Below are 57,671 nucleotides of genomic sequence, written 5' to 3'. Positions count from 1 at the left end.
CTGGTTACTGTCCACGTCGCCAACTACATATAAATCAAGCTGGTCTTTTTGGATAGCGCTTTGGTATGTTTCGTATAATTGCTCTGCCGTAATGTCATCGACATCGTCGATTTCACCATTGACATGAAGCGCGTAAGGCTCATTTTTGCACATTTCCTGTATCAGCCTTAAATTTGAAAAGCGCATTTTATCATCATAGACGGCTTGGATTCTTTGCTTAAGCGTCCGTTTTTCTTGAGCCACATATTGTGACTGAAAAGCATCTCCCTCCAAAGCAGGTGAAAAGACGATTTCTGCAAGAAGCTGGAGCCCTTTCTCAAGTAGCGGCGTTTGGTCTTTTAAATATTTTTCATTTGGGATTTCAAGCCTGAACGTAATGACGTGCCGCTCTCCTTTTTTCGTAAGATCAGCGGATACTGACGTGCCGTACAGCTCATCCAGGTATGAACGCAATTCTGCGGTTTTCGGATGGCTTTTCGTTCCGCGAAGAAGCACATGCGGGAGCAGCGCTCTTTTGGTGACTTGATCCTTTGTCAGCGGCGCAAGCATCTTAAAAATAAGCGAGACGGTTTTGAATTTTTCTGTTTTTACAATGTGTGCGGTTAAACCGCCGTGCTTTGATTTGAGTTCATTAACATATGACATATGGAACCTCCTTCGTTCATTTCTTAATTAGTATGTATTATGACCAATTTTCAGCATTCGCAGAAACACTCTTTCATGTAATTATAGCAACTGTAGGATTTATAAGGAAACAATAACCTCCGCATGCTGTATAGGTACAGTTGTAAACTGTGCAAGAAAGCGCAAAAAAAGACGGCTGGCTAGACCGTCCCTAAGTTTTTTTCTTCTTCTTCACTTTTTTTAGCATCTACAGTAAAGAGCACTAAAAATAAAGAAACGATGCTGCAAAACGCCGAGAGTATGAAAATAATCCAGTTTGCATTAGACATTAATGCAGCAAAAACAGGTGGACCGAGAGCTACTCCTATAAAGCGCATGCTATTGTAGAAGGAGGAAATGGTTCCGCATTGTTCACTTTCAATCCCTTCGGTTATCAATGCATCTAAAGCAGGAAGAGCCATTCCAGTCCCAATCCCGCCAAAGCTTAAAAAGACAAATAAAAAATAAAAACTGTGGTTCCACCACAAGGCAATAAACGAAAGGGTTAACAGAATCATTCCTGTAACAACGCAAAATTTCATTCGGCCTTTATCTTTACCGATCTTTTTGCCAGCTATAAAAGAACTGGTTGACAAAAACAAAAGTGGGATTGCCAGTAATCCGCCTTTAGCTACTCCGTCAATAGCATACTTGTTCTCCAGCGTATCTGATAAATAAAATAATACGCCAAATAACAAAAACATAATGACACACCCGATAATGAAGACCGTATAAAGCCAGCGACCATCCTGTTTAAAAATTTTCTTCACACTCTTAATAAACTCAGAAACAGCAGGCGCATCTTCATCTTCTTCAGGCTTGGCCACCAAAAACAATACGAGCAAAAAGCTGATCAAACAGAAAAACGGAATAAACCAAAACGGTACAAACCAATACCAAGAAGCCAGTAAGGCTCCAAGTATGGGACTCAGTACCTTCCCTGACGTGTTGGCGGTTTCAATATCGCCAAGACCAGCGCTGACCTTTTCATCGTCTCCTTTAAACAAGTCGCCGATAAACGGCATGACGATCGGAGCGGCACCTGCAGAACCAATGCCTTGAAGAACCCGCCCCGCCAAGATCATAGCATAAGGATTTTTCATATAGGTCGAGGCAAAAGCAGCTACCGCTCCCCCCAATCCTGCAATGAGGAGGCATGGAAGCAATATTTTTTTTCTCCCGAAACGATCCGACAAATATCCGGCAATCGGAATGCAAATAATTGCTACTACTGAATATACAGTAATGATTAAAGACACTTGAAATGAAGTCACAGACAGCTTTTTCTCCATCATCGGAAGAACAGGAATCAGCATGGAGTTCCCGAGTGTCATCACAAGCGGGACGGAAGACAATGCAATAATATTTTTCATTCCATTTTTCTCTCTCAACATTTTCACCCATTCACTTTCTTGTCATCCCTTATATATTGCGTTAACCGGAATGAAAGTATGTACAAAGAAACATGAATCAGTGCAAATAAAAAAACAGACACATACAGGCGTCCGTTTTTAGAATCGTTTACGCAAAACATGAAATCTGAATTTATCTGCTCTAAAATAATTTAAAGAATAAAGCACCGGTTTATCGTGCTGATCGTAATGGGTTTGTTTTAACAGCAAAAGAGCTGTTTCCGGATCGCATTCAAGTACTGGAGAAATTGTATCGTGATAACCGATCGGTTCTATATCAGTTACTGCATAGCTGATTACGGAGCCTGAATTTTTCTCAAGCAGGTCAAACATAGATTCTTGCTGATGAGAAAAAGAATTCGGCAAAATATTCATCGGAATTTTATCTATACAATACACAATCGGCTGTCCGTCAGCTGTCCTGACTCGTTCAAGGTAAAAAAGTTCTTGCCCTTCTGCCAAATGGAATCTCTTCGTATCATCTTCAGACGGCATAAGCACTTGTGATGATAGAAAAATCGTGCCAGGGGTCATATTCGCCTGTTCTATCATCTTGGTTACACTGTTCAGCTGTTCAATGCCCGAAAGAAATAACGGCTTAGAATGGACAAAAGTGCCTACACCATGCCTTCTGATAATCACATGCTCTTCTTCCAGTATCCGCAAGGCTTCTCTTAGCGTCGCTCTGCTGACACCAAGCTTTTTGGAAAGCTCAAATTCAGAAGGCAGCTTTTCCTTCTCAGTGTAGATCCCATTTTTTATATCCTCTTTAATTCGTTCAATTACTTTCAAATACAAGTGCCGATTATCAGCTTTTGTAGACATGTTTCCCCTCCGTAAACCACTTTCGATAAAAATTATTGAACAATTGGGACAACTATATCATGTTTTGTCGAAAAAATAAATAGAAAGGTGACCAGTTTACATAATGTTATTATTGACAACTATATAAAGCGGAACTCCCTTCATTAAGAAGAGAGCTCATCATATTTCTCTTTTGATAATAATACTTCCCTAGGTTTGCTGCCTTCATACGGTCCGACAACACCGCGTTCCTCCATTGCGTCAATCAGGCGCGCCGCTCTCGTATAGCCGATTCTGAATCTTCTTTGCAGCATTGAAACAGATGCCGTCTGCATGCCGACGATTAATTCAACAGCTTCATCATAAAGTTCATCAGTAACCTCGGAATGAGTTTCCGTTGTCTCCTCAGGAATCATTTCTTCTTGATATTGCGCTTTCTGCTGCGTAATCACATGGTCGACGACCTTCTCCACTTCGTCATCCGACAAAAATGCTCCCTGCACACGGACAGGTTTGTTAGCCCCTACAGGTAAAAACAGCATATCGCCGCGGCCAAGAAGCTTCTCAGCGCCACCCATGTCAAGAATGGTCCTTGAATCCGTCTGTGAAGATACGCTGAACGCGATTCGTGACGGAATGTTCGCTTTGATCACCCCTGTGATAACATCCACCGATGGCCGCTGTGTCGCAATAATAAGATGGATGCCGGCAGCCCGCGCCATTTGGGACAATCTCGTAATCGAATCTTCCACATCAGATGAAGCGACCATCATGAGATCGGCAAGCTCGTCCACAATGACAACAATATAGGGCAGCTCTGGCTGTTTCGCTCCTTCTTCATTGTTGGCGCGTTTTATATAATCATTGTATCCTTCAATATTTCTTGTACCCGTATGAGAAAATAATTCGTACCGCCGCTCCATTTCATTGACAACCTTTTTCAAAGCCTGCGACGCTTTTTTCGGATCGGTTACAACCGGAGCAAGCAAATGCGGAATCCCATTGTAGACATTGAGCTCTACCATTTTAGGATCGATCATCATCATTTTCACTTCATGCGGTTTCGCGCGCATTAAAATACTTGTAATAATGCCGTTGACACAGACACTTTTCCCGCTACCGGTTGCGCCTGCGACCAAAAGGTGGGGCATCTTGTTTAACTCAGCCAATACAGCTTCACCTGAAATATTGCGGCCGAGTCCAATTAACAGCTTCGCATCCGGTCTGTCATTCAATTTAGACTCCAGCACTTCCTTCAGCGAAACCATTGCCACTTCTGCGTTTGGAACTTCAATTCCGATTGCTGATTTGCCTGGTATAGGCGCTTCGATCCTGATATCCTTCGCAGCAAGCGCAAGCGCTAAATCATCGCTTAAATTGACAATTTTGCTAACCTTCACTCCGACATCAGGATATACTTCATATTTTGTTACGGCCGGTCCGAGATGAACCTGTGTGACTTTCGCCTTTACGCCAAAGCTTTGGAATGTGCGTTCAAGCTTTCTGGCATTTTCATAAATATTCTTTTTATCAGCCTGCTGGCCGGTATGCTTCGGATCTGCCAGCAAATCCAGTGACGGCATCTCGTAATCCTTATTTTCGAGCTCTGTAAAGGTCATAGAAGGAGCAGAAACAGTTTCCTGATCACCTGTCTCCGGTTGGATGTCCTGAAGCGGCTTCGACACAGGTTCGGCGCGCTTTTCTATAACTGGAGACTCTTCCTCTTCATTACGATCAGAAAAGCTTGAGATAATCGGCTCTGAATGAATAAGAGGCGATACTGTTTCATAATCCCCCTCTTCATTAGGAGGCTCCGGTTCCATTTGCTGTTTTTTGCGGGCCGGTTTTTGTTTTTTGCTCGGCGCTTTCGTTTTTTTCGATGACTGCATATTTGATTTGAAGGATTTCATATCATCAATAAATGCTAACCATTGTTCTTTTATAAAACGTCCAATCGGGCTCATCCACTTTTTTAGCGTTTCTTGTAGCGAGCGTCCTGTTACTAAAATCATTCCGATTAAAATCATGACAATCGCCATGATCTGAGAACCAGTCGACGCAAACAAAAAGTGTGAAGCCGCAAACAGCAGCGCACCGATCATCCCTCCGCCTAAATCAGGTGAAGCAGAGCTGCCATTCATGTCCATTAAAAACAATTCCCACGTATTGCGCACCACGCTTGCAGACTCAATAGACCCTTTGTGCGTCAAATTTTTAAATAGCTGCACGTGAGAAAGCAGCAATATGCTTGCGATGATACAGTACAACCCGGCCTTTCGTCTCGTTAAAAGGCTTGGGGTTTTTTTCTTCCAAAACAGTGAGACTCCTAACACCAATAAACCTAACAAGCATAAAATAAACCACTCTCCAGCAAAAAAGCGGAACAAATAGATAAACGTTTGCCCGACTACCCCCAGCTGCAAGATTGCGATAATTGAAATGGCTATACACAGCAATCCGTTAAGCTCGTATTTTATATTTAGCTGTTTCGCCTGTTTTTTTCTTGATTTTCGTTTTTTCTTTGCCACACTCATCACCTTACTGCGTTAAAAAATGTAAGTTCATACATAATGAAGAAAGCAGCCGTTTACAGGCTGCGTTTTTTCTGTAGGATTCCCCTATTATAGCATATTTTGCCCTTAAAAAAGGATTGGATTCTTATACGTTTAATTTCAGCTTTTGTCCGGGTGAAATGTCCGGATGCAGAAAATGCATTGGATTGGTGCTCATGATTTGAATGACTTCCGCTTCATTCCCTTTCATTTCGACTAGAAGCGGTACACCTTTATATTCAATTTGCTCATGTGCGCTTGTCTCTTGGTTCTGTTCTGCAAACACAATTTCCTGCGGCATCACGGTATAAAGAATCATTGAATCATCCGTCCTTCTTCTTTCCTTGCTTCGTCGATGAGCTCATTCAGTTTATTGATTGCCTGTCCGACACCGCCTGCGTGATCGATCAATCCGTATTTAACTGCATCCTTACCGACTACATTTGTTCCGATATCCCGTGTTAAGTTTCCTTTTGAAAACATTAGCTCTTTAAATTTCTCTTCGGTTATATTGGAATGGCTTGTCACAAATTTAACAACTCTTTCTTGCATCTTATCCAGGTATTCAAACGTTTGCGGCACCCCGATGACCAGCCCGGTGAGCCTAACTGGATGAATCGTCATCGTTGCTGTTTCGGCGATATAGCTGTAATCACAGGATACAGCAATCGGAACGCCGATGGAATGCCCCCCGCCAAGCACGATAGAAACGGTCGGTTTCGATAAAGATGCAAGCATTTCCGCTATTGCAAGACCAGCTTCAACATCTCCTCCGACAGTATTTAATATGATCAGCAAGCCTTCAATTTTGGGATTTTGTTCAATTGCCACAATCTGCGGGATGACATGTTCATATTTTGTTGTTTTGTTTTGCGGAGGAAGCTGAACATGGCCTTCAATTTGTCCGATAATGGTCAGACAATGAATATTTGTATCTTGGGGCAGCTGCGGAAGCGTCGTTTCACCAAGCTGCTGTATTTTATTCATAATGCTGTCCTTCGCATCATTTTTTTCAGGACGCTCTTCTTCTGTGTTTTCCATACGATGATCCATCTCGCTTTCATCCTTTCCGAGTTTCTCTTTGTATTATGAACAAAGATACTTCATTCAATCCCGGCTTGAAGGACAAAAAATAAAGACCGGAGCAGCTCCGGTCTTTAGTCAGTCATTATACTTCCATAATAATTGGGATGATCATCGGTTTACGTTTCGTTTTTTCATAAAGGAATTGGTTCAAAGCATCCCGCATTGCCTGCTTCAGCGTTGACCATTCGACATTTGATGTTTCAGTCGCTTCTGTCACGATGGACCGGACGAGCTCAGTAGCCTGTACGATTAGACCTTCAGACTCTCTTACATAAACAAAGCCGCGAGTGATAATTTCTGGTCCTGATACAAGATTTTTCTTTTGTTTATCAAGTGTAATGACAACGATTAAAATTCCGTCCTGTGAAAGCAAGCGGCGGTCTCTCAATACGATATTGCCGATATCACCGACACCTAAACCATCAATTAAAATATTGCCGTAAGGAACTTTATCCCCAATTTTTACGTTTTGGCCGCGGAATTCAACGACGTCTCCTTTTTCAATTAAGAAGATGTCACTGCGCTTCATGCCGGTTTCTTCAGCGATTTTTGAATGAGCTTTTTGCATTCTGTATTCGCCGTTTACAGGAATCAAATATTTTGGTTTAAGCAGGTTGATCATCAGCTTTAACTCTTCTTGTGAGCCGTGGCCTGATACATGAACACGCTTTTGGGCAAAGATGACTTGTGCACCGGCTCTCGCAAGAAGATCTACTGTTTTAGAGTAAATGAGTTCCTGCCCGGGAATCGGAGTTGACGCAATGACCACCGTATCCCCTTCTTCAATGTTCAGCTGTTTGTGAGCTTTGTTTGCCATTCTTGTCAAAGCAGCTAATGGTTCACCTTGGCTTCCGGCTGTAATAATGGCCACTTCGCGCTTCGGATATTTTTTGACATCCTGTACAGAAATAAACAATTCATCATCTGCTTCAATGTATCCTAACTTTCTCGCCAGCTGCAGGACAGATTGAAGATTTTTTCCGGCTACGGCAATCTTTCTGCCATTTTGAGCCGCTGCATGAATGACTTGCTGAATCCGGTTAATATTGGATGCGAATACTGCAATAATCACCCGGTTCTGTGAATTATACAGCGCATCCGAAATTTCTCCGCTGACAGCCGCTTCCGAAGGGGTGTAACCCGGCCGTTCTGCATTTGCACTGTCAGAAAGCAGAGCGAGCACGCCGCTATTACCGATCTTGGCGATCTCGCCAATGTCGCACGTCTGATTAAGTGCAGGTGTTTGGTCAAATTTGAAGTCTCCCGTGCATACAATAGATCCAAGTGATGTTTTAAAGCTCACACCTACAGAATCAGGAATGCTGTGAATCGTTCTAAAGAACGATACTTTTGTTGATTCAAATGTAATGACAGATTTTGAGTGAATTTCTCTTAAATCAGTTTTTCGGTTATGTCCGTATTGTTTTAATTTCTCTCTTAACAGTGCAAGCGTCAGTTTTGTTCCGTACACTGGAACGGACAGCTTGTTTAATAAGTAAAAAACGCCGCCGATATTTTCATCGTGCCCGTGCGTTAAAAAGATTGCCTTGACGCGGTCAGCCCGTTCAATCAAATATGATATGTCAGGAATCACTACATCAATACCGAGCATTTCGTTTTCTGGATGCATAAGGCCGGCATCAACGACAAATATGTCTGAGTCAATTTCAATGACATAAAGGTTCTTCCCAATCTCTCCGACACCGCCAAGGGCGATAATTCTAACGTTTTCTGTATTTTTCTTTTTCAAAATCTATATCCTCCTAGTCTCATACCCGTCCATCATCACTTGTTCCTATTATAACTGAAAGTAAATTTAGAAAACAAGATAAAGCAGAAGGTTTAGGGAAAACCAATATGTAAAAGAAACGGTCAAACTCAGCTGGATGTGAGAATGACCGCGTTTGTTTCACTGTATGAAATTTTCTTACAGTTCGCTGATCGTGCTGCTTAAGCTCAGACGTTCATCCTCAGTTAACGGGACTAGAGGCAGACGCACAGAACCGACATCAAGACCTCTCAGCTGAAGCGCTGTTTTGACTGGAGCAGGATTAGGCGCTTTAAACAGTTCCTTCATAATCGGCAGCAGTTTCTGATGGATCAGTGCCGCATTAGCTGTTTGCCCATTCGTATAATTTTTGATCATTTGCTGCATATCAGAGCCTGCAATATGGCTCGCCACTGATACAACTCCTCTTCCTCCAACTGAAAGAATAGGAAGCGTCAGAGCGTCATCCCCTGAATAGACATAGAAGTCTTCCGGTGTTTCAGCAATAATTTTTGTAATCGCTTCTAGGTCTCCACTCGCTTCTTTAATCGCAACCACATTCGGAATGTCCGCCGCCAAACGGATCGTCGTTTCAGGAGCAAGAGAAGCAACCGTACGGCCAGGAACATTATAGAGCATAACCGGAAGAGATGTCTCTGCCGCAATTGCTTTAAAATGCTGGTACATTCCTTCTTGAGAAGGTTTATTGTAATACGGGGTAACAAGCATAACAGCGTCCACGCCCGCTTCCTCAGCTTTTTTTGTCAGCTTAATGGAATCTTTCGTGTTGTTGCTTCCAGTACCAGCGATAACGGGCACCCGTCCGTTTACTTCTTTTACCGTATATTCAAAAAGCGCAATTTTTTCTTCAGTTGAAAGGGTCGGAGATTCTCCAGTTGTTCCCGCTACTACTAAAGAATCCGTTCCGTTTTTCAACAAGTAATCAATCAGTGTAGACAGTTTTTGAAAGTCTACGTTCCCTTTATTGTCAAAGGGTGTAATCATCGCTGTAGACACATTTCCGAAATTCATTTTATTCACCTCATCATGATTCAATCACATTTACTTCGAAAGTTCAAACACTTCATGCAAAGCGTTTACAGCAGGAACCATATCCGCTTCATGGACGAGCACCCATATCGTCGTATGGCTGTCAGCCGACTGAAGGATCGGAATTTCTTTTTCTGAAAGAGCCGATACAATTTTGGACGTAACACCGGGAACACCCATAATGCCCGCGCCGACCGCCGATACCTTCGCGCAGTTTCTCGTCACCATTGGATCATAGCCCATATCCATTAAAATACGCTGAGCTGTTTCTGTTTTATTTCCGGCTACCGTATAGACGATTTCACTAGGTGTAATGTTAAAGAAATCGACACTGATTCCAGCGTTTGCCATAGCCTTGAACACTTCAGTCTGAACATTATACTGGCCGATTTTCGCAGGCACTTTGAACTGCGTGACATCTTTGACATGTGCGATTCCCGTAATCAGCCTTTCAAAAACATCACTGCCGACCTTGGAAGAGTGATGTGATGTCACCAATGTACCTTTATCATTCGAATAAGTCGAACGGACGCGGATCGGAACCTTGGCCTGCATTGCGATTTCCACCGCACGCGGATGAATGACCTTGGCCCCCTGATACGCCAGGTTGCAGATTTCCGTATACGTCACAACAGGAAGCGGTTTTGCATTTTCCACCACTCTTGGGTCAGCAGTCATCACGCCTTCTACATCGGTGAAAATATCGATGTATTCCGCATCAACAGCTGCTCCGAGTGCGGCTGCAGACGTATCGCTGCCCCCTCTGCCGATTGTAGTTGTATCACCCTTTTCAGTTGCGCCCTGGAAGCCTGCGACGACTACCGCATCATGATTGGCGAGCACACTGAATAAACGCTCCGGTTTCATTTCAATGATTTTCGCATTGGTATGCTGATCATTCGTTAAAAAGCCAGCCTGAGCCCCTGTCAGCGCAGCTGCTTTCACACCGTTATCAAGCAGCATGCTTGTAAAGACGACAGAGGAAATAGTCTCTCCGCAAGATAAAAGCAAATCCTGCTCCCTAGGAGAAATCGCTGACTGATCGCCGTAAAGCAGCCCGAGCAAAGAATCTGTTGCATACGGGTCCCCTTTTCGGCCCATCGCTGAAACGACAACGACAACCTTATATCCTTCACTGATTGCTTCTTTAATATGCCCTAAAGCCAGTTTGCGGCCTTTATCATCTTTTACTGATGTTCCGCCGAACTTTTGAACAATTATCTTCACTGTTTTCACTCCAAATTATTCGGACGTAACAGAAGAGAGCAGGCTGATAGCGCCTTACTCTCTTCTATTCGTCTTTAGAAAATTCTCTCTTTTATACGAGGTTTAGTTTTTTCAGGCTTTCTGCAATTTGAACAGAGTTCCATGCCGCGCCTTTTAATAGGTTATCAGAAACAACCCATAAATGAAAACCGTTTGCTCTGTCCAAGTCTTTGCGGATGCGGCCTACAAACACATCGTTTTTGCCGACAGCATCAGCAGGCATCGGATAAAGCTGCTGGCTTGGATCATCCTGAAGTGTCACGCCCGGAGCTTCTTTCAATAAATTTTTAATATCTTCAACGGTAGCGTCATCACGGTCTACCTCAATGTAGACGGACTCTGAGTGCCCAGTTTGGATTGGCAGTCTCACACATGTAGCCGCAACTTGAAGGTCAGGCATGTGCATGATTTTTTTCGTTTCATTTATCATTTTCATTTCCTCAAACGTATAGCCGTTATCTTGGAATTTATCGATTTGCGGAATCGCGTTGAAGGCGATTTGATAGTGTTTTTTGTCACCTTTTACAGGCATGATCTCAGGCTCTATTTCTTCTTTATTTAAAATCGCCTGTGTTTGGCTGTAAAGCTCTTTTACAGCTTCATTACCCGCTCCTGATACTGCCTGGTAAGTTGATACGATGACCTTGTTTAAGCCATATGCTTTGCGGATCGGTTCAAGTGCCGCAACCATTTGGATAGTAGAGCAGTTTGGATTGGCAATAATGCCGTTGTGTTCATGCAAGTCTGCCTCATTCACTTCTGGCACAACAAGCGGTGTATTTTCATCCATGCGGAACGCGCTCGTATTATCTATAACAATAGCGCCGCGTTTTACAGCTTCTGGTGCCAATGCTTGTGATACGCTTCCGCCGGCGCTGAACAAAGCAATATTTACCCCTTCAAAGCTCTCAGGAGAAGCTTCCTGAACAGTCAGCTCTTGGCCTTTAAACGTGACTTTTGTCCCCGCAGAGCGTTTTGAAGATAGCAATGTAAGTGTGTCCATTTCAAAGTTTCTGTCTTCAAGTGTTTTAAGCATTTGTTGTCCCACAGCCCCTGTCGCTCCGACAACAGCTACGTGTAAACCTCTTCCCATCTGTAAAACTCCTTCCGCCAATCAGCTTCATTGAATTGATTTGACTATGATTTTACGTTTTATTTTACCATAGAATATGCGGGTGATGACCGAATTTTTTAGTTTGGGAAAGATTTTCTGTAAATTTAGTCATTTCCCTGATAATTCTCAACTAGAATCGGCTGAAGCTGCTGGTGCATGAGTGCCTTTTCAATCGTTTGCGGTAGCAGATCCATTTTGGCTACCATTGAATTCGGTTTTTTAAAGGGATCGTCTTGCCCGAATGGAATAAAAAAGATATTTTTTGTTGACATGAGCCTCATTAAATTTGTTCCGTTTAAACCAAGAGCATCATTTGTCGAGATACCCAGAACGACAGGCCGATTGTTTCGGATTGTAGCTTTTGCCGCCATCAGCACCGGGCTGTCCGTCATGGCATTTGCCAGCTTGCTCATTGAATTGCCTGTTAAAGGCGCAATGACCATGCAGTCAAGGGGCAGCTTCGGTCCAAGAGGTTCTGCCTTTACAATCGAATCAATGGCCTCATATCCAGTCAGGTCTTCAATTTTTTTAACCCATTCTGCGCCCTCTCCAAATCGGGTATTTGTGGATTTTACATTAAATGTGACAACCGGACGGACTTCAGCTCCTTCATTGACCAACGCCTCAATTTGCGGGAAAACCGCTTCATATGTGCAATGCGACCCGGTCAGCCCAAACCCGATTCTTTTTCCTTTTAATGACGACATCCTTATTTCCCCTCCTCAGCTTGTATTTCAGCCAAAAGCTTGCTCAAGACGTTTGCAAGGATTTGCCCAGCTGTTTTAGGAGCGACAATCCCTGGAAGCCCGGGAGCAAGAAGTGCTTTAATCCCTTGTTTCTCGGCATATTTAAAATCCGTTCCCCCGGGACGTGAGGCCAGATCCAATATTAAGGTTTTTGGTGTCATGCTAGAAAGTACCGTTTGATTTAAAATCATACTCGGTATGGTATTAATGCAAATATCTATATCTTTTACATGCTCTTTCAGCTCATCGGTATGAAAAGGAACGAGCCCCATTTCAGTGATACGTGCCAGATGCGCTGAACTTCTTGCCCCCACTTTTACATTCGCCCCGAGCGCGGCAAATGTACGGGCAATCGTCATCCCGGTGCGACCCAGACCGAGAACGGCCACCTGTGATCCGTGTATCGTATAATCCGTGTGCTGAATAGCCAGCATGATCGTTCCTTCTACTGTCGGAATAGAGTTGTATATCGCAATGTCATCCCGCTCAAACAGTTTAACAAGTTTTCTTTTTGCCTGAGCTGCAATGTTTTCTAAATAGGCGTTAGAAATTCCTGAGAAAATGACACAATGTGCAGGCGTTCTGTCGATATGGTCCTGTTTTAACACAACTTCTTCATTAGAAAATACAGTCGATACGACACCTTCTCCTGTTGTCGCGGATACTGGAAGAATGATGCTGTCTATTTGCTGAAAAGGAATTTCATCAATATTGCATTTTACTGCCCCGGTAAAACCGTGATCCAATTGGTCAAAACCGACAAGATAGATGTCAGCCTGCTGTTCAGTGAGCTTTCTTATAATTTCGAGCTGTCTTGCGTCACCGCCGATAACTGCAATTTTCAATCCGGTTAACATTCTAAACGTTCACCTTCTTTGTATATACTGGATCTCTAGTTGTTAAGCTCCCCTTCATCTTATGATCAAAAGAAAATACTGGTGAATATAAAAGATGCGCTTTTTCCATATAAAAAAACATCGGCTCCGGCAGCCGATGTTTCAGATGTTTTCTTTAGAGCCCGCTTCACAGTCAATTGGGCTATTTACTCTTGTCGAGGAGGCATTTCCTCAGGTACATCTAATATAATCATATCTGAACCGATCTTTTGAATATGGTGCCATGGGACACGAATGTCATGACCTTGCTTTCTCAAACCAAACCACTTAACTGTGGGAATGAGGAGTGCTGTAATCTGTCCATCCTGTTCATTGATTTCCAAATCGGTCTGGCCGAGCACTCCGAGCCGTTCGGCTCTTTTGATGTCTACAATTTCCTTTCCTGATAATTCACTGAGCCGCATGTCTGTCACCCCCTTGTACTATGTATGATGAAAAGGATTAAAAAATGCCTGCTCCATTATGGAGCAGGCTTTCCTTTTTAAGACGGCATATTGCCGGAAGGGCTGATAAGTGCTAATGCATAGTCTTCGGTAAACAATTGTCTGGCAAGGCCGTTAACACGCTCTAAGTTCACGGCGTTTAATTCATTGATGATTTCATCTAATGTTTTATGTTTGCCGAGCAGCAGTTCATTTTTTCCGTTTCGGCTCATTTTGCTGTTTGTGCTTTCTAAGCTCAGCATTAAGCTTCCCTTCATTTGCTCTTTGCTGTTTTCAAGTTCTTTTGAGGTAATGCCGTCACGTTTTAATATGGCAAGGGTTTCTTGAATTGTTTCCGACAGCTGCTGAAGCTGATTTGCACCCGTTCCACCGTAAATAGTGAGCATTCCGCTGTCCTCATATGAGCTGTGATAGCTGTAAACAGAATAAGCAAGTCCTTTATCTTCACGCACATCTTGGAACAGCCGGCTGCTCATGCTGCCTCCGAGCACATTGTTGAGGACGATTAAATCATAAATACGTTCATGGCCAACCTCTAAGCCTTTAAATCCAAGGCACAAATGAGCCTGCTCTGTTTCTTTTTTTCTCGTCAGTTTTTCCGTGTGGAACTCAGGCTTCTCAAGGCCTGTCGCTTTGCCTTTCGCCTCGTATGACCCGAACCATTTTTCTACATCTTTGATAAAACTGTCAGATATATTGCCCGCTACCGAAATCACCACTCGGTCCGGCGTATAATAATCATGCATGTATTGTCTGAGAGAGTCACCGTTAAAGGAAGCAAGCGTTTCTTCCGTGCCTAGAATTGGGTAGCCTAAAGAATGATTGCCGTAAGTGGCTTTGCTCAATAAATCATGTACAATGTCGTCCGGCGCATCTTCATACATTTTAATTTCTTCATATACTACATTTTTCTCTTTTTTCAGCTCGTTTTCATCAAACGTTGAATGAAAGAACATATCTGCTAATACGTCCAGCGCGTAATTCGCATGCTCGTCAAGCACCTTTGCATAGTAGCAGGTATATTCCTTTGAAGTAAACGCATTGACCTGGCCGCCAATACGATCAAAAGATTCTGCTATCTCGCGTGCAGATTTTGTGCTCGTCCCTTTAAAGAACATGTGCTCTAAAAAGTGAGAAATTCCGTTTATCTCCGGCGTTTCATGTCTCGAACCTGTGCCGATCCATACGCCGATCGCAACAGAACGGACTGTCGGGTTATTTTCCAGCACAATTCTTACACCATTTTGACACGTATATCGTTTAATCAAATTTGTTCCTCCTATTCAAAGACAAGCTGCCTTCATCTGTTACTTCAATAGTCTTGTTTCATCCATTAGTTCAGTGACTGTTCCAAGCGCATATCCTTTGTCTTTTATCTGTGTAATCAGCGCTTCAAGACTTTCCGCCGTAGGGTCAGTCGGATGCATTAAAATCATGGCACCATTATGTATCTTGCTTAACACTCTCGTCTGAAGTACAGACGGAGCCGGCTTTTGCCAATCGATTGTATCAACTGTCCACATGACTGTTCCCATCTGTTTCTCTGCTGCAATGTCGATAACCGCTTTTCTGAAACTTCCGCTTGGCGGAGCGAACCACTTTGGCTTAACGCCGATCGTTTGTTCTATTTGTTCATTAGTCTTGTCGAGCTGCTCGGAAATTCTTCCTGTAGTCAGTTTGCTCATATCCGGATGATTGTATGAATGATTTCCGATTTCATGTCCGTCTTTTGCAATCTTCTTAGCGAGCTTTTCATTGTTTCTCACCCAATTGCCTTCTAAAAAGAACGTAGCTTTAACCTGGTGCTTTTGCAGAATAGGGAGCATTTTTTCCAAATACTCATTTCCCCATGCCACATTGATTAAAAAAGCCACCATCGGTTTGTCAGGATTTCCTTTATAAATAGGCTCAGGCTGAAGTGACTCAAGATGAACACTTGGTTTTACTTGACTGTACACCAAATCTTTTTCCCGAAACTCACCATGCTTTTTCATTTTTTTATATGATTGTTCAATATTGACCTTTAATCCATTGTAGCCTGGAATGCTTTTCCACACTTTATCAATTCTTGCATTCTGGGGCTTAACTTCGTACTCCGGCGCTTTTTGAAGCAATTCTTCATATAATTGGTCTTTTGACGCCGTGACAGTCACCGTATCTTTTTTCATTGCCCCTATATAATCAAGTGCATGCGGATTTTCCATCATCTCAAATGAGACAAAAAAAAGAAATAAAAAAACGGCAAACGGTACAAATTTTTTGTACATGTTCTGTCCCCCCTCACCTCACATTATGAAGGAGAAGGACAAGGTAGAACCCGCCTGCTTTTGAAAAGCTTCAAAATAAAGAAGCCGGGTCTCCCAGGCTCCTTTTATGTTTTCATTTAAGATTGTTGTTCTTCTTTTTCTTTCTCTTCACGGAGCACCGCTTTGCGGGATAAATTCACTCGTCCTTGTTTATCAATTTCAGTGACTTTGACAAGAATCTCGTCTCCGATTTTTACAACATCTTCAACTTTCCCTACTCGTTCAAGCGCAAGCTCCGAAATGTGCACCAAACCGTCTTTTCCGCTGAAAATTTCAACGAAAGCCCCGAATTTTTCAATCCGTTTCACTTTACCTAGGTAAAGTTGGCCGACTTCAACCTCTCTAACAAGGTCTTCGATGATTTTTTTCGCTTTTTGGTTGCCGCTTTCATCTGTAGAGGAAATAAAGATTGTGCCGTCCTGCTCAATATCAATTTTAACACCGGTTTCTTCGATGATCTTATTGATTTGTTTTCCGCTTGGTCCGATGACATCGCGGATTTTATCAGGATTAATGGTCATTGTTAAGATCTTAGGCGCATATCGAGAAAGCTCTTTTCTTGATTCGCTTAATGTTGCAAGCATGCTGTTGAGGATTTCCATTCTGCCCTTTTTCGCCTGCTGAAGCGCTTCTTCAAGAATCTCTCTGGAAAGGCCTTCAATTTTAATGTCCATTTGCAGGGCCGTTACGCCTTTTTCGGTTCCTGCTACTTTAAAGTCCATATCTCCGAGCGCGTCTTCCATGCCTTGGATGTCAGTCAAGACAGTGTAATGTTCGCCTGATTTGACAAGACCCATCGCAATACCAGCAACTGGCGCTTTAATCGGTACACCAGCATCCATCATTGCAAGTGTGCTTGCGCAAATGCTTGCTTGAGATGTAGAACCGTTTGATTCAAGCACTTCTGAAACAAGACGGACAGTATAAGGGAAGTCTTTTTCAGACGGAATAACTGGCTCAAGCGCACGCTCACCCAGTGCTCCGTGTCCGATTTCACGACGTCCCGGTCCGCGCATCGGTCCTGTTTCCCCAACGCTGAATTGCGGGAAATTGTAATGATGCATAAACCGTTTTGACTCTTCGACACCTAAGCCGTCAAGGATTTGCACATCTCCCAGAGCACCTAGCGTACATACGCTGAGGGCCTGAGTTTGTCCTCTTGTAAATAGACCTGAACCGTGCGTTCTTGGCAAAAGGCCAACCTCTGAAGAGAGCGGGCGGATTTGATCGACACCGCGGCCGTCCGGTCTTACTTTCTCTTCAGTAATCAGGCGGCGAACTTCATTTTTCACCAGCTTGGATAAAATCTGCTTCACTTGCTTGATTGTGTCTTCATCATGTTCTTCATCCTCGAATTTTGCCACAACTGCGTTCTTCACTTCGTTAATGGCATCTTCACGGGCATGCTTTTCATGAACTTGGATGGCTTTCAGCAGATCCTCTTCTGCCAAAGCTTTTACTTTTTCATTAAGCTCTTCATCAATTTCAAAGAGCTTAATTTCAGATTTCTCTTTGCCGACTGCTGCAACAATTTCTTCTTGGAATGCAATCAGGCGTTTAATCTCTTCATGGCCGAACATAATGGCCTCAAGCATGATTTCCTCAGGAACTTCGTCCGCACCCGCTTCTACCATGTTAATCGCATCTTTCGTGCCGGCAACGACAAGATTGATGTCGCTTTTTTCAAGCTGATCGACTGTCGGGTTAATGATAAATTGATCATTAATGCGTCCGACAGTAACCCCTGCAATCGGTCCTTCAAACGGAATATCCGATACAGAAAGTGCAAGAGATGAACCGAACATGGCAGCCATTTCTGAAGAGCAGTTTTGGTCAACACTCATGACAATGCTGATGACTTGAACTTCATTACGGAATCCATCGGCAAACAAAGGACGGATCGGACGGTCAATTAAACGGCTGGCAAGAACCGCTTTTTCACTTGGACGTCCTTCTCTTTTAATAAATCCGCCCGGAATTTTCCCTACCGCATATAATCTTTCTTCATAGTTTACAGTAAGAGGGAAGAAATCAAGCGGTTTAGGTTCTTTTGAAGCGGTTGCTGTACTAAGTACTGCTGTATCACCGTAGCGGATCATCACAGCACCATTTGCCTGTTTGGCAAGCTGGCCGGTTTCAACAGTAAGCGTTCTTCCGGCCCAATCTATGGTAAAGACATGTTTTTCTTGTCCCATACAATTACGAACTCCTCTCTTCGTTGTGTGAAATAATCAATTACTCCTATTATGAACGAAATGAATTGAACATATCAATGTCAAAGTAGTATGTAAAAGGATTTCAATGATTTGTTATAAGAAATTTCGCTTTAATACGATAAAAAAGCGGGAATCCTCCCGCTTTTTACGATTATCGACGTAAGCCTAGTTTGTTAATTAACTCACGGTAACGAGTTACGTCTTTATTACGCAGATACGTAAGAAGATTACGACGCTTACCTACCATTTTAAGAAGACCGCGACGTGAGTGGTGGTCTTTCTTGTGAGTACGTAAATGCTCGTTCAAGTTGTTAATTGAGTCAGTTAGGATAGCGATCTGAACTTCTGGAGATCCAGTATCAGATTCGTGTGTTTTGAACTCATTGATGAGTTGGTTTTTACGCTCTTGAGTAATTGCCATCCTGTTTCACCTCCAAATCATATTTAGCCCCAGTTACCTAGCAACCGTCGGTGACTTCGGATTGCCAAGCAATGGTTTTAAGACTACGAAAACTATCATACTAAAAATCGTGCCTATATGCAAATATTTTAGAATAAAATTTGCGTGCGTTGCAAGTTATTTCCGTAAATTGCTGAAATAACGGATGGCTTCCTGCTTATCTTTCTCAATTTGCTCTGTTAATTCTTTGATGCCATTGAATTTCCGCTCGCTCCGAATCCGTTTGTACCATTCGATTTTTATAGCGGCTCCATATACCTCTTGATCGAAATCAAACAGATTGACCTCGATGGAAGGCTGCTCAGGGCGCTTTTCATAAAACGTTGGCTTATAGCCAATATTGCAAACGCCATTGTAGACTTCGCCGTTCACTTCCGCTTTTACGGCATATACACCTGTGGGCGGGACGATATAGCTGTTATTTAAACCGACATTCGCTGTCGGAAACCCGATGGTCCGCCCTCTTTTATCACCATGAATGACAATTCCTTTAATAAAATAAGGTTGTCCAAGCAAGACATTCGCCAATTCAACATCTCCGTTTTGAAGCGCGGTACGGATATACGAAGAACTGATTTTTTTATCCTGCTCCGTTAATTTTTCTACCATTGTGCACCCAGCTTTTCCGTCTAAATCATCCGGCATGGTCTCCATTGTTCCCTTGCCGTATTTGCCGTACGTAAAGTCAAAGCCTGCCACTGCGTGCCGCACATTAAGGCCGATAATATACTGGTCTATAAACTGCTTAGGAGAAAGAGAAGCAAACACTTCATTAAATTTAACGACATACAGAACTTCTGTACCTAATTGTTCAATTTGATTTATTTTGTCTTCAAGAGGCGTAATCAGATCCTTAGGTTCCTTATCTCTGCCCAACACGTGAGAAGGATGGGGATGAAAGGTCATCACAGCCAATGTCAGACCTTTTTCTTCGGCTATTTGCTTCGCTGTGCCGATTACCTTTTGATGCCCGAGATGAACGCCGTCAAAATATCCTAACGCCATCACTGATTTTGCCTGCTCCTCTTTTATTAAATGATGAGGATGTGTAATATGTATCGTCTTCACAGAACGGTCACCTTTTTTCTATTGTTCGCTTTTTTGCATCAATACTTTTGCCGGCTTTAACAGCCCTTTTTTTGCAGGATGAGGGAAATAGATCGCCAAACAGGTTCCGGATTCAGTAAAGACGGCGATACGGTCTTCACTTGTCATTTCAGAAAACTGCTCGGGCGTCTCAAGCAAAGCCCCATTTTCTACTTTCTTAGCTAATGTATCACTTATGATCCATTTCGGCAAATGATTGAGCGCACGTTCAATAGGAACTGTATGCTCTTCCACGGTTCCGGATTGGGCCTGTGCTTCGAGCTCATCAAAAGTAAAGCATTCGTCGAGAGAAAAATCTCCGGATGCCGTACGGATTAAATGAGACATATGAGCCGGATATCCGAGCTTTTCTCCGATCATGACCGCCAGCGTCCTTACATAGGTCCCTTTGGAGCAAGTCACTGTAAACCGGAAGCTTGCGGTTTCTCCATGATGTTTAATCTCTGTCGTCAGGGCAATGTCTTCAATGGTTATCATACGTTTCGGACGTTCTACTTCAATCCCTGCTCTTGCGTATTCGTATAATTTTTTGCCGTTTACTTTTACAGCGGAATACATGGGCGGAATTTGTTCTTGTTTCCCCTTTAAACTGTTTAAAACCTTTTCTACATCCGCTTTATCAATGTCGTGATTGACAGGCTTTATTTCCACCGTTTCTCCGGTTTGATCCTCTGTAGTGGTTGAAAAGCCAAGCGTTATTTCTGCATCATACGTTTTAGATTTCTCAGTTAAGTATTCGACTATTTTTGTCGCTCTTCCTACACAAATCGGAAGCACGCCTGACACTTCCGGATCGAGCGTTCCTGTATGTCCTACTTTTTTTGTTTTTAACAGCTTTCGGATCTTCATGACACAGTCGTGCGATGTCATGCCAACAGGTTTATGTAAAAGGAGAACTCCGTTAACCATTTGCCTTTCACTCCTTCTTTTGAGCTTTTTTCTTTTAAACGAAGAAAGAGGACAGACGATATACGCCTATCCTCTCATTTTTTATTCAGATGGTTTCTCTGAATGTAATTCGTGAATCAGTGTTTCGATCCGATTCCCGTAATCGATTGATTCATCGAACTCAAATTCAATTTCAGGCGTTTTTCGAAGTCTGATGCGGCTGCCGATTTCGGATCGGATAAATCCTTTCGCTTTTGCCAGCCCTTTCAGCGCTTCTTCCCGTTTTTTCTCGTCACCGAGAACCGAGATATACACCTTTGCAATTTGCAAATCACCTGATACACGTACATCCGTTACTGTCAGAAAACCAATTCTCGGGTCTTTCAGCTTGCGGCTGATAATATCACCGAGTTCTTTTTTCATTTGCTCGCCGACACGGTTTGCTCTCATACTCAATTCAATCACCTCTAAGTTAAAACCACTCTGTCCTAGTGATCGTCCGTTCAATTTCAGGAAAAGAATCGATAAACGCTAGGACGCGTTGCAGTTCTTTTTCTGTTTGAACGCGAGAGGAAGAAACAGCGGCGATTCCGAAGCTGGTTCTTTGCCAGGTGTCCTGATAGCCAATCTCCGAAATCGAAACATTGAACTTGTTTTGAACCCTGGTTAAAACCCGCTTCAGAACGGCACGCTTTTCTTTTAGCGATCCTGCATCATAAATGATGCATTCACACTCCGCAAATCCGATCACGTTCTTTCAATTTCTTGCATGACAAACGCTTCAAGGATGTCACCTTCACGAATGTCATTGTATTTCTTAATTGTAATACCACATTCATAGCCTTGTGAAACTTCTTTCACATCGTCTTTAAAGCGTTTCAGAACATCTACTTCGCCTTCAAAGATGACGACGCCGTCACGAATTAAACGGAGGCCGCTGTCGCGCGTAATGGTTCCTTCAGTAACATATCCGCCGGCAATTGTACCGATTTTAGATACTTTGAATGTTTGGCGTACTTCTACTTGACCAATTACTTTTTCTTCATATTCAGGATCAAGCATACCTTTCATGGCAGCTTCGATCTCGTCGATTACTTTGTAAATGATACGGTGAAGTCGAATATCTACATTTTCAGCTTCAGCCGTACTCTTAGCATTTCCGTCCGGTCTCACATTAAACCCGATAACAATTGCATTGGAAGCAGATGCCAAGATAATGTCTGATTCAGTAATCGCACCAACGCCTGTATGGATGATTTTCACTTTAACGCCTTCTACTTCAATTTTTTGAAGTGCAGCCGTTAAAGCTTCAGCAGATCCTTGAACGTCAGCTTTTACGATGAGGTTGATGTCTTTTACATCACCTTGCTTAATTTGCTCGAATAAATCATCAAGACTGAGCTTCGCTTTATCGCTGCGCTGCTCTTCAAGCTGTTTCGAAGCACGGGCTTCACCGACAGAACGAGCTGTTTTTTCATCCTTAAAGACAAGGAATTGGTCTCCCGCTTGAGGGACATCATTCAAACCGGTAATTTCAACCGGAGTTGACGGGCCGGCAGTTTTCACACGGCGGCCAATGTCGTTAACCATTGCACGGACACGGCCAAATGTATTGCCGACTACGATCGGATCACCGACATGCAGTGTTCCAGTCTGTACGAGCAATGTCGCGACTGACCCTCTGCCTTTATCGAGTTCAGCTTCAATAACCGTTCCTTTTGCCTGACGGTTCGGATTCGCTTTCAGTTCCTCTACCTCACTGACAAGCAAAATCATTTCAACGAGCTCATCAATGCCTTTTCCAGTTAAAGCGGAAAGCGGCACAAAAATGGTTTCTCCGCCCCAAGCTTCAGGGACAAGTCCGTATTCCGTCAGTTCTTGCATCACACGGTCAGGGTTTGCGGATTCTTTATCTATTTTATTCACAGCAACGATGATTGGAACCTCTGCTGCTTTTGCATGGTTAATCGCTTCAACTGTTTGCGGCATGACACCGTCATCGGCAGCTACGACAAGAATCGTAATATCAGTTACTTCTGCACCGCGTGCACGCATTGTTGTAAATGCGGCGTGGCCCGGTGTATCCAAGAACGTGATTTTCTTGCCGTTCTCTTCAATTTGATAAGCGCCGATATGCTGAGTGATTCCGCCTGCTTCTCCTTCAACAACCTTTGTTTTACGGATGCTGTCAAGAAGCGTTGTTTTCCCATGGTCAACGTGGCCCATGATTGTCACGACAGGCGGACGAATTTCAAGATCCTCTTCATTATCAGGCTCTTCGTATTTTTCCAGCTCTGTTTCTTCAAGCACAATGACCTCTTCTGTTTCAACACCATATTCTGATGCAATGAGTTCGATTGTGTCTTTATCAAGCTCTTGGTTAATGGTTGCCATTACGCCAAGAAGCATCAGCTTTTTAATGATTTCTGAAGGCTCTTTGCCAAGCTCTTCAGCAAGTGCGCCAACTGTTAAAGTGCCAGAGAATGTAATTTTCTCAGGAAGCTCTTTTTTCGGCTTTACAGGCTTTTGCTGATGTTGGTTTTTATTATTGTTGTTGTTGCGTTTATTTTTTTTGTTGTTGTTATTCTTCTTGTTTTTGTTAAATTGATTATTCTGCACGTCATTCTTCTTTCCGTCTCGAATTTTATTTGGTTGATTTCCAGCTGATTGCTGATTAACCCCTTGTGGCTGTTTGTTTTTGTTCGTTTCTGCTGGCTTTTGAGATTTAGCAGCTGCGCCGCCTTTTTTATATTTGGCATCAAGCTTTTTAATGGCCTTTTCTTCAAGCATGGCCATGTGATTATTCACTTCTAAATCCATGTTCTTCAGTGCGGTCAAAATTTCCTTACTTGAAACATTTAACGCTTTTGCATATTCGTATACTCTCATTTTAGCCATTCGTTCACCCCCAAAAATATTAATCGAGCAAGCTGATCAGCTTATTCGCAAAACCTTGGTCAGTGACGGCGACAACGACACGGGCTTCTTTACCGATAGAGCGTCCAAGAACCGCGCGACTCTCGACTTTTTTATAAGGGACTTTATAATAATTGCACTTGTCAGTTACTTTTTTTGCTGTGTTAGATGATGCATCCTCTGTAAGCAGGACAAGCTTTGCACGCGCATTCCTGATTTCTTTTATTACCAAGTCTTCGCCTGACACGACCTTACGAGCTCGATTGGCCAGACCCAGCAAGGGAAACCATTCCATTCCAGACATTTTATTTTTTCACCTTTTCCGCCAGTTCCAGCAATTCATCGAAAATCTGGTCATCGATTTGTGATTGAAATTGATTTTGCAAAGTGTTTTTCTTTTTTGCTGCTAAGATGCACTCTTTATCCAGCGTTAAATAAGCACCCCGCCCATTCTTTTTTCCGGTCGGGTCTACTGAGATTTCGCCTTCTTTCGACCGTACAACTCGGATCAGTTCCTTTTTAGGCTTCATTTCACCAGTCACTACACATTTGCGTAATGGGATCTTTTTGTGTTTATTCACCTAAAGTCACCTCTTATTCATCCGATTCAGCAGTTTCAGGCTCCGTAAAGAGCGGCTCATCATCTTCTTCAAGTTCTCTCGGATAGATTCCAAGTTCTCTTGCGTCCGTTTCGCTCTTAATATCAATCTTCCAGCCTGTCAGTTTAGCAGCTAAGCGTGCGTTTTGTCCTCTTTTGCCAATTGCCAGAGACAGCTGGTAATCAGGAACAATAACAGTTGTCGCTTTTTCTTCTTCATTAACAATGACATCAAGCACTTTGGAAGGGCTGAGCGCATTCGCGACAAATTCTACAGGATCACTGGACCAGTTGACAATGTCAATTTTTTCACCTTTTAATTCATTGACGATTGCTTGCACACGCTGGCCTTTAGGCCCTACGCATGAACCGACAGGATCAACGTCAGGATCATCTGTGCGAACAGAAATTTTTGAACGGTCGCCGGCTTCTCTGGCAACAGATTTTAGCTCGACAGTTCCATCATAAATTTCAGGCACTTCAATTTCAAACAAACGCTTTAACAGGCCTGGATGTGTTCTTGACACATAAATCTGCGGGCCCTTCGTTGTTTTTTCTACTTTTGTGATATATACCTTAATGCGGTCATGAGGCTTGTAGCTTTCATTCGGCATTTGCTCATTAACCGGCAGCAAGGCTTCTATTTTGCCTAAAGACACGTAGATAAATTTATTGTCCAGACGCTGGACGATCCCTGTCATGATGTCTTCTTCACGGTCGATAAATTCAGAATAGATCACACCGCGCTCAGCTTCGCGCACACGCTGTGTGACGACCTGCTTTGCTGTTTGAGCAGCTATGCGCCCGAAATCCTTAGGTGTAACTTCGATTTCGACGACATCTCCGACCATATATTCCGGATGGATGCCCTGCGCCTCTTCAATTGAGATCTCTAATCTCTGGTCGTACACTTCGTCAACGACATCTTTTCTTGCAAATACACGGATGGAGCCAGTTTCACGGTTTAGATCCACCCGTACATTTTGCGCTTGATTAAAATTCCGCTTATAAGCAGAAATTAACGCAGCTTCGATTGCTTCGATGATAATTTCTTTACTGATGCCTTTTTCTTTTTCAAGAATCGTGAGAGCATCTAATAATTCACTGCTCATTTAACGGTCTCCCCCCTTAAAACATTTGTATTCATTAGAATGTAACAGCTAATCTTGCATTAGCTATCTTTTCATACGGAATATTGATCCGTTTCTTTCTTGTTTTGATCGTGATCTCAACTGTCACTGTTTGTCCATCAAATTCAGCCAGTTCACCTTCAAACACTTTTACGCCGTCAATAGGCTCATACGTCTTAATGTATACGTTTTTTCCTAGTGATTTTTCGAAATCGGCTTTTTTCTTTAGCGGACGCTCAGCTCCTGGAGATGAGACTTCAAGAAAGTAATTTTGGCTGATTGGGTCTGCCTCATCAAGCTTTTCGCTTAAAGCTTCGCTTACTTTGGCACATTCCTCAATATCCACACCGTCATCGGAATCAATAAACACGCGAAGGAACCAGCTTTGGCCCTCTTTGACAAATTCAATGTCAACGAGTTCCAGCTGAAGGCTGTCTACGATTGGCTGAGCCATTTCTTGAACGGTGTCAGTCACTTTTTTGCTCATGTTCTTCCTCCTTGTGCTGTCGATCTCATATTCGTCTCGTCACTCTGCATAAAAACCCTGCTTCAAAAGAGCAGGGGCTAAAAAGTAAACGATGAACATGTCGAGACAAAATTCTCCTGTTCAATACAAAAGAGCGGGTTTCCCCACTCTTTGCCTCGGTAATCGTTAGCATTTCCAATAAAACTATACCATAACCATATTTTTATTGCAAATGGATATACGCTTACCTTCATATCTAAGCAAGTGACAGAAACTCTAATATTACGATGGCACTTTTTGCGCTTATGTATGCATAGAAGCAGAATTTCTGAGAAATTCTGCTTTCCATATTAGAACAGTGACAATTGGTTTTGATCAGGCAGTGACTCCAGACAGCCATGGCGATCTAAGTACTCTAAAATCGTTTTTGATACTTTCCCTCTCTTTTGCAAATCTTCTTTTGAGAGGAATTCGCCTTCTTCGCGAGCTTTTACAATGTTCAAAGCAGCGTTCGTCCCTAACCCTGGAATAGAGTTAAACGGCGGAATAAGACTGTTGCCGTCAATAATAAACTCTGTAGCGCTGGAGCGATATAAATCGACTTTTTGAAATGAATAGCCTCTCTCACACATCTCAAGCGCTAATTCTAAAACAGTCAGAAGGTTCTTTTCCTTCGGTGAAGCATCAAGTCCTTTAGCGTTTATATCCTCCATTACCGCTCTGATTGCTGTAGAGCCCTTGATCATTGTATCAATATCAAAGTCATCTGCACGAACGGTAAAATAAGCCGCATAATACAAAAGAGCATGATGCACTTTAAAGTAAGCAATGCGGACTGCCATTAAGACATATGCCGCGGCGTGGGCTTTCGGGAACATGTATTTAATCTTTTTACAGGAATCAATATACCAGTCTGGGACATTGTTATTTTTCATTTCTTCTTCCCATTCAGGCGTTAATCCTTTTCCTTTACGCACGAATTCCATGATTTTAAAGGCAAGGGACGGCTCAAGGCCTTGATAGATTAAATAAACCATAATGTCATCACGGCAGCCGATAACCTCACTCAGCTCACAAATATTATTGTGGATGAGCTCCTGTGCATTGCCAAGCCATACATCAGTTCCGTGAGACAAGCCTGAAATCTGAACGAGCTCAGAAAAAGTGGTCGGCTTTGTATCTTCAAGCATCTGCCGGACAAATCGGGTTCCGAATTCAGGAATTCCAAGAGTGCCCGTTTTACAGCCAATCTGTTCTTCCGTCACACCGAGTGATTCGGTTCCCTGGAAGATCTTCATCACTTCAGGATCATCCGTCGGAATTGTTTTCGGATCTATTCCGCTTAAGTCTTGAAGCATCCGAATAACAGTCGGGTCATCGTGTCCGAGAATATCAAGTTTTAACAGGTTGTCATGGATGGAGTGGAAATCAAAATGAGTCGTTTTCCACTCTGAACCTGTGGCATCTGCCGGGAACTGGATCGGTGAAAAATCATAAATATCCATATAATCCGGAACTACGATAATACCGCCAGGGTGTTGTCCAGTTGTACGTTTTACACCTGTGCATCCCTGTACGAGCCGATCTATTTCGGCACCGCGCATATGAAGATTGTTGTCTCCGGCATAGCCTTTTACATAACCGTAGGCTGTTTTTTCTGCCACCGTGCCTATTGTTCCCGCACGATATACATTGTCTTCCCCGAACAATACTTTTGTGTAATTGTGTGCTTGCGGCTGATATTCCCCTGAGAAGTTCAAATCGATATCAGGTACTTTGTCCCCTTTAAATCCTAAGAACGTTTCAAACGGAATATCATGACCGTCTTTTTTCAAAGGCGTTCCGCAATGAGGGCATGTCTTGTCAGGCAGGTCAAAACCGGAACCGACAGAACCGTCATTAAAGAACTCAGAATGCTGGCATTCAGGACAAACATAGTGCGGCGGCAGCGGGTTTACCTCAGTAATCTCAGTAAGTGTCGCAACTAATGAAGATCCTACGGAACCACGGGAACCAACGAGATACCCGTCATCTAGTGAACGTTTTACAAGTTTGTGAGAGATCAAGTAAATAACAGCAAATCCGTGGCCAATAATACTCTTTAACTCTTTTTCAATCCGCGCTTCGACAATTTCAGGCAGCTCTTCCCCATAAATGCTTCTTGCACGCTGATAGCTCATTTCTCTGATCTCTTCATCAGCGCCTTCGATTTTCGGCGTATATAAATCATCTTTAATCGGCTTGATGTCATCAACTAAAGAAGCAACCTTTTGGGTATTGGTGACTACGATCTCCTTCGCTTTTTCTTCACCTAAGAAAGAAAAAGCTTCAAGCATTTCGTCTGTCGTTCTGAAATGCACTTTCGGCAGTTCATGCCTATTCAGCGGATTTGCCCCGCCTTGTGAGGATATTAAAATCTTTCTGTAGATTTTATCCTCATCATTCAAGTAATGAACATTTCCCGTAGCAACAACCGGTTTATTAAGCTTTTCCCCCAGCTTCGTGATATTCGCAATAATTTCTTTCAGCGCTTTTTCATCCCGGACCAGTTCAAGCTCCAGCAAGTGACGATACACTTCAGGCGGCTGAACCTCAAGGTAATCATAGAATGACGCGATATCTTCCACCTCTTCAGGCGATTTTTGCATCATTCCCTCAAAAACCTCTCCCCTGTCACAGGCAGAACCGATCAGCAGCCCTTCCCTGTATTTCTCAAGCTGAGATCTCGGAATACGCGGCACTCTGTAAAAATAATGAATATGAGAAAGTGACACAAGCTTAAATAAATTTTTAAGTCCCGTGCTGTTCACGGCAAGTAATGTTGCATGATACGGTCTTGATCTTTGATAAGCATTGGACTGACCCATATTTTCATTCAACTCATCATGGTACTGAATGCCTTTTTCAGCTGCGTCTTTCAGCATTTTCAGAAGCAAATAAGCGGTTGCCTCAGTATCATAGATCGCACGGTGATGCTGTGTGAGTTCGATATCAAACTTTTTACAAAGTGTGTTCAACCGGTGGTTCTTAAATTCCGGATAGAGAAAACGTCCTAGTTCTAGCGTGTCAATGACTGGGTTTTTAGCTTTATCGACTTCAAGAAGCTTTTTATAGGCTACATTTAAGAATCCCATATCAAAGCTTGCATTATGAGCGACAAGGATATCATCGCCAATCCATTCTCTGAAATCTCTTATTACATCTACGACATCCGGAGCGTCTTGTAGCATATCATCAGTGATCCCTGTCAGCTCTATGATAGTGGCGGAAAGTGGACGATGCGGGTTCGCAAACGCCTCAAATTTATCAATAATTTCTCCGCCTTTTACTTTTACTGCAGCCAGCTCAATAATGGTATCGTATACAGCAGACAATCCTGTCGTCTCAACGTCAAAAACAACATATGTTTCTTCTTCGAGCAGACGATGTGCGGCATTATAAGCAATTGGCACGCCATCATCCACGAGATTCGCTTCCATCCCGTAAATCATTTTAATTCCATGCTTTTTGGCCGCAGAATACGCATCAGGGAAGGATTGAACGACAGCATGGTCGGTCAAAGCGATGGCCTCATGCCCCCATTTTTTCGCCTGTTCGACAAGCTTTCCGATACCCGTAACAGCATCCATTTGGCTCATTGGGGAATGAAGATGCAATTCCACTCTTTTTTCTCCTTCAGGTGCTGAATCTTCACGGGTTTTTGCTTTTATTTCGTTTACGTCATTTGCGATCATGACAAGGTCTCTGACAAATGTATCATTTTGAATGCTTCCGCGTGCTTTTACCCACATTCCTTTTTTCAGAGACTTCATCAGTGCCGCATCTTCTTTTTCACGTGCAAACATTTTGATCAAAATACTATTTGTATAGTCTGTAATTTTGAAGATACACAGCGTGCGCCCGCTCTTCAGCTCGCGCGTCTCCACATCAAACAGATAACCTTGGACCGTAATTCTCCGTTCTTCGTCCATGATGCTGTCAAGTGTCCGGATTTCCTCGTTATCTTTAATTTGATAACCGATAACAAGAGGACCAGATGGTGCTTGGTCTTCATCACTTTCTTTATCTTTCTTCTCCATTTCAATCAAGGCCTGCATAGCCCGCTCTTGGTCTTCTGCAAGCTTTTGCTCCCGAAACTTTTGAACTTCCTGCTCGGATACAAATATTTCAGCATCAAGCTGAAGATCCGGAAAGCCAAATTGACGGTAGCCTGCTTGAATCATGGAACTGTATTTGTTTTTTAGCGCAGCCGCTTCTGTATCCGTTTTGGTTTTGACAATCAGTTTATTGCCCTTCAGCTTCGGTTTTTGCTGGTTTAAAAGACTGACAATCGGCGGCGAAATGCCCTGCAGTTCTTCTATGCAGCGTGACCAGTAGTCTTGAACAATACTTTCACTGACCTCGGCATCCTGAACTTCAATTGAAGATGTCACTTTTGCTATGTGGGCAAACGATTGCGTCAGCCTCGTTGTTAATGTGTCATATATTTGAAAAGGCAGCAAAGATTTAAATTGAAAATGAAAATGCCAAGACTTAGAAGCTTTGTGAATTGTCAGCTTTTTAATCTCGCCATGTTCAAAGTATGTCATGAAGGTATCATCTGTCATATTAATCTGCTGCAGAAGAATTTGAAACTGCCTTCTGTTTACTGATAACTGTTCCATTAAGACAGTATCCCTCCCTAAAAACATCATAAGTGAAGGTACCTCAGGCAATGAGGTACCTTCTATTATTTCTATTTTAACATGTTTTTTGATAAATCGTTATGGTGATTACTGCTTGCTGATAAACGCAGATAATTCGTCTACTGAAATCTCAGTTGACTCACCAGTTTGACGAATTTTCACTTCGACGATTCCTTCGTCAGCTCGTTTTCCGACAGTGATGCGGATTGGAAGGCCGATTAGATCTGAATCAGCGAATTTTACACCGGCACGCTCAGCACGGTCGTCATAGAGCACTTCATAGCCTTCCGCTTTTAAATCGGCATACAGCTTTTCAGCAAGCTCTCTTTGCCCATCGTTTTTCATGTTCAATGCAAGAATATGAAGATCGTACGGGGCAACGCTTTTTGGCCATATTAATCCTTTTTCGTCGTGATGCTGTTCAGCAATAGCAGAAAGCGTTCTTGACACACCGATTCCGTAACAGCCCATCAGCATTGGCTGCGAGCGTCCGTTTTCATCTAAATATGTCGCATTCATCGCTTCTGAATAGCGTGTTCCGAGCTTAAAGACTTGTCCGACTTCGATTCCCTCAGCAAAACGGATCGTTCCCTTGCCGTCTGGTGAAGGATCACCTTCTTTAATAAAACGAAGATCAGCAAATTCTTTAATTTGCGCGTCACGATTCACATTGACATTTTTATAATGATGATCTCCTTCATTTGCCCCGGCAACAGCATTAACCATTGCTTTCACAGCTTGATCGGCATATACTTCCACATCCTGATGAATACCGACAGGGCCTACAAAGCCTGGCTCTGTTCCGAGCTGCTGAATGACCTCTTCATGTGTGGCAAGCTCTACAACTTCTGCATGAAGCAAGTTTTTCACTTTAATATCGTTAACTTCATGATCCCCTCTTACAAGCACTAAGACAAAACGGTCATCCGCTTTAAACAATACTGACTTAATGCACGCTTCAGCCGAAACCTGTAAGAACGCAGTCAGTTCTTCGATTGTTTTCACGTTAGGCGTATGAACCTTCTCTAGAGCTTTAGGCTCTTCATCTGAAGGAACTTCCTGGTGAAGAACTTCAGCCATCTCGATATTAGCCGCGTACTGTGATTCATCAGAATACGCAATCGTATCCTCTCCGATCGCAGAAAGTGCCATAAATTCGTGCGTATCCTTTCCTCCCATTGCGCCTGAATCAGCGATAACAGGTCTTACATTAATGCCGCAGCGGGCAAAAATATTAGAATAGGCCTCGTACATTTTTTGATACGTTTCATCCAGGCTCTCTGCAGATGCATGGAAAGAGTACGCATCCTTCATAATAAATTCGCGGCCTCTTAACAAACCGAAGCGAGGACGTTTTTCATCTCTGAACTTAGACTGAATTTGATAAAGAGTCAGAGGGAGACGCTTATAAGATTTAACCTCATCGCGAACAAGCGAAGTGATAACCTCTTCATGCGTTGCCCCTAAAGCAAATTCACGGCCATGACGGTCTTTTAGTCTCATCAGTTCGGGACCATACGTATACCATCTGCCTGATTCCTGCCATGTCTCTGCCTGCTGCAATGCGGGCATGAGCATTTCTACGGCATCAATTTTCTCCATTTCTTCTCGAACAATCTGCTGAATGTTTTGAATCACCTTATACGCAAGAGGCATATAGCTGTATACCCCGCTCGTATTCTGTCTGATAAATCCTGCTCTCAGAAGAAGCTGATGACTTTTTGCTTCGGCATCAGCTGGAACTTCACGGAGCGTAGGAATAAGCGTCAAGCTTTGTCTCATTTCTTCGCACCTCTGATTGATTTACTTTTCGTTTACAAAAACAGCCGCTGGATATCGTTCCATGTGACAACCAGCATAAGAAGCATTAAGAAAGCTACTCCGATAAACACAACAAATGCTTCTTTTTCCCTGTTAATCGGTTTGCCCCGAATCGCTTCAATAAATAGAAACAACAGTCTTCCTCCGTCAAGTGCCGGAATCGGAAGCAGGTTGACAATCCCAAGATTAATGCTTAAAAACGCCGCAAACTGAAATAAGTTCACGATCCCTGTTTTCGCCACTTGGTCTGTCATGTCATAAATGCCGACAGGACCTGACAGCATATCGAGTTTAAATTGGCCTGTTACTAATTTGCTCAGATTGGTTAAAATGGCTTTGGTGACATCAACTGTTGATGTCGCGCCGTAAGCAACCGCTGAGAGTACGCCTTTTTCAGTCGGCGCATAGGAACCGAAACGTCCGATTGTTTTTTTGTTCTCATCTTTAACAGCTTCCGGAGTCACCGAAATATGAAGCGTTTTGTTATCTCTTTTTACTGCAACGTCCATTTCTTTCTCCGGGTTTTCTTTTACAGCGGAGACAATGTCAGTCCAAGACCTCATTTTCTCTCCGTTAATGCTTTGGATATAATCCCCTTCTTTTAGCCCTGCTTCAGCCGCCCGTCCATTGTCTGTCAGTTGCCCGAGCATAGGTTCATTTGACGGTACGCCTTGAATCAGCCCAAGCATCACTAAAATGACGTAAGCTAAAATAAAGTTCATAATCGGCCCTGCAGCAATTGCTTTAATCCGCTGCCACACAGGTTTGGAACCAAATTGGCGATTATACGGCGCAATCTGCACTTCTTCTCCGTCTACAATAAAAAAGGATGTTTCGCTGACAGTAAAGCTGGAAAGTTCGTCCTCTTTCCCCTGTTCATAACCGGTGATCTTCATGTCATGCTCTAGATCAGCTGTTTCCACTTCAATGACTAAAGCATCCGGATATTTTTCCTTTTGATTGATGATGACTTTCTCAACTTGATCTTCTTTATTAAACAGAAGCCCGACCGTGTATCCGGGTTTCACCTCAATCATTTCCGGATCTTCGCCGGCCATACGAACAAATCCGCCGACCGGAAGCAGCCTGATCGTATAAACTGTTTCATTTTTTTTGAAAGAAAAAATCTTTGGACCGAAGCCGATCGCAAATTCACGGCAGAGAATTCCCGCTCTTTGGGCTAGCAATAAATGGCCCAGTTCATGGAAGAAAACGAGCGTTCCGAAAATAATGATAAACGCTATAACTGTATTCACGAACATACCACCTTATGTGAGTATTGAATTGACGTATCCCCGGGTATCTTTGTCCACTTCTTGAATGTCCGCCAGGCTCGGTTTTTTCAGTAATTGATGGCGGGTTAGTGCCTTTTCGATACAGTCTTCAATAGCCAAAAACGGTATCTTGCCAGCTAAAAAGGCAGCGACAGCTACTTCATTTGCCGCATTTAGCACTGTCGGCATTGTTCCTCCTATTTTACCTGATTCAAAAGCAAATTGTAAGCATCGGAACCTGTCAAAATCAGCTTTCTCAAAATGAAGGCTGCCGATTTCCCATAATTCAAGCCTTTTCGCATCTGGTAATGGCAATCGGTCAGGATAAGTGAGCGCATATTGAATGGGGACTCTCATATCCGGAGTTCCGAGCTGTGCGATCACACTTTTATCATGGAACTCAACCATTGAATGGATGATGCTCTCCTTATGTAAAACCACATCAATTTGTTCATAAGGTATATCGAAAAGCCAGTGTGCCTCGATCACCTCTAATCCCTTATTCATCATTGTAGCCGAATCAATTGTAATTTTTGCACCCATTGACCAGTTTGGATGTTTTAATGCATCTTCAACCGTTACTGATTCGAGCTCCTCCCGCGTCTTGTCCCGAAAACTTCCGCCGGATGCCGTTATGATGAGGCGTTCAATGTTTTTAGCCTGTTCGCCTTGAAGAGCTTGAAAAATGGCTGAATGCTCACTGTCAACAGGCAGCAGCGGAACGTCATATTTCTTAGCATGTTCTTTTACTATATGCCCTGCAGTGACAAGAGTTTCCTTATTTGCAAGCGCAATTGTTTTTTTCTGTTCAATTGCCTTTAACGTCGGGATAAGACCGACGCTTCCAAGCAAAGCGTTGACAACAATGTCAACCTCCTCCATCACTGCTGCTTCTATCAGTCCTTCTTCTCCCAGCCCAATTTGGCATTCAAAAGAAAAAGACATTTGTTTTAATTTATGATATGTATCCAGATCACCGACAGAGACAAACTTCGGCTGAAAGGCCTCAATCACTGGAACGGCCTTATCAATATTTCTGCCAAACGACATAGATACCAGCTGAAATTGATCTTGATGTGCACGCAGTACATCAAGAGTCTGTTCGCCGATTGATCCTGTTGCTCCTAAAAGACAAATATTTTTCAAAGTTGCCACTACTCCTATTCTTATTGCTGCATGATCAGTCTCATATTCATATTAGACTTTTTTATGAAAAAAGGGCAAGCAGAAAGTACAAGAAAGGCATGACAAACAAGAAACTGTCAAAACGGTCTAATATACCGCCATGCCCGGGAAGAATATTCCCAGAATCCTTTACATCGTAATGTCTTTTCAACGCGGATTCCACTAAATCTCCCAGTTGTCCAAAAACAGACAAAAACAGCGTGATCAACAGCAGATAGATATACGGGATCGGAAGTTGTGCAACAAGCTGAAAAATCGTCGCCAATACAAGTGCGATGACAATTCCGCCTGCAAACCCTTCCACTGTTTTATTCGGACTGATTTCAGGCCACAGTTTCCGCTTCCCAAGCGATTTACCGACAAAATAGGCACCGGAATCGGTGGACCAAATGACAACACACGCATAAAAAATGTATGTTAATCCGTATTGGTCAAGATTTCTGATTTCGATAAAATAATGAAAACACATTCCGATGTAAATTGCTGCAAGCGTAATAAACCCGACTTCATCAAAAGTAAAGGTGTTCTTGACCAACACTGTGTAAGTCAGCAATAGCAGTACCGCAAATAAAGCGATTTCCATTTTGGAAATCCCGTCCGCTTCAAAAAACGAATACTGGCTTGGCAATAAGAACATCCACAATAATAAAAGACCGATCAAACCAGGCAGTGAAACCAGCTTCAGCTTTTTCATCCGTAAAAGTTCAAAAAGCGCCACACTGCCCATAGCATAAATTAATATGGTGAACGGCAATTTCCCGACAATAACCAAAAATAAAAATACAATTGCTGCCAGAACACCTGTCAAAATTCTTTGTTTCATGTCCACCATCCTCTAAATTCCGCCAAACCTCCGGCCTCTCTGCTGAAACTCTCCTAACGCCTGCAAGAAGTGATCTTCTTTAAAGTCAGGCCACAAGACGTCAGTAAAGACAAATTCACTGTAAGCAACCTGCCATAGCATAAAATTACTCAGCCTTATCTCGCCGCTCGTTCGAATTAAAAGTTCAGGATCCTGCAAAGATTCAGTCATCAAATAAGTAGAAAAAAGCGATTCATCAATGTCTTCAACATTCAAAGAGCCTTCCTTCACTTTTTCCGCGAGTGATTTTGCAGCACTGACAATTTCAGTACGGCCTCCATAGTTAAGAGCAAAATTAAGGATCATTCCGTCGTTTTGCGCCGTGTCCTGTACAGCTTTTTCAATCGCACGTAATGTGTGCGCCGGCAAAGCCGTTTCATCCCCAATGATCCGAACCTGTACATTTTCCTCAACAAGCTCTGGAAGATACGTATTCAAAAATTCTTCCGGAAGCTTCATTAAAAAATCGACTTCCATTTTCGGTCTTTTCCAGTTTTCTGTTGAAAATGCATACAATGTCAGTACTTTGACACCTAATTCGTTTGCGAGCTTCGTGGTCCTTTTTACCACCTTCATCCCTTCATGGTGGCCTGCAATTCTGGGAAGAGAGCGTTTTTTAGCCCAACGGCCATTTCCATCCATGATAATGGCGATGTGTTCGGGAATTTCTCCCTTAAGTATGTCTTCTTTTGTATAACGTTCTAAGTTGGAAGCCGCTGTTTGCTGATTCTTCCAATTTTTGAGTATGTTGAGCATGAGATTCCTCCGTCACCCAAAAAGGTTACATTCCCTGCTGATAATCAATGTAATCAACAGTATTAACAAAAAAACCCCCTGTAAACATGAGAGGGTCTTTTCACTATTATCTATTGTACATAGTTTTTCATTAAACTTCCATGATTTCTTTTTCTTTGTCTTTTGTGACACTGTCAATTTTTGACACATATTCATCTGTCAGTTTTTGAACGTCTTCAGTGGAAGCACGCAGTTCATCCTCAGTAATGTCTCCGTTTTTCTCAAGTTTTTTGAGATCATCGTTAGCATCACGGCGAACGTTACGAACAGCTACTTTTGCTTCTTCAGCATATTTTTTTACAACTTTCACTAATTCTTTCCGTCTCTCTTCTGTTAGTGCCGGAATTGCAATTCGAATCATATTGCCGTCACTTGTTGGTGTAAGACCTAAATCAGCTTTTAAAATCGCTTTTTCGATATCGCCGATTGCTGTTTTGTCGTATGGTGTGATAACGAGCATACGAGCTTCAGGCACGTTAATAGAAGACAACTGATTTAAAGGTGTCTGCGCTCCGTAATATTCAACCGTTACTTTATCTAATAATGATGGATTTGCACGCCCTGCGCGTACAGTAGCCAATTCGCGCTGATAAGCAGCAATTGCTTTTTCCATTTTTTCTTTTGTTTGAGTTAATACTTCTTTTGACACGTTATTTCCCCCTCACGATCGTTCCGATTGATTCACCGATAACGGCACGTTTGATATTTCCTTCTTCCATAATAGAAAAGACGATAAGCGGAATGTCATTGTCCATGCATAAAGAGGAAGCTGTTGAATCCATGACTTCCAGGCCGTCTTTAAGAACGTCAAGATAAGAAAGTGATTCATACTTAACAGCTGATTCATCTTTTCTAGGATCAGCATTATACACACCGTCAACGTTATTTTTAGCCATTAAAATAACGTCTGCCTCAATTTCAGCAGCCCGCAGTGCAGCTGTCGTATCAGTTGAGAAATATGGGTTTCCTGTGCCCGCAGCGAAAATAACGACACGTTTTTTCTCTAAGTGGCGTATCGCTTTTCTTCTTATGTACGGTTCAGCAACTTGTCTCATTTCAATGGATGTTTGCACTCTGGACTGGATTCCGAGTGTTTCCAAGCTGTCTTGAAGAGCAAGCGAATTCATTACTGTCGCCAGCATTCCCATATAGTCAGCAGTCGCGCGGTCCATGCCCAGGTCACTTCCTGTTTTTCCGCGCCATAAGTTGCCGCCACCTACTACAACAGCCACTTCGACTTCAAGCTCAGCGATTTCCTTCACTTGCTTTGCAATGGATTGAATGACAGTCGGGTTAATTCCATTTCCCTGTTCTCCTGCCAATGCTTCCCCGCTAAGCTTTAATACGATACGTTTGTATTTTGGTTTTTCCATGATAACCTCCAAGTGTAAACATTGCCGTTTTCTATTATGCAAGAGAAAAAAAGGTTTGTAAATATAGTTTTAAAAATAGGGAACACAAAATGTGTCCCCTATACTGCCTGAAAAGACGCGACTTAGCCGCGAAATCTTTTCACCATTATTTTTTCACTTGGTTCATTACTTCTTCAGCAAAGTTTTCTTGACGTTTTTCGATGCCTTCTCCAACTTCATAGCGGACAAAAGTTTGAACAGTAGCGTTTTTCGCTGCAATAACTTGTTTCACTTTTTCATCTGGGTTTTTAACGAACGCTTGGTCTAATAGACAAATTTCTTCGAAGAATTTGTTCAGACGGCCTTCAACCATTTTCGCTACGATGTTTTCAGGTTTGCCTTCTTGGAGGGCTTGCTGAGTTAAGATTTGACGCTCATGATTTGTTTCTTCTTCAGATACTTGATCACGAGAAATGTAACGAGGGTTAACCGCAGCAACGTGCATTGCGATATCTTTCGCAGTTTCTTCATCAGTTGTACCGTTGAGAACAGTTAATACACCGATGCGGCCGCCCATGTGAAGGTAAGCACCGAATGCAGAGCTGTCGTCTTTTGTAAGAACTGTAAAGCGGCGAAGAGTGATTTTCTCACCGATTTTAGCAACTGCGCTTGTGATGTACTCTTCAACAGTTGAGCCATTTTCCATTTTTTGACCCATTGCTTCTTCAACATCTGCTGGCGTGTTTGCAAGAAGGTGGTCAGCTAAAGTGTTAAGAAGCTCTTTGAAGCCTTCGTTTTTCGCAACGAAATCAGTTTCAGAGTTTACTTCTAGGATAACGCCTTTGTTGCCGTCAGTTTTAATAAGAGTAGAACCTTCTGCTGCGATACGGTCAGCTTTTTTCGCTGCTTTTGCAATCCCTTTTTCTCTTAGAAGGTCAATTGCTTTGTCCATATCTCCGTCAGTTTCAGTTAACGCTTTTTTACAATCCATCATGCCCGCGCCAGTTTTTTCACGCAGTTCTTTTACTTGCTGTGCAGTAATTGCCATTTGTATTCCTCCTTATATGTTTAAACAAGAGTATGTATATTACACATTTTTCTTGAAAAAAGGTGATAAAAGGCAGTCCCTCTTATCACCTTTTGAATAGGTTACGCAGTTGTTGTTTCTGTTTCTGGTGCAGTTTCTTCAGCAACTTCCGCTTCTTCTTCGCCTTGCTTCGCTTCTAAGATTGCATCTGCCATTTTAGAAGTTAGAAGTTTAACAGCGCGGATAGCGTCATCGTTCGCTGGGATAACAACATCGATTTCATCTGGATCACAGTTAGTATCTACGATACCGATGATAGGGATGTTTAATTTGCGAGCTTCCGCAACAGCGATGCGCTCTTTGCGAGGATCGATGATGAATAATGCATCAGGAAGATCCTTCATATCTTTAATTCCGCCTAGGAATTTTTCAAGACGCTCTAATTCTTTTTTCAATTGAACGACTTCTTTTTTAGGAAGTACATCAAACGTACCGTTTTCTTGCATTTTTTCAATGTCTTTAAGACGTTTAATACGTTTTTGGATTGTTTCAAAGTTTGTTAATGTACCGCCCAACCAGCGTTGGTTGACATAGTACATGCCAGAACGTTGAGCTTCTTCTTTAACAGAATCTTGAGCTTGTTTTTTTGTTCCGACGAAAAGGATTTTTCCGCCTTCAGCAGCAAGATTTTTAGTGAAGTTGTAAGCTTCCTCTACTTTTTTGACTGTTTTCTGAAGGTCAATGATGTAGATTCCGTTACGCTCCGTGAAAATGTAACGCTTCATTTTTGGGTTCCAACGGCGTGTTTGGTGACCGAAGTGAACACCAGCTTCAAGCAATTGCTTCATAGAAATGACTGACATGTTATTTCCTCCTAATATAATGGTTTTTTTCCTCCGCTTAGGTCATTTTTGTGCAGAACTGCCGCCTGCAGCACCCTCTGCATAAATCGTTAAGCGTGTGTATTTAACACCAAGACATAATATAACACAGCTTTATCCGACAATCAAGAATCCTTTACACCTTTGGAGCGAAATTTTAAAAATAGCTCGATTTCTGTCTTTCCGCTCTTCATTTTCTGGGCAATTTGACTTGCCGAATATCCCTGTTCATATAATTCTATGACCTGGTCTTCAAATGATTGGACCTCACTGTTTACGATCTCTTCCCGACGGTCAACCTCTGTAATCAGACCTTCAATATGTTCAGGGAGATTCTCTGCCTCTTGGACTGGATCCCGCTCTTGATATGTTTCAGAGTGCTGAAGGCCTGGCTTTTGGGATTCTTCATCTAATTGACTTGCAGGTGAAGCTTTATTTTCTATCAGTTTCTCATTTTCTTCTTTTAATTCAAGCAGAAATGCTGCCAAGGTGTTTTCCGTCTCTTCAAGTATCTGTTTTTGCTGTTTTTCTGTTTCTTTCACTGCAGCGAGCCTCGTATACAGGATAATGACAGCGTACAGAAGAACGCCGTGGAGCGTAAAGCTTAAAAGCCATAATAGTGTTGACATGTTTTTCACTCGCTAACCATGAAATTCATTATTGTATCACTTTTTCCAGCAGATTCTTTAATTTAAATAATGCCTTTGAATGGATCTGAGATATGCGGGACGTAGAAAGATTTAATACTTGTCCGATTTCTGTCAGTGTTAACTCCTCTTTGTAGAACAAACTGACAACCAGCTGTTCTTTTTCAGAGAGTTCGTGAATTTTTTCCGCAAGCTGTGCAATCAGTTCATCCTTCATAATCTTTTCTTCAGGAGGAACATTTTTGTCATCTCTGATCATGACTTGAATGTTTTCCCCGTCATCTTGATCATGGAGCTTTTCATCAATTGACAGCAGATTTGCAAAAAAACCTTCATTCATTGTTGACACGACATCCTGTACCGTCATTCCGAGTTCCTCTGCAATTTCCGCGGGCGATACATTCCGAAGATACCGCTGTTCAAGCTTTTCAATTGCTGCTTCAACCTTCTTTGTTTTTTCGCGCGAGGTTCTGGGCAGCCAATCTTCTTTACGAAGCCCGTCTATGATTGCGCCGCGAATTCTAAACGAGGCGTAGGTATCAAATTTTAAGTCCCGGCTGGGGTCAAATTTTTCAAGGGCATCATATAAACCAAGCATACCAAGGCTCATAAGATCGTCTTTATGCACTGATTTCGGCAGCCCGACAGAAATTCTGCCTACATGATATGTGACAAGCGGCATGTAACGGCGCATTAAGTCGTCACCGGCTTTAGGATCTTTCCACTCTTTCCAGCGCGTCCAAAGCACCTGATCTTCATAATTCAAGGATTGCATTGTTATCCCCCTAATACCTTAATTAAATCGTTTTTTCACCTTGTTTAACAGTTCGAATATGCAGCATGCAGGACTTCGGTTCAAATTCTATCGTCCGGCCGCTTGAGCCGCCCGTATCTTCACTAATAATAGGAATATTAAATAAAGACAGCTGTTCTTTTATCGCTAATACATTTCTCGGTCCGATCTTCATCAAATCATTTGTCGATTTAAATTTAAACATCTCTGATCCGCCGGCCAGCTTTGCTTTTAATGCAAATTTCCGGCATCCCGCTTCTATCAGCATATCAATCGTGGTCTTTACGGCGGTGTCAGCGTACTTAGCCCGGTTAAGCTCGGCAGTTTTCGATAACGTCGAATCCGGAAGCATGACATGAACAAGACCCGCCGTTTGCTTTTCTTTATCATAAAGCACCAGCCCCACACATGAGCCCAACCCAGAGGTCCGAATGGTATCCGGGAAGCGGGCGATCTTCACGTCAGCAATCCCAACCTTTATAACAACAGCCTCAGTTGTACTCATAATGATGCACCTAAGGCGACAAAGAGCTTTTCAAATGAATCATAGTCCGGCAGCATAAACATATGCGCTTTCAGCTCCTGCTGATGGCTTTGGTCAAAAATTGACGTGTCGACAACAATAGCGTGTTCTCCAACCTGACTGAGCTCCATCAGCCCTTCGCTGATCACAGCTCCGAACATGTCCAATGAGACTTCAGGAACACTTGGATAGAGCTGGAGTTTCGTCAAATCCGCCAAAGCTGTTAAATATGACCCCGCTAAAATATTGCCCAGTTCATGCAAAGCGGATGAGCTCATGTGGTCTTCACCTAAGTCCTCTATGTCAAAATCGGGGTTTCCAATCAGCTCTCTGATAAACTGCTCCGCCTGAAAAAAAGGCATTATAAAGAACATTGAACCCGTTAAATCGCCTTCCATTCTTAAAAAGATGCTGGCAACCGGGACATCGGCGCCGCCGAAAAAATCAACAAGCTCATCAAAAGACAGCAGCTTTGCAAATGGGACTTCCATATCTATCTTTCTATTTAACAGCTGGGCCATTGCAGAGGCGGAGTGGCCGGCGCCTATATTGCCGACTTCCCGCAAAATGTCCATCTGCTCTTCTTTGATTCCATTAAAAATACTCATGTCATAACCCCTTTAAGATTAAGCTTGATCGGGCACAGCGGACTGAGATGATTCTTTATCCAAAACCGCGTTCGCATCAATAATATTTAAGAGTCTGTTCTCTTGTTTCACAATCTGTTCGATCGACACATCCGTATCTTTCTGAACGCCTTCTGGAGCAGATTCTATTTCACTTTCGTGTACGGTAATCACATCATTCGCTTCATCCACAATCCAGCCGACTTCAATATCACGATAAGCAATAATGATAATTCGTGTTTCATCGGTAATTTCATACTCTGGCAAATTCAGGCGTTTTCTTAAATCAATAACCGGAGTCACCACCCCGCGTAAATTGATTACCCCACAAATATATGGTTCGACGCCAGGTACCCTCGTTGGCTTTTGCCATTTTTCAATTGATTTCACCTGAGTGACGGAAATGGCATATTCTTTTCCATTTACCATAAAGACTATCATTTTTTCGCCTGTTTTAATTTCTGCAGTCATGTGAGACACCTCCTCGAATGGTTAAATAATCAGTGCATTACAATCAATAATGAGCGCTACTTCTCCGTCTCCTAAAATAGTAGCTCCGGAAATTGCAAAGACGTTTGTTAAATAATCTCCGAGTGATTTCAGCACAACTTCCTGCTGGCCAATAAAGGAGTCCACCACAAATGCAGTAGGTTTGTCGCCTTTTTTCACGACAATGATATGGAGCTGTTCCGCATCTTTTCTTGTATCTTCTATTTTAAACTCTTCTTTTAAATAAACGACAGGGACAATATGCCCTCTAAAGTCAATCACTTCACGGTCATGCGTTTGCAAAATGTCTTTTCTGTCAATAACTGCTGTCTCAATGATTGAAGAAATCGGAATGGCAAATGTCTCTTCTTCCAACTTAATCAGCAGAACTGAAATAATAGACAAGGTAAGCGGCAGCTGGATGCTGAATAGAGAGCCTTGACCCTCGGCTGATTTCACACTGACTGAACCGCCAAGAGACTCCAGTTTGTTTTTTACAACGTCAAGTCCTACACCGCGGCCGGAAATATCAGAAATTTGGTCAGCAGTTGAGAACCCCGGAGCAAAAATCAATTCGTAAATTTGGTTGTCTTCTAAGGTTTCAGCTTCTTTTTCCGTTATGACCCCGCGCTCAAGCGCTTTTTCCAGAATTTTTTTGCGATTAAGGCCTGCGCCGTCATCCTCTACTTCGATAAAGACGTGGTTGCCGCTGTGATAAGCTTTAAGCACAACTTTTCCTGATTCCGGTTTTCCCTTTTGCAAACGTGTTTCCGGCGCCTCGATACCATGGTCAATACTGTTTCTGATCAAGTGAACGAGTGGATCTCCGATTTCATCAATTACTGTACGATCCAGTTCAGTTTCCGCACCGATGATCGAGAGTTCAATTTTTTTATTAAGCTCTTTCTGAAGCTGGCGAATCATTCTCGGGAATCTGTTAAAAACAGTTTCAACCGGGACCATTCTCATATTCAGAATAATCGATTGCAAATCTCCGGAAATTCTCGTCATTCGTTCAACCGTTTCAGTCAGTTCATTGTGCTCAAGCTCTTTCGCAATCTGCTCGAGACGCCCGCGGTCAATGACAAGCTCTTCAAATAAGTTCATTAAAGAATCAAGCCTGTCAATGTTGACACGAATTGTTTTAGATCCGCCGGCTGAATGCTTCGCCTGTTCATCGTTTTTAGCAGGCTGTTTTTGTTTCTCCTGCTTCGCAGGTACAGCTGCTGGTGAATCTTCTTGCTTAGATTCTTCAGGCTTTTCAGCTGATGTTAAAGGAGCCCCTTGAATGACTTCAACATGCTCAATTTCCGACACGCCATTGATTAATTGTTCAATGTCTTCCGCTGATTGATGTGTTAAGAAACAAACTTGAAAATCAGTTCCAAAATCTTCTGTTTCAAGCACTTCAGCACTTGGAATTGTTTTGGCTACTTCTCCGACTTCATTTAGTTTTTCAAACACCATATAGACACGAACTGCTTTTAACATACAGTTTTCGTTCAGAGAAATCTTGATTTCATATCGTTTGAAGCCTTGCTCCTCCGCTTCTTGTATAACTGTGCGTTCAAATTCATCATATTCCCAATCAGATGCTGAACTCTGTGCTTCTGCAGGTTCAGCGGAGGCAGCGGATTCAGCGTGCGCACCATTCACATCAAGCTTGGCACTCACTTCTGAGATATCTCTTTTACCATCCCCGCCATCAATAATAGACTGAACCATTGCTTCCAGGTGATCCAGAGCTTCAAACAAAATATCCAGCCAGTCTGAGGTGACTGCCATGTCTCCGTTTCGGATTGCATCCAGCACGTTTTCAAGCAGATGGGTAAGATGTGCTAAATCCGTGTAGCCCATCGTTGCGCTCATTCCTTTTAATGTATGGGCAGCCCTGAATATATCATGTACGAGCTGAAGATCAGTCGGGTCTTTCTCTAAAAGAAGAAGCTTTTCATTACATGTTTGTAAATGTTCTTTACTCTCATCAATAAAGACATCTAAATACTGATTCATATCCATTTGAATCACACCCTCTCTTTTTTCACACAGCTTGTGATGGATGCTGCGATATCTTCCACATGTTTAATCTCATGAATGAGACCCGCTTTAACAGCAGCTTTTGGCATCCCGTATACGACACAAGATTCTTCAGACTCCGCAATGGCTTTCACATTGCCGGCTGTTAGCATGTCCTTTAGCCCAGCAGTGCCGTCACTGCCCATTCCGGTCATGATAACCGCTACTTTTTCATAATCTGTCAGTTTCCCGACAGAACGGAATAAATAATCAGCAGATGGTTTATGACGGCTTGGTGTGTCATGGTTATCAAGCACAATCTGGAGTCCTTCGCTGTTTTTAATAACGGATATGTTTTTTCCGCCCGGTGCTATGTAAACACAGCCGTTAAGAGCTGCTTCACCATCTTTTGCTTCTTTTACCTGAATGTCAGATAAATGATTCAGCCGATCAGCCAAAGAAGCAGTAAAGCCTTCAGGCATGTGCTGAACGACAACCACTGGTGCGTTCAAATCCTTAGGGAGCTTCGGTATCACCTTTTGTAACGCCCGTGGACCGCCTGTTGATGTGCCGATACACACAATTTGTCTGCCCGTGCCAGGTTTCGGTTTGCTTAATTCAGGCTTAACGACAGCACGTACAATAGGTTCGAGCCGAACTGTCTGGGAAACAGGGCGTTTCCGCTTGCCGGAAAGTCCTGCCGCGACGACACGCTCAACTAATTGTTCTTTAATTTTGTATAGATCCAGAGATATTGAGCCTGATGGCTTTGTGATAAAGTCAAAGGCACCTATCTCCAAACAATTAATTGTGCATTCTTTACCTTTCTCGGTCTGGCTAGACACCATAATGACCGGCAAGTTATAAATCTCAATAATTTTGCGGAGCGTATCTGTCCCATTCATGACCGGCATTTCAACATCAAGAGTAATAACATCCGGTTTTAATAATTCAATCTTCTTAAGCGCTTCTTCTCCGTTTCTCGCAGTTCCGATTACTTCTATCTGCTTTTCCTCGGTCAGAAAATCACTAATCATTTTTCTCATAAAAGCTGAATCATCAACTACAAGCACACGAATCAAATTAAGCCCTCCTCATTAAAAAAGAAGATAATTTCTCAATAAATGTCTGTTTGTCTTCTTTGTGTCTCGTTTCTTCTCTTTCAAACAAGGCGTCCGCTAAAATACGGACTGACCGGCTGGCTTTTGCCTGAGGGCTTTTTATGAAAAAAGGAACCTGTTCGACAACCGCTTTGCTCACGATCACATCGTCAGAAACGGAACCGGCAAACTGAACCTGAACGTCCAAAAACATATGAATTGTACGGGAGAGGCGGGCAAAAGCGTCAAGCCCTTCCTTTTGGTCACGGCACCGATTGACAGCCACCTTCATTGAAAGCTTATTTTCTGTCAAAACCAAGTGCTTGACAGCGCTGTATGCGTCCATAATGGCCGTCGGCTCGGGAGTTGTTATAATCAAAATATCTTCTGCTGATAAAATAAAAGGCAGTTGATCTTTTGATAAGCCCGCTCCCATATCAAACAGCACATAATCGAACTGGCTTAATGCATGAGAAAGTTCATTGGCAAAAAACGTCCATTTTCTCTGATCGAGCTGGAACATCACATCCAGACCAGTTCCCCCTGATATATACCGCAAACCCTTTGGGCCAACGGATAATGACTGCAGCAAAGGCTTACGGTCGGTTAAAACATCGATTATCGTGGCAGACGATGAATTCCCCATTAATATATCAATATTTCCCATCCCGATATCAAGGTCGATGAGCAGCACCTTCCTACCTTTATCCTGCAGCGCAAGTGCCATATTTAAGGTAATATTGGATTTTCCAACACCGCCCTTGCCGCTAATGACAGCAAGTGTCTTCGCTTTTTGTGAATAAACCATCGGCAGAACGCGCTCACGTTTTTCCATTTTCGCCCGTAAAGTTGCTGCTTGGTCATATCTGTTCATCTGCACAGCATCCTCACAAAACCAAGTGGAGATACAGTCTGTATATCCTCAGGCACATTCTGTCCGTTTGTCATAAACCCGACACCTATTTTTGATTCTGCCAGTATATTAAATACAGAACCTAAGGAAGTCGTTTCATCTATTTTCGTAAAAATATACTGATTGACAGGGACGGATGAAAACCGTTTGACAATATGCTTCATATCTTCATATTTTGCAGTCGCGGATAAAACAAGAAATGACTGAATGCTGCTCTCAAAAGGAATCGTTTCTTTCAGTTCATCAATGTATTGCGGGTCCTTGAAGTTTCTTCCGGCTGTATCAACAAACACATGATCATACTCAGAAAATAGCTCCTTCGCCTGCTGAAATTCTTCTTTTGTATAGCAAACTTCCAGAGGAGCCTGCAGCAGTTCAGCGTATGTTTTCAACTGTTCAACAGCTGCAATACGATACGTATCTGTTGTAATAAAAGCGATTTTTTTATGTTTTTCAAGCATAGATATGGCTGCGAGTTTAGCCAGTGTAGTTGTTTTACCAGCCCCTGTTGAACCAAAGAGAACGATATATTTTGAATGAATTGGCTCCTGCCACTTGTCTGCTGCGGGCAGCATATCGCATAGTATTTCCTGAAGTTTGCCGACAACATTTTCTTCAGTCAAGCCGCCTGCTTCAACAGAGAAGCGAAGCAGTTTTTTCAGAGTGTTCGTTTTCGTAGACTCTTTGATCCCTGTTTCTTGCAAAAGCTTTTCTGCTTTTCGCAGCGGCTCAGGAAGTACAGATTGATATGCTGAAAAATCACCTAGCTCCTGTTGCGCCGGAATTTGAGGGGGATATGTTCTCTCCTCTATTTTCGGACTGCTGACCGGAGTTTTTAATGTTTGTTTCGGTTCAGCTGCCTTCTGAGGCGTTTTTTTCTCAAGAAAGTCCTGATCCAATACGGCGATTACTTCAACAGCAGGCTTGTTGACGAGGCCAAACCATTTTCGCTTTTTAATTTTTTTCGAATTTAATATGACCGCTTCATTACCTAACTCTTTTCTGATGAGAAGTGCCGCTTCTTGCATTGAAGCAGCAGTAAATTTTTTTATTTTCATTAAATATCCACCACTCCAATGCTTTGTACCTCAACATTCGCCTCAAGTTCGTTATAAGAGAGTACCGGAAGATCAGGGAAGTACCGTTCCAGAAGCTGCTTCACATACATTCTGACAGGCGGCGAGCAAAGAAGAATCGCGGTTTCCTGACGTAATGAGAGCTGTTCAGCTTCTTTGGCGACAGAGCGCACTATACTTTCTGAAATATCTGGTTCAAGTGATAAATAGTTCCCGTGTTCCGTCTGCTGCACACCGTCTGCTATTGCTTTTTCTACACGGCCCGAACAAGTAACAACCTTCAACACTTCATTTTCTTTGGCAAACTGGGCTGTAATTTGTTTAGCAAGCGCTTGTCTTGTATACTCTGTCAAAAGATCAGAATCTGTTGTTAATTTCCCATAGTCAGCAAGTGTTTCAAAAATCGTTACTAAGTTTCGAATTGAAACTTTTTCTTTTAAAAGCTTAGCAAGCACTTTCTGAATATCACCGACAGACAATGGATTCGGCGTAACCTCTTCAACCAGGACTGGATACGATTCTTTCAAGTGATCGATCAGCTGTTTTGTCTCCTGCCTTCCGATCAATTCGTGGGCATGCTGCTTAATTTTCTCCGTAATATGCGTTGAAACGACTGATGCAGGATCAACTACTGTATAACCAAGCATGTCGGCTTCATCCTTTACCGCTTCGCTAATCCATTTAGCCGGCAGTCCAAATGAAGGCTCCACTGTTTCAATCCCTTCAATGAGATCGTCCTCAGGAGTAGGCGACATCGCTAAATAATGATCAAGCAACAGCTCGCCTTTTGCTACCTCGTTTCCTTTAATTTTCAATCGGTATTCATTAGGCTGCAACGCTATATTATCTCTGATTCGCACGACAGGAATGACAAGCCCGAGTTCCAAAGCCAACTGACGGCGTATCATAACAATTCGGTCTAATAAATCACCGCCTTGATTGGCATCAGCAAGCGGTATCAGGCCATATCCAAACTCAAATTCTATCGGATCTATATGCAGAAGCTGAACGACACTTTCAGGGCTTTTAAGCTCGTCCACCTCAGCCTCTTCCTCAAGAATCTCATCCACTTCTTCTTTTTCCTTACCTGATTTAGATAGTGTATATGCGCCAAAAGCAAGCAATCCCGCAAGCGGCCCCGTCAGAAGGATGCCGATCGGAGTGAAAATACCTAAAAGCATGATCGTAGCTGCTGCGACGTATAAAAGCTTTGGATACGCAAACAGCTGGCCTGTAATGTCATGCCCTAAGTTTCCTTCAGATGCAGCTCTTGTGACCACAATACCCGTAGCCGTAGAAATTAACAGTGCCGGGATTTGCGAAACAATTCCATCCCCTACAGTCAGCATCGTAAAGTGTGAAGCAGCTTCTTGAATGGACATGCCCTGCTGAAGCATTCCGATCACGATTCCGAAAATAATATTGATCATCACAATGATGATTCCGGCAATGGCGTCACCTTTTACAAATTTACTGGCACCGTCCATTGCTCCATAAAAGTCTGCTTCTCTTGCCACTTTTTCGCGGCGATGCTTCGCTTCCTGTTCGGTAATCATCCCTGCGTTTAAATCAGCATCAATACTCATCTGCTTCCCCGGCATTGCGTCCAGCGTAAACCTTGCTGCAACCTCGGAAACACGTTCAGCACCTTTTGTAATGACGATAAACTGAATAATAATAAGGATGATAAATACAACGAGTCCAACTAATACATTTCCGCCGACAACGAAATTTCCGAAAGTCTCGACGACTTTCCCTCCTTCACCGTGTGAAAGAATTGAACGGGTAGTTGAGACGTTCAAGCCCAAACGAAATAGGGTCAAAAGCAGCAACAGTGACGGAAAAATCGAAAACTGAAGCGCTTCCTGCATATTCATTGTGGTGAGAAGCACGATCAACGCAAGAGAAATATTAATAATGATCAAAATACTTAACAGCCATGGAGGAAATGGAATCACCAGCATCGCCACAATGAGGACAACACTTATTAAAACGGATAAATCTCTTGTTGACATGCTGTTTTTTCTCTCCTTTTAAATCGAAAAATTCAATATACTTTTTGTTTTGTTTTATATACGTAAGCCAGAATTTCTGCTAAAACTTTAAAAAATTCTTCCGGCACTGCCTGGTCAATTTCCACCTGATCATATAACGCACGGGCAAGCGGTCTGTTTTCTACCATCATGACATCATGCTCTTTAGCAATTTTCCTGATTTTTAACGCCAGGTGGTCGACACCTTTTGCAACAATATAAGGAGCGTCCATTTTTTCTTCATCATATTTCAAAGCAATCGCATAGTGAGTCGGGTTTGTGATAATGACATCTGCTTTTGGAACTTCCTGCATCATCCGCCTCATAGCCATTTCCCGCTGTCTTTGTTTAATTTTAGACTTAATAATCGGGTCACCTTCAGATTTTTTGTACTCGTCTTTTATATCTTGTTTTGACATTTTGATATTTTTCTCATAATCAAATCTCTGATATAAATAGTCAAGACCAGCAAGAATCAACAATGCACCTGCACCGCTTAGTCCCATCCACAAAGTGAGTTTTGAAACGAAAGATAGTGCCTCTTCGGGTGTCAGGAGAGGAAGCCGGAGAATTTCTCCATAATGCAGCCAAAGCACAGCAAAAGCCGCAAAACCGACGACTACGATTTTCAAAATTGATTTAATCAGCTCTACAATCGCCCTCATACTGTATATTCGTTTAAAGCCTTTGATCGGATCCAGTTTTTCAAGCTTAGGCTGTATCACTTCAGCAGAAAATAAGAACCCAACCTGCATATAGTTGCTTACGACTCCTGCAACAAGAGCAACAAGCAAAATCGGTGCGAGTATTATGCCCATATCCTTTAATAAGCTGACAAACAATGTATGCACATTTGATTCTGAGAGCTTCATTGTGAGCGATTCGGTATAAAATGTTTCTATGAATGACAGCAGCCTGTCTCTCATATACGGACCAATTGCAATAAGCGAAAGGAATATTACCAGTAAAGAAACGGCGGTATTGACATCCGAGCTTTTGGCTACCTGCCCTTTTTTTCGCGTATCCTTCCGTTTTTTCGGAGTGGCTTTTTCTGTCTTCTCTCCCGCAAAAAACTGCAGGTCAACTCTAAGCTTCATTAAGAAACACCGACCAATGCTAAAAGATTCCGCATCGTTTCAATCGTTAAACTGAAAACATTCCGGACAACGACGAAGATAACGGACATACATACAATGAGCATGATGAAACTGACAGCGATCTTTAAAGGCAGACCGACCACAAATACATTTAACTGCGGAACAGTTCGAGCCACGATACCTAATGCTAAATCAACTAGAAACAAGCTGGCCACAACCGGCGCTGACATTTGAAAAGCGATAATAAACATTGCATTAAAGCTTTTCGCAATAAAATAGGCAAACTTTTCATCGCCGAAATTCGGAAATGCCTGATCAACTGAAATATACTGAAAGCTGTAGTAAATACCATCCAGCAACAAATGGTGGGCATTGACACTCAGCATAAACCAAAGTGCCATCGTATAGATAAACTGGCCAATCAACGGACTTTGTGCACCGGTTTGCGGATCAATAACGTTTGCTATTGAAAATCCCATTTGAAAATCAATAAACGAGCCGGCAATCTGCACTGCGGCAATCATCATATAAGCAATTAAACCCAGACATAGGCCGACCAAAGCTTCTTTAAACGCCAAAAGCATATAGTGCTCATCTATCTCCAAAGAGGGCGGTTTATCAATGGTGCTGAAACAAATGACCGCAAGAAAAAAAGCAAAACCTATGCGATGAACAGCTGGCACATTTCGATGTCCAAATAGCGGAATTGTTACAAAAAAAGCAGAGATTCTAATAAAAACCAATAAAAAAGCAGGAAATAAGTCAATAATTGAATTCATCTCTACATTACCCTGCAAAACGATTTAAATTAGAAAACAGCTCTGTTGTAAATGAAAGAATCGTCGACAGCATCCACGGACCAAAAAAAATGAGAGCCAGGAGAACCGCCACGATTTTCGGAATAAACGCCAAAGTCTGTTCCTGGATTTGAGTTGTCGCCTGAAATATGCTGACAATTAAACCGACCAGTAAAGCAATAGCCAATAATGGCCCGCTGATCATCAGCGTTACGTATACGGCTTTTTCCGCCATAGAAATTACAAATTCTGAACTCACGTTTAGCACCTACCCTAAAAGCTCTGAAGCAAAGATTTCACAATTAAATACCAGCCGTCTACCAAAACAAAAAGTAATATTTTAAAGGGCAGAGAAATCATAACTGGAGGCAGCATCATCATCCCCATTGACATCAAGACGCTCGCCACTACCATATCTATAATTAAAAAAGGGATAAAAATCATAAAACCTATTTGAAATGCTGTTTTAAGCTCCGATATGGCAAAAGCCGGAACCATTGTTGTTAACGGAATATCCTTTAATGATTCAGGTTTATCCATTTTCGCGTAATTCATAAACAGCGCCAGATCCTTCTGCCTTGTGTGTTTACTCATAAATTCTTTAATCGGTTCCTCAGCTTTCGTATACGCTTCATCCAAGCTGATTTTGTTGTCCATTAATGGGGTCAGCGCTTCTTTATTAATTTCTGAAAAAGTAGGAGCCATAATAAAAAATGTTAAAAACAGCGCAAGCCCGATAAGAACCTGGTTTGGGGGCATAGATTGCGTCGCAAGTGAAGTTCTGACAAATGACAGAACAATGACGATGCGAGTAAAACAAGTCATAAGAATCAATATTCCAGGCGCCACTGAAAATACAGTTAACAATAATAGTAATTTAACAGTCGAACTTACGTTTTCCGGATCGCTTGAACTGAAAATATTTATAAACTCATTCATGATGACGTGGGCCTTTCTTCTTTCCTTCAGAACGGTTTTGTTTTAACTCTTCAAGTTGCTCTTTTAATGCTTTTGAAAATGAAGGCAGTTTTTGCTGCGGCTGATGTTCAGAACTCTTAAGCGGCTTCACAAACTTTTGCCACTCTATTTTGCTTGACATTGCCTCTTCATGCTGACTGAGAATGACTTCAATCTCTTTTTCATCCTCAATTTCTTTCAGCAGCTGGATCGTCTCTCCTACACCGACGACGAGCACACTTTTCCCAACCTTGATCAATTGTATGGATCTGTTCTGGCCGACCGATGTGCCGCCAATATTTTCAACATATTGAAAAGGCTTTAGGAGCCGATTTCTTTTGTTCATGAGCTTAACCAGCCCGTAAATCAGCACGATAACAAACAATAAAGCGAAAATCATCTTTACAAAATCAAAAGCTGAGACAGAAGGAGCAGCCGCTCCCTCCGTCTCATCAGCAGTTTTTGTTGTTTTTTCTTTCTTTTGCTCTGATTGATCTGCAGTTTTTTCATCTTTCTTTTGAAACCATTCGTTTACAGTTGAATTATCAGAGTCTGCCGCGGCAGCAGCAATCGGATGTACACTCAATAAAACGAAAAAACAAATAAAAACGATAAAATATTGACTCTTTTTCAACAGTCGTACACCCTTTAACTTAATGTTTTGTTGATTGCTTCAAGCACACGGTCAGCTTGGAAAGGTTTCACAATGAAATCCTTAGCGCCGGCCTGAATGGCATCAATAACCATTGATTGCTGTCCCATAGCAGAACACATGATGATTCTTGCCTGCGCATCAATTTGTTTAATTTCTTTTAATGCTGTAATACCATCCATTTCTGGCATCGTGATATCCATAGTAACAAGGTCAGGTGAATGCTCTTTATATTTCTCTACCGCTTGTGCTCCATTTTCAGCTTCCGCCACAACTTCAAAACCATTTTTAACTAAAATATCTTTAATCATCATTCTCATAAATGCTGCGTCATCTACAATTAAAATTCTATGTGCCATAATCTATCTCTCTCCTTGTGTTTCGTTATTTTAAATTATTAATGCGCTCTGCCTGGCTTAAAATGTCAGTGACTCTCACTCCGAAGTTTTCTTCAATGACAACGACCTCGCCTTTGGCAACGATACGCTGATTAACTAAAATATCTACAGGCTCACCGGCTAATTTATCAAGCTCGATAATACTTCCGGCAGAAAGCTCTAAAATCTCTTTTACGCTTCTCTTCGTTCTGCCAAGCTCAACAGTAATCGAAAGCGGGATATCCAAAAGCATATCCAGATTATGAATAGGGGCTTGTACAGCTTCGTTTGGATCAAACGCGGAAAATTCCACCGGTGAAACCTGAACTGGCGCTGCTTTTTTTGCTGTTCCCTGCCTTTTTGGCGGCTGCTGCTGTTGCTTCGGTTCAATACGCGGCTCTGGCGTCACAGGCTCTTTCGGCTGTTCGTATGTAACTTCAGGCTGCACCGTTTCTTCTTCCTCTGCACTTTCTGAGTTCATAAGGCTTGAAATTAAATCTTTCGCAAATGTCAATGGGTAAAGCTGCATAATGCTGGAGTCTATTAATTCTCCCACCTTTAAGTTGAAAGAAACTTTCACCAGCATTTCATCATCAGGAATACGGTCTGTACCCTTTTCTTCAGTAACATCCAACAATTCAACCCGAGGAGGTGAAATATCAATTTTTTTACTGAATACAGTAGACATTGATGTGGCAGCCGATCCCATCATTTGGTTCATTGCTTCTTGAACCGCACTTAAATGGATTTCACCCAGTGAAGGGTCCGCACCTTTTCCGTCTCCCCCGATCATTAAGTCAGCAATGATCGCCGCGTCACTTTGTTCCACGACTAACAGGTTGCTTCCGCTGAAGCCCTCCGTATAATTCACTTCAATCGCTACATACGGTTCAGGAAACGCATCGCTGATTTTACTTCTTGGAATGACCGTTACGCTTGGAGTCGTAATATCGACCTTTTGATTTAAAAGCGTTGAAAGTGCTGTCGCAGAACTGCCGAATGAAATATTACCGATTTCACCGATCGCATCACGCTCCATTTCCGATAAGTCATCTACTTCCGGAACCTCTGGCTCATCAAGCGTGCTGCCAGTACCGTTAAGAAGCGCGTCAATCTCATCTTGAGATAATCTATTATTCTCCATCTTGTTCACCTCTTATGTCGTGATCTAAAATTTGCACTGCCTGTTTTCGATTCACCCGGCCGGCTTGTCCTAAAAATTTCGGCTTATCTCCGACCAATACAGTAAGAGGATCCGTGACTGATTTGTCCAAAGTTATGCAGTCTCCGACTTCTAAACTTAAAAACTCTTCTATCGTCAGTTCAGATGTGCCGAGCTCGGCCACGACAGGTATTTGTGCTGTCATGATACGTTTTTCAAGCGACTTTGTTTCCTCAGGCTTTGGCTCATTTCGGTCTGATTGCATCCAATAGTGGACTGAAAGCTTCGGTATGAGCGGCTCGAGTACGATATGCGGGATACAGAGATTAATGACACCGCTGATTTCACCAATTTGAGTATTGAGCGAGATCACCACGACTGTTTCATTAGGAGATACCATCTGAACAAATTGCGGATTCACTTCAAACTCAGTCATTTCCGGTTCAATATCAGCAATTGACTGCCAAGCTTCTTTATAATTACCCAGTGCATTTTCAAATAAATTAGAAATGATTTTTGTTTCAATTTCTGTCAAACTGTCAACCTTGTTATGACTGATTCCAATCCCGCCCATGACCCGATCCATCATCGTATAAGCTATCGTGGGGTTGACCTCCATCATAATTCTGCCTTCCATCGGATGGACATCAAATAGATTCAGAATCGTCATGTTCGGGATCGATCTGATAAATTCCTCATACGGGACCTGGTCAACAGAACTGACAGATATGTGAATATAGGTTCTGAGCTGAGCAGAAAAATGAGTGGTAAGAAGTCTTGCAAAATTGTCATGAATTCTCGTTAAACTGCGGATCTGATCCTTAGAAAACCGCAGCGCACGTTTGAAATCATAAACCTTGACTTTCTTCTCTTTTTCTTCTTTTTTCAGCTCTTCAGCGTCCATTTCACCTGTTGATATTGCAGAAAGCAGTGCATCTATTTCATTTTGGGAGAGAACTTCTCCTGACATTTTCCTCACCTCCGTATTCTGTCAAATTATGCTTTATTGCAGATTAAAGGAGGTAATATACACTTTTTCTACTTTTCCTTCTTGGAGGTAGCTATTTATTTTATCTTTTAGTTCCTTCTTAAAGGTTTCTTTTCCCTTGTCTCCCTCAATCTGATCAGCATTCGTATCAGCCAGCAGTGATATAACAGCGTCTTTCACTTGGAAATCACGTTTCTCAAGTTCTTCTTTTGATTTATCAGAATCAGTTTCAAGCTTAATAGCAAGACGGATAATGTTATCAGACTTTAAATTTGTTGTGATCTCTTCTACATCAACAGAAGACGCAACGATTTCATCAATACTTTTTTTCGCTTCACTTTTTTCGGACTTTCCGCCTAAAACAAAATAAGCCGCCGCCCCGAGAGCACCAATTACGATAAGAATAATTAGTAATATGATCATTAACTTTTTCTTCATTCCGGTTCCTCTATTCCTTGATCCATTGCAAATATTTGTATTTTTCGGTAGAAAGCTGCGATCTTTTCCAGAACAGCTTCTTCATCTTCTTTTACTACAAACTTCTTACCATTTGACAGAGTAATTGTAGTATCCGGAAAACATTCAATCTGTTCAATAAATAGCGCATTCAGTGTAAAGGGCTGCCCGTTCAAACGGGTTACTTTAATCATAAAACAGCGGAGAAGCGATTACTCGCCTCCCCTCCCTCCTTAACGTTTAAGGTTAACCAGTTCTTGAAGGATTTCATCAGATGTTGTAATAATTTTTGAGTTTGATTGGAATCCGCGCTGGGCTACGATCATTTCAGTAAATTCGTCAGTTAAATCGACGTTAGACATTTCGAGAAATCCTGATTTAAGAGCACCAGTTCCGCCGTCACCAGGCTGGTTCGCTGCACTGGCCGTTCCAGAGTTTAAAGATTCACGGTATAGGTTGCTTCCGATTTTATCCAATCCATCACTGTTGGCAAAAGTAACAATCCCGATTTGTCCCCCGTCTTGTGTTTTCCCCTCAGCATCAACAATTGACACCTTTCCATCAGAACCAATGCTAAAGCTTTGAGCATCAGTAGGAATTTTAATTGTTCCCCCATTCATATTTAACACATGGTAGCCATCACCTGTAACCAGTGTTCCGGTATTATCTAAATAGAAGTTCCCTGCTCTTGTATAAGCTGTTCCGGCGCCTGTATCAATTCGAAAATAGCCATCGCCATCGATTGCTAAATCAAGTGTTCTTCCCGTGCTTTGTGTCGCGCTTGTTGAATGAATTGTATCAATTGTGCCAGATGATGAACCTAAACCGATTTGCTTAGAGTTTGTTCCGCCGATTGTTGCACCAGCAGCAGAACCGCCGGCAATCGTTTGACTCACCATATCTTTAAAGGTAACCCGGCTCTTTTTGAATCCTACTGTATTTACGTTGGCAATGTTATTGCCGATTACGTCAAGCTTTGTTTGAAAGTTTTTCATACCGCTGATTCCAGAATAAAGTGAACGTAACATAATATATTCCCCCAGATGTTTTTATTTAGATGATTGTCCCACAGACATGACATTCGCAGGACTGATCTCGGTCCCATCATCAAGAACGAGATAATAATTTCCTTTAAAATGTTTAACAGAGCTTACTGTGCCTGTTTTATCTGTTGCACTTTTACCATCAGTCCAAGATACT

The 57,671-nt window shown here is 42.4% G+C and carries 58 protein-coding genes (2 of these 58 only partly in view); all 58 read right to left on the bottom strand.

What is annotated here, in order from left to right; genetic code table 11:
- Positions 1-645, bottom strand: partial view of an EF-P 5-aminopentanol modification-associated protein YfmF gene (gene yfmF, locus FB592_RS09740; protein WP_021479277.1) — the 5' portion only. Its footprint begins 636 nt before the window's first position; only the first 645 of its 1,281 coding nucleotides appear in the window; it begins with the start codon at positions 643-645; its stop codon lies off the left edge, out of view.
- Positions 646-824: 179 nt separating this feature from the next.
- Positions 825-2,036 carry a bacillibactin exporter BcbE gene (bcbE, locus tag FB592_RS09735; protein WP_141949463.1) on the bottom strand — a complete coding sequence of 404 codons (1,212 nt, stop codon included), beginning with the start codon at positions 2,034-2,036 and terminating at the stop codon, positions 825-827.
- Positions 2,037-2,174: 138 nt separating this feature from the next.
- Positions 2,175-2,900, bottom strand: a complete 726-nt coding sequence (locus tag FB592_RS09730) for a GntR family transcriptional regulator (RefSeq protein WP_003245732.1) — start codon at positions 2,898-2,900, stop codon at positions 2,175-2,177.
- A 143-nt stretch (positions 2,901-3,043) separates the two neighbouring features.
- Entirely contained in the window at positions 3,044-5,407 is a 2,364-nt protein-coding gene (gene spoIIIE, locus FB592_RS09725; RefSeq protein ID WP_049140032.1) for a DNA translocase SpoIIIE, read from the bottom strand.
- A gap of 130 nt (positions 5,408-5,537) precedes the next feature.
- On the bottom strand, positions 5,538-5,750 hold the full coding sequence (locus FB592_RS09720) for a YlzJ-like family protein (RefSeq protein ID WP_003231871.1): 213 nt from the start codon (positions 5,748-5,750) through the stop codon (positions 5,538-5,540).
- Positions 5,747-6,484, bottom strand: a complete 738-nt coding sequence (gene tepA, locus FB592_RS09715; protein WP_003245712.1) for a translocation-enhancing protein TepA — start codon at positions 6,482-6,484, stop codon at positions 5,747-5,749. The genes FB592_RS09720 and tepA overlap by 4 nt, the downstream gene beginning before the upstream one ends.
- Positions 6,485-6,599: 115 nt before the next feature.
- Positions 6,600-8,267, bottom strand: a complete 1,668-nt coding sequence (rnjB, locus tag FB592_RS09710; RefSeq protein WP_038428971.1) for a ribonuclease J2 — start codon at positions 8,265-8,267, stop codon at positions 6,600-6,602.
- A gap of 177 nt (positions 8,268-8,444) precedes the next feature.
- A complete protein-coding gene (gene dapA, locus FB592_RS09705; protein ID WP_014476832.1) occupies positions 8,445-9,317 on the bottom strand; it encodes a 4-hydroxy-tetrahydrodipicolinate synthase in 873 nt (290 codons plus the stop codon).
- A gap of 30 nt (positions 9,318-9,347) precedes the next feature.
- On the bottom strand, positions 9,348-10,562 hold the full coding sequence (gene dapG / locus FB592_RS09700) for an aspartate kinase (protein WP_015483233.1): 1,215 nt from the start codon (positions 10,560-10,562) through the stop codon (positions 9,348-9,350).
- A gap of 91 nt (positions 10,563-10,653) precedes the next feature.
- Positions 10,654-11,694: an aspartate-semialdehyde dehydrogenase gene (asd, locus tag FB592_RS09695; protein ID WP_014479807.1), complete on the bottom strand. Its 1,041-nt coding sequence runs from the start codon at positions 11,692-11,694 to the stop codon at positions 10,654-10,656.
- A 125-nt stretch (positions 11,695-11,819) separates the two neighbouring features.
- Entirely contained in the window at positions 11,820-12,422 is a 603-nt protein-coding gene (gene dpaB / locus FB592_RS09690; RefSeq protein WP_003231884.1) for a dipicolinate synthase subunit B, read from the bottom strand.
- Positions 12,423-12,424: 2 nt separating this feature from the next.
- Entirely contained in the window at positions 12,425-13,318 is an 894-nt protein-coding gene (gene dpaA / locus FB592_RS09685) for a dipicolinic acid synthetase subunit A (protein ID WP_015715893.1), read from the bottom strand.
- Between the two features lie 185 nt (positions 13,319-13,503).
- Positions 13,504-13,761 carry a YlmC/YmxH family sporulation protein gene (locus tag FB592_RS09680; RefSeq protein ID WP_003231890.1) on the bottom strand — a complete coding sequence of 86 codons (258 nt, stop codon included), beginning with the start codon at positions 13,759-13,761 and terminating at the stop codon, positions 13,504-13,506.
- Positions 13,762-13,838: 77 nt separating this feature from the next.
- Complete coding sequence (locus FB592_RS09675; RefSeq protein WP_141949462.1) at positions 13,839-15,068, bottom strand: M16 family metallopeptidase; 1,230 nt, start codon at positions 15,066-15,068, stop codon at positions 13,839-13,841.
- 39 nt (positions 15,069-15,107) lie between these two features.
- Complete coding sequence (locus FB592_RS09670; protein WP_014479804.1) at positions 15,108-16,067, bottom strand: polysaccharide deacetylase family protein; 960 nt, start codon at positions 16,065-16,067, stop codon at positions 15,108-15,110.
- A gap of 116 nt (positions 16,068-16,183) precedes the next feature.
- Entirely contained in the window at positions 16,184-18,301 is a 2,118-nt protein-coding gene (pnp, locus tag FB592_RS09665) for a polyribonucleotide nucleotidyltransferase (protein ID WP_021479284.1), read from the bottom strand.
- A gap of 172 nt (positions 18,302-18,473) precedes the next feature.
- The gene (gene rpsO, locus FB592_RS09660; protein WP_003220957.1) at positions 18,474-18,743 is read right to left on the bottom strand and encodes a 30S ribosomal protein S15; all 270 of its coding nucleotides are present in this window, start codon (positions 18,741-18,743) and stop codon (positions 18,474-18,476) included.
- Between the two features lie 156 nt (positions 18,744-18,899).
- Entirely contained in the window at positions 18,900-19,850 is a 951-nt protein-coding gene (ribF, locus tag FB592_RS09655; RefSeq protein ID WP_032725707.1) for a bifunctional riboflavin kinase/FAD synthetase, read from the bottom strand.
- Between the two features lie 18 nt (positions 19,851-19,868).
- On the bottom strand, positions 19,869-20,798 hold the full coding sequence (gene truB / locus FB592_RS09650) for a tRNA pseudouridine(55) synthase TruB (protein WP_014479802.1): 930 nt from the start codon (positions 20,796-20,798) through the stop codon (positions 19,869-19,871).
- Between the two features lie 81 nt (positions 20,799-20,879).
- Positions 20,880-21,233 carry a 30S ribosome-binding factor RbfA gene (rbfA, locus tag FB592_RS09645; protein WP_009967251.1) on the bottom strand — a complete coding sequence of 118 codons (354 nt, stop codon included), beginning with the start codon at positions 21,231-21,233 and terminating at the stop codon, positions 20,880-20,882.
- A 16-nt stretch (positions 21,234-21,249) separates the two neighbouring features.
- Positions 21,250-21,528: a DUF503 domain-containing protein gene (locus FB592_RS09640; RefSeq protein WP_003231905.1), complete on the bottom strand. Its 279-nt coding sequence runs from the start codon at positions 21,526-21,528 to the stop codon at positions 21,250-21,252.
- Entirely contained in the window at positions 21,525-23,675 is a 2,151-nt protein-coding gene (gene infB / locus FB592_RS09635; RefSeq protein WP_014479801.1) for a translation initiation factor IF-2, read from the bottom strand. Before infB ends, FB592_RS09640 begins: the two co-directional genes overlap by 4 nt.
- A gap of 19 nt (positions 23,676-23,694) precedes the next feature.
- Positions 23,695-23,997, bottom strand: coding sequence for a YlxQ family RNA-binding protein (locus FB592_RS09630; RefSeq protein ID WP_003220946.1), 303 nt, complete (start codon positions 23,995-23,997; stop codon positions 23,695-23,697).
- 1 nt (position 23,998) lies between these two features.
- Entirely contained in the window at positions 23,999-24,274 is a 276-nt protein-coding gene (gene rulR, locus FB592_RS09625; RefSeq protein WP_009967250.1) for a glucose-induced regulator RulR, read from the bottom strand.
- A gap of 13 nt (positions 24,275-24,287) precedes the next feature.
- A complete protein-coding gene (gene nusA, locus FB592_RS09620; RefSeq protein WP_003231912.1) occupies positions 24,288-25,403 on the bottom strand; it encodes a transcription termination factor NusA in 1,116 nt (371 codons plus the stop codon).
- 34 nt (positions 25,404-25,437) lie between these two features.
- Complete coding sequence (gene rimP, locus FB592_RS09615; protein WP_003231915.1) at positions 25,438-25,908, bottom strand: ribosome maturation factor RimP; 471 nt, start codon at positions 25,906-25,908, stop codon at positions 25,438-25,440.
- 329 nt (positions 25,909-26,237) lie between these two features.
- Positions 26,238-30,551 carry a PolC-type DNA polymerase III gene (locus FB592_RS09610; RefSeq protein WP_141949461.1) on the bottom strand — a complete coding sequence of 1,438 codons (4,314 nt, stop codon included), beginning with the start codon at positions 30,549-30,551 and terminating at the stop codon, positions 26,238-26,240.
- Positions 30,552-30,659: 108 nt separating this feature from the next.
- Entirely contained in the window at positions 30,660-32,354 is a 1,695-nt protein-coding gene (proS, locus tag FB592_RS09605; protein ID WP_141949460.1) for a proline--tRNA ligase, read from the bottom strand.
- Positions 32,355-32,386: 32 nt separating this feature from the next.
- Positions 32,387-33,655, bottom strand: a complete 1,269-nt coding sequence (gene rseP, locus FB592_RS09600) for an RIP metalloprotease RseP (RefSeq protein ID WP_010886508.1) — start codon at positions 33,653-33,655, stop codon at positions 32,387-32,389.
- Positions 33,656-33,661: 6 nt separating this feature from the next.
- The gene (gene dxr, locus FB592_RS09595) at positions 33,662-34,813 is read right to left on the bottom strand and encodes a 1-deoxy-D-xylulose-5-phosphate reductoisomerase (RefSeq protein WP_121591805.1); all 1,152 of its coding nucleotides are present in this window, start codon (positions 34,811-34,813) and stop codon (positions 33,662-33,664) included.
- Positions 34,814-34,874: 61 nt separating this feature from the next.
- Positions 34,875-35,684 (bottom strand): phosphatidate cytidylyltransferase, encoded by an 810-nt coding sequence (cdsA, locus tag FB592_RS09590; RefSeq protein ID WP_003231924.1) that lies wholly within the window; start codon positions 35,682-35,684, stop codon positions 34,875-34,877.
- A gap of 3 nt (positions 35,685-35,687) precedes the next feature.
- Positions 35,688-36,470 carry an undecaprenyl pyrophosphate synthase gene (locus FB592_RS09585; protein WP_121591803.1) on the bottom strand — a complete coding sequence of 261 codons (783 nt, stop codon included), beginning with the start codon at positions 36,468-36,470 and terminating at the stop codon, positions 35,688-35,690.
- Between the two features lie 130 nt (positions 36,471-36,600).
- Positions 36,601-37,158 carry a ribosome recycling factor gene (gene frr / locus FB592_RS09580; RefSeq protein ID WP_003231927.1) on the bottom strand — a complete coding sequence of 186 codons (558 nt, stop codon included), beginning with the start codon at positions 37,156-37,158 and terminating at the stop codon, positions 36,601-36,603.
- Between the two features lies 1 nt (position 37,159).
- A complete protein-coding gene (gene pyrH / locus FB592_RS09575; protein WP_003220923.1) occupies positions 37,160-37,882 on the bottom strand; it encodes a UMP kinase in 723 nt (240 codons plus the stop codon).
- Positions 37,883-38,027: 145 nt separating this feature from the next.
- On the bottom strand, positions 38,028-38,909 hold the full coding sequence (gene tsf / locus FB592_RS09570; RefSeq protein WP_003231929.1) for a translation elongation factor Ts: 882 nt from the start codon (positions 38,907-38,909) through the stop codon (positions 38,028-38,030).
- Positions 38,910-39,010: 101 nt separating this feature from the next.
- On the bottom strand, positions 39,011-39,751 hold the full coding sequence (rpsB, locus tag FB592_RS09565; RefSeq protein ID WP_003220918.1) for a 30S ribosomal protein S2: 741 nt from the start codon (positions 39,749-39,751) through the stop codon (positions 39,011-39,013).
- Positions 39,752-39,894: 143 nt separating this feature from the next.
- On the bottom strand, positions 39,895-40,398 hold the full coding sequence (swrB, locus tag FB592_RS09560) for a swarming motility protein SwrB (RefSeq protein WP_141949459.1): 504 nt from the start codon (positions 40,396-40,398) through the stop codon (positions 39,895-39,897).
- Positions 40,399-40,426: 28 nt separating this feature from the next.
- On the bottom strand, positions 40,427-41,191 hold the full coding sequence (gene sigD / locus FB592_RS09555) for an RNA polymerase sigma-28 factor SigD (RefSeq protein WP_003220911.1): 765 nt from the start codon (positions 41,189-41,191) through the stop codon (positions 40,427-40,429).
- 22 nt (positions 41,192-41,213) lie between these two features.
- Positions 41,214-41,714, bottom strand: a complete 501-nt coding sequence (cheD, locus tag FB592_RS09550; RefSeq protein ID WP_014476818.1) for a chemoreceptor glutamine deamidase CheD — start codon at positions 41,712-41,714, stop codon at positions 41,214-41,216.
- Complete coding sequence (gene cheC, locus FB592_RS09545) at positions 41,711-42,340, bottom strand: CheY-P phosphatase CheC (protein WP_003231935.1); 630 nt, start codon at positions 42,338-42,340, stop codon at positions 41,711-41,713. The genes cheD and cheC overlap by 4 nt, the downstream gene beginning before the upstream one ends.
- Positions 42,341-42,358: 18 nt before the next feature.
- Positions 42,359-42,829: a chemotaxis protein CheW gene (gene cheW / locus FB592_RS09540; protein WP_003231938.1), complete on the bottom strand. Its 471-nt coding sequence runs from the start codon at positions 42,827-42,829 to the stop codon at positions 42,359-42,361.
- A gap of 21 nt (positions 42,830-42,850) precedes the next feature.
- Entirely contained in the window at positions 42,851-44,866 is a 2,016-nt protein-coding gene (cheA, locus tag FB592_RS09535) for a chemotaxis protein CheA (RefSeq protein WP_141949458.1), read from the bottom strand.
- A gap of 5 nt (positions 44,867-44,871) precedes the next feature.
- Positions 44,872-45,945 carry a protein-glutamate O-methylesterase CheB gene (gene cheB, locus FB592_RS09530; RefSeq protein WP_141949457.1) on the bottom strand — a complete coding sequence of 358 codons (1,074 nt, stop codon included), beginning with the start codon at positions 45,943-45,945 and terminating at the stop codon, positions 44,872-44,874.
- Between the two features lies 1 nt (position 45,946).
- Entirely contained in the window at positions 45,947-46,843 is an 897-nt protein-coding gene (gene flhG / locus FB592_RS09525; protein WP_085186059.1) for a flagellum location/number ATPase FlhG, read from the bottom strand.
- Positions 46,834-47,934, bottom strand: a complete 1,101-nt coding sequence (gene flhF, locus FB592_RS09520) for a flagellar biosynthesis GTPase FlhF (RefSeq protein ID WP_017694879.1) — start codon at positions 47,932-47,934, stop codon at positions 46,834-46,836. The genes flhG and flhF overlap by 10 nt, the downstream gene beginning before the upstream one ends.
- Positions 47,934-49,967, bottom strand: coding sequence for a flagellar biosynthesis protein FlhA (gene flhA / locus FB592_RS09515; RefSeq protein ID WP_003231947.1), 2,034 nt, complete (start codon positions 49,965-49,967; stop codon positions 47,934-47,936). The genes flhF and flhA overlap by 1 nt, the downstream gene beginning before the upstream one ends.
- A gap of 32 nt (positions 49,968-49,999) precedes the next feature.
- Entirely contained in the window at positions 50,000-51,082 is a 1,083-nt protein-coding gene (gene flhB, locus FB592_RS09510) for a flagellar biosynthesis protein FlhB (RefSeq protein WP_014479790.1), read from the bottom strand.
- Positions 51,082-51,861: a flagellar biosynthetic protein FliR gene (gene fliR / locus FB592_RS09505; RefSeq protein ID WP_141949456.1), complete on the bottom strand. Its 780-nt coding sequence runs from the start codon at positions 51,859-51,861 to the stop codon at positions 51,082-51,084. The genes flhB and fliR overlap by 1 nt, the downstream gene beginning before the upstream one ends.
- Before the next feature lie 7 nt (positions 51,862-51,868).
- Positions 51,869-52,138 (bottom strand): flagellar biosynthesis protein FliQ, encoded by a 270-nt coding sequence (gene fliQ, locus FB592_RS09500; protein ID WP_003220888.1) that lies wholly within the window; start codon positions 52,136-52,138, stop codon positions 51,869-51,871.
- A 14-nt stretch (positions 52,139-52,152) separates the two neighbouring features.
- Positions 52,153-52,818 carry a flagellar type III secretion system pore protein FliP gene (fliP, locus tag FB592_RS09495; protein WP_003245692.1) on the bottom strand — a complete coding sequence of 222 codons (666 nt, stop codon included), beginning with the start codon at positions 52,816-52,818 and terminating at the stop codon, positions 52,153-52,155.
- Positions 52,811-53,470 (bottom strand): flagella biosynthesis regulatory protein FliZ, encoded by a 660-nt coding sequence (fliZ, locus tag FB592_RS09490; RefSeq protein ID WP_046160405.1) that lies wholly within the window; start codon positions 53,468-53,470, stop codon positions 52,811-52,813. The genes fliP and fliZ overlap by 8 nt, the downstream gene beginning before the upstream one ends.
- 14 nt (positions 53,471-53,484) lie before the next feature.
- On the bottom strand, positions 53,485-53,847 hold the full coding sequence (cheY, locus tag FB592_RS09485; RefSeq protein ID WP_014476812.1) for a chemotaxis protein CheY: 363 nt from the start codon (positions 53,845-53,847) through the stop codon (positions 53,485-53,487).
- 25 nt (positions 53,848-53,872) lie between these two features.
- On the bottom strand, positions 53,873-55,009 hold the full coding sequence (fliY, locus tag FB592_RS09480; protein ID WP_014479788.1) for a flagellar motor switch phosphatase FliY: 1,137 nt from the start codon (positions 55,007-55,009) through the stop codon (positions 53,873-53,875).
- Entirely contained in the window at positions 54,999-55,997 is a 999-nt protein-coding gene (gene fliM / locus FB592_RS09475; RefSeq protein WP_003220879.1) for a flagellar motor switch protein FliM, read from the bottom strand. The genes fliY and fliM overlap by 11 nt, the downstream gene beginning before the upstream one ends.
- 33 nt (positions 55,998-56,030) lie before the next feature.
- Positions 56,031-56,453 (bottom strand): flagellar basal body-associated protein FliL, encoded by a 423-nt coding sequence (fliL, locus tag FB592_RS09470; RefSeq protein WP_003231964.1) that lies wholly within the window; start codon positions 56,451-56,453, stop codon positions 56,031-56,033.
- Entirely contained in the window at positions 56,450-56,665 is a 216-nt protein-coding gene (gene swrD, locus FB592_RS09465; protein ID WP_003231966.1) for a swarming motility protein SwrD, read from the bottom strand. The genes fliL and swrD overlap by 4 nt, the downstream gene beginning before the upstream one ends.
- 39 nt (positions 56,666-56,704) lie before the next feature.
- Complete coding sequence (flgG, locus tag FB592_RS09460; protein WP_064671381.1) at positions 56,705-57,499, bottom strand: flagellar basal body rod protein FlgG; 795 nt, start codon at positions 57,497-57,499, stop codon at positions 56,705-56,707.
- Positions 57,500-57,520: 21 nt separating this feature from the next.
- A protein-coding gene (gene flgD, locus FB592_RS09455; RefSeq protein WP_014479786.1) for a flagellar hook assembly protein FlgD crosses the window boundary here: on the bottom strand, positions 57,521-57,671 show its end. 272 nt of this gene lie beyond the right edge of the window; only the last 151 of its 423 coding nucleotides appear in the window; its start codon lies beyond the right edge, outside the window — the gene reads right to left on this strand; the stop codon is at positions 57,521-57,523.

The sequence above is a fragment of the Bacillus sp. SJZ110 genome (assembly GCF_006715455.1).
GTDB lineage: Bacteria > Bacillota > Bacilli > Bacillales > Bacillaceae > Bacillus > Bacillus subtilis.
The sequence above is the reverse complement of the archived record's forward strand: the minus strand, read 5'-3'. Positions and strand labels throughout refer to the sequence as shown.

Coding starts and splice junctions, on each gene's coding strand:
- rpsB (WP_003220918.1), bottom strand. CDS start 39,751: ATGTCAGTCATTTCTATGAAGCAATTGCTTGAAGCTGGTGTTCACTTC.
- cheW (WP_003231938.1), bottom strand. CDS start 42,829: ATGACTGCAGAAATTAAAACAGGCGAAAAAATGATAGTCTTTATGGTA.
- FB592_RS09680 (WP_003231890.1), bottom strand. CDS start 13,761: ATGCGGCTCAGTGAATTATCAGGAAAGGAAATTGTAGACATCAAAAGA.
- cheA (WP_141949458.1), bottom strand. CDS start 44,866: ATGGATATGAATCAGTATTTAGATGTCTTTATTGATGAGAGTAAAGAA.
- cheY (WP_014476812.1), bottom strand. CDS start 53,847: ATGGCACATAGAATTTTAATTGTAGATGACGCAGCATTTATGAGAATG.
- rseP (WP_010886508.1), bottom strand. CDS start 33,655: ATGTTCGTGAATACAGTTATAGCGTTTATCATTATTTTCGGAACGCTC.
- swrB (WP_141949459.1), bottom strand. CDS start 40,398: ATGTCAACACTATTATGGCTTTTAAGCTTTACGCTCCACGGCGTTCTT.
- cdsA (WP_003231924.1), bottom strand. CDS start 35,684: ATGGTGGACATGAAACAAAGAATTTTGACAGGTGTTCTGGCAGCAATT.
- dpaA (WP_015715893.1), bottom strand. CDS start 13,318: ATGTTAACCGGATTGAAAATTGCAGTTATCGGCGGTGACGCAAGACAG.
- pnp (WP_021479284.1), bottom strand. CDS start 18,301: ATGGGACAAGAAAAACATGTCTTTACCATAGATTGGGCCGGAAGAACG.
- fliM (WP_003220879.1), bottom strand. CDS start 55,997: ATGTCAGGAGAAGTTCTCTCCCAAAATGAAATAGATGCACTGCTTTCT.
- fliY (WP_014479788.1), bottom strand. CDS start 55,009: ATGGAGAATAATAGATTATCTCAAGATGAGATTGACGCGCTTCTTAAC.
- rpsO (WP_003220957.1), bottom strand. CDS start 18,743: ATGGCAATTACTCAAGAGCGTAAAAACCAACTCATCAATGAGTTCAAA.
- infB (WP_014479801.1), bottom strand. CDS start 23,675: ATGGCTAAAATGAGAGTATACGAATATGCAAAAGCGTTAAATGTTTCA.
- nusA (WP_003231912.1), bottom strand. CDS start 25,403: ATGAGCAGTGAATTATTAGATGCTCTCACGATTCTTGAAAAAGAAAAA.
- flgG (WP_064671381.1), bottom strand. CDS start 57,499: ATGTTACGTTCACTTTATTCTGGAATCAGCGGTATGAAAAACTTTCAA.
- rimP (WP_003231915.1), bottom strand. CDS start 25,908: ATGAGCAAAAAAGTGACTGACACCGTTCAAGAAATGGCTCAGCCAATC.
- cheC (WP_003231935.1), bottom strand. CDS start 42,340: ATGAGTATTTTTAATGGAATCAAAGAAGAGCAGATGGACATTTTGCGG.
- FB592_RS09585 (WP_121591803.1), bottom strand. CDS start 36,470: ATGCTCAACATACTCAAAAATTGGAAGAATCAGCAAACAGCGGCTTCC.
- flhB (WP_014479790.1), bottom strand. CDS start 51,082: ATGAAGCTTAGAGTTGACCTGCAGTTTTTTGCGGGAGAGAAGACAGAA.
- FB592_RS09670 (WP_014479804.1), bottom strand. CDS start 16,067: ATGTACAAAAAATTTGTACCGTTTGCCGTTTTTTTATTTCTTTTTTTT.
- dpaB (WP_003231884.1), bottom strand. CDS start 12,422: ATGTCGTCATTAAAAGGAAAAAGAATCGGGTTTGGGCTGACCGGGTCG.
- bcbE (WP_141949463.1), bottom strand. CDS start 2,036: ATGAAAAATATTATTGCATTGTCTTCCGTCCCGCTTGTGATGACACTC.
- FB592_RS09720 (WP_003231871.1), bottom strand. CDS start 5,750: ATGATTCTTTATACCGTGATGCCGCAGGAAATTGTGTTTGCAGAACAG.
- flhF (WP_017694879.1), bottom strand. CDS start 47,934: ATGAAAATAAAAAAATTTACTGCTGCTTCAATGCAAGAAGCGGCACTT.
- tepA (WP_003245712.1), bottom strand. CDS start 6,484: ATGGATCATCGTATGGAAAACACAGAAGAAGAGCGTCCTGAAAAAAAT.
- truB (WP_014479802.1), bottom strand. CDS start 20,798: ATGGTTAACGGAGTTCTCCTTTTACATAAACCTGTTGGCATGACATCG.
- fliL (WP_003231964.1), bottom strand. CDS start 56,453: ATGAAGAAAAAGTTAATGATCATATTACTAATTATTCTTATCGTAATT.
- fliP (WP_003245692.1), bottom strand. CDS start 52,818: ATGAATGAGTTTATAAATATTTTCAGTTCAAGCGATCCGGAAAACGTA.
- fliR (WP_141949456.1), bottom strand. CDS start 51,861: ATGAATTCAATTATTGACTTATTTCCTGCTTTTTTATTGGTTTTTATT.
- cheD (WP_014476818.1), bottom strand. CDS start 41,714: ATGAGTACAACTGAGGCTGTTGTTATAAAGGTTGGGATTGCTGACGTG.
- flhA (WP_003231947.1), bottom strand. CDS start 49,967: ATGTCAACAAGAGATTTATCCGTTTTAATAAGTGTTGTCCTCATTGTG.
- FB592_RS09610 (WP_141949461.1), bottom strand. CDS start 30,551: ATGGAACAGTTATCAGTAAACAGAAGGCAGTTTCAAATTCTTCTGCAG.
- sigD (WP_003220911.1), bottom strand. CDS start 41,191: ATGCAATCCTTGAATTATGAAGATCAGGTGCTTTGGACGCGCTGGAAA.
- dapA (WP_014476832.1), bottom strand. CDS start 9,317: ATGAATTTCGGAAATGTGTCTACAGCGATGATTACACCCTTTGACAAT.
- asd (WP_014479807.1), bottom strand. CDS start 11,694: ATGGGAAGAGGTTTACACGTAGCTGTTGTCGGAGCGACAGGGGCTGTG.
- swrD (WP_003231966.1), bottom strand. CDS start 56,665: ATGATTAAAGTAACCCGTTTGAACGGGCAGCCCTTTACACTGAATGCG.
- proS (WP_141949460.1), bottom strand. CDS start 32,354: ATGAGACAAAGCTTGACGCTTATTCCTACGCTCCGTGAAGTTCCAGCT.
- tsf (WP_003231929.1), bottom strand. CDS start 38,909: ATGGCAATTACTGCACAGCAAGTAAAAGAACTGCGTGAAAAAACTGGC.
- FB592_RS09630 (WP_003220946.1), bottom strand. CDS start 23,997: ATGTCTGGAATGGAATGGTTTCCCTTGCTGGGTCTGGCCAATCGAGCT.
- FB592_RS09730 (WP_003245732.1), bottom strand. CDS start 2,900: ATGTCTACAAAAGCTGATAATCGGCACTTGTATTTGAAAGTAATTGAA.
- pyrH (WP_003220923.1), bottom strand. CDS start 37,882: ATGGAAAAACCAAAATACAAACGTATCGTATTAAAGCTTAGCGGGGAA.